Source organism: Arcanobacterium buesumense (genome assembly GCF_012563545.1).
In the GTDB taxonomy this organism is placed as follows: Bacteria; Actinomycetota; Actinomycetes; order Actinomycetales; family Actinomycetaceae; genus Arcanobacterium; species Arcanobacterium buesumense.
Window position 1 is genome coordinate 288,358 of record NZ_CP050804.1, and the last position, 57,671, is coordinate 346,028.

Here is a 57,671-nt window from a genome sequence, read left to right on the forward strand (position 1 = left end):
GGAAAGAACTTCCGTAATGAGGGTGCGGATTCGTCCCATTCTCCAGAATTTACTGCGCTAGAAGCATACGCGGCCTATGGTACATATGACACGATGGCTCGGTTGACTCAAGATTTGGTGCAGAACGCGGCTCGTGATGTTTTCGGTTCGACGACGGTGACGTTGGTTGATGGTACCGAGTATGACTTGGGAGGCGAATGGGATTCCATTACGCTTTATGAATCACTTTCTGAAGCTGTTGGCGAAGAAATTACGGTGGATACTCCGCGCGAGCGTCTTGTAGAACTTGCTGAACAACATGGAATCAAGGTTAAGGATTATGCTGTTGCTGGCAAGATCGCGGAAGATATCTGGGAAGAGCTTGTTGGCGATAAGCTGTGGGCTCCAACGTTCGTGCGTGACTTCCCAGAAGATACCTCACCATTGACCCGTAATCACCGCACTAAGCCTGGTTTAACGGAGAAGTGGGATCTGTATATTCGTGGTGTAGAAACAGCTACTGCTTATAGCGAGTTGGCTGATCCGGTTATTCAGCGCGAGCGTCTGACCCAACAGTCACTTGATGCTGCCAACGGTGATCCGGAAGCTATGCAGCTCGATGAAGACTTTATTGAAGCTATGGAGCAGGGTTTCCCACCGGCTGGTGGTATGGGCATGGGTATTGACCGTTTACTCATGGCTTTGACCGGTCTTGGTATCCGAGAAACTATTCTTTTCCCGTTTGTTAAGCCGCGTAGTTGATCACAAGCTAGAAGTGTGGCCCGGAGATTGATTTCCGGGCCACACCTACATTCAGATCAGAATTTAGTTGTCAATTTTTTCGACGTCTTCATCAATCCAATCGAAAGTGCGGGTTACGGCCTTCTTCCATAGACGCATCTGACGCTCACGCTCAGCAACTGGCATCTTAGGCGTGAAGCGCTTGCCTTCCTTCCAGTTGGCGATAACGTCGTCTTCACCATTCCAGAAACCAACTGCGATACCAGCTGCGTAAGCGGCACCAAGCGCAGTTGTTTCGGCAACTTCAGGTACCACAACGTCAACTCCAAGCAGGTCTGCCTGGAATTGCATAAGGGTATTGTTTGCTGTCATACCGCCGTCGACACGTAGCTCAGTGAGGTCAGCAGCGGAATCAGCATTCATTGCCTCGAGCACTTCAGCTGTTTGGAAGGCAGTAGCCTCCAGGACTGCGCGAGCCAAGTGTCCCTTGTTGTTGAATCGGGTCAAACCAACGATTGCACCGCGCGCGTCGTCCTTCCAGTAGGGGGCAAATAGGCCAGAGAAGGCTGGAACGAAGTAAACACCGCCGTTGTCTTCAACGGTTTGAGCAAGAGCTTCGATTTCTGGTGCCGTATTGATGATACCGAGGTTGTCTCGCAGCCACTGAACGAGAGAACCAGTGACGGCGATTGAACCTTCAAGAGCATACACTGGCTTTTGGTCACCAATCTTGTAGCATACGGTAGTGAGCAAACCGTTTTCGGAGGTAACTGCTTCATGTCCAGTGTTGATAAGCATGAAGCAGCCAGTTCCGTAAGTATTCTTTGCCATGCCCTTTTGGAAGCAGGCCTGGCCAAAGGTTGCTGCCTGTTGATCGCCCAGAATTCCAGAAATTGGCGTATCGATAAGGAGGGAGTTCTTTGCGCCATGACCATAAACTTCGGACGAGGAACGAATCTCTGGCAACATGGACATTGGAATACCCATATCCTTACAGATTCCCTCATCCCAGGTCAGTTTGCGAACATCCATCAGCATGGTACGTGACGCGTTAGTGACATCGGTGGCATGAACGCCGCCATTGACGCCACCAGTAAGGTTCCATAAAACCCAGCAGTCGGTGTTGCCAAACAGGAGATCGCCGGCTTCAGCCTTTTCCCGAGCGCCTTCGACATTGTCCAAAATCCACTTAATCTTCGGCCCAGAGAAGTAGGTTGCTAGGGGAAGACCACAGATATCCTTGTACTTGTCTGGGCCTTCGTCGCCAGCGAGTTCCCGGACGATAGCGTCGGTACGGGTGTCTTGCCAGACGATTGCGTTATAAATCGGTTCGCCAGTGTTCTTATCCCACACCACCGCAGTTTCGCGCTGGTTCGTGATACCTACTGCCGCGATTTCGTGGCGGTTAATATCTGCCTTGGAAAGAGCTTGACCAATAACTTCACGAATGTTGTCGCGAATTTCAATAGGATCGTGTTCTACGAGGCCAGCCTTGGGGAAGATCTGCTCGTGCTCTTTTTGGCCAACCGAAACAATTTCTCCAGAATGGTTAAAAATAATAGCGCGAGAAGATGTCGTGCCTTGGTCGATTGCGATAACATACTTTTTCTCAAACATTGTATTCCTTAAGTGTTAGAGCTGTTGGGCAACGTAGTCGTCCCCCAACAGCATTGATGATTTATAGACCGGCGAGGTTAAGTGCGTTGGCGCCGAAGAGGACACCAGCTAAGACGCCACCGATGATTGGGCCAACAACTGGGACCCAAGCATACTGCCAGTCAGAGCCGCCTTTGCCTTTAATCGGCAAAATCGCGTGCATAATACGTGGGCCCAAATCACGAGCCGGGTTGATAGCGTATCCAGTAGGACCACCAAGAGATGCACCGATAGAAACAATAACGATGGCGACGGCGAGCGGACCGAGTGCTGTTTGTGTTGTTCCGTTGATAATTACCCACACTACGAGGACGAATGTGCCAATAATTTCGGTGATGAGATTGGACGTGTAGTTGCGAATTTCCGGGCCAGTGGCGAATGTGCCAAGAATTTCTGCTTGGTTCTCATGGACAGTGTAGTGGTCCTTGTACGTGAGCCATGCTAGGGTTGCGCCGATCATTGCGCCAACCATTTGTCCAAGAATGTAGGCGGTGATTGTGGAAGCGTCTACTGGGATGCCGGGCATGAACTCTTCAGCGCCGGAAGCGGCAATACCGAGAGTAACTGCCGGATTGAGGTGACCGCCAGTTTTCCAGGCGCCGTAAACGCCGATCATAACTGCGAAACCCCAGCCAAAGTTAATCATTAGCCAGCCGGTTCCTTTACCTTTTGATTTGGTAAGCAAGTTCGTGGCAACAACGCCAACGCCCAGCAAAATCAATAGGGCAGTACCTAATGTCTCTGAAATAAAAATGTCATAGAAGGACATAATTTCCTACCTTTCTTCGTCCGCGCCATTGCGGAGAGTGCGATGACACATGCGGATATGTAATCCAGCACACACCCCTACTCTTCCATAAAAGAGGTAGATACGTAAAGTGGAATATGTGGGTGCACGGATGTGCAGAAAAGAAATTAGAAAACGGGCATTATTGCGCGATTTTGTGGGGGAAAGATTCCTTCACGTGCGTGATGTTAGCGCTGTCGGGTTTGTAAAGTGGATGCTTCGTGGCCTTAGAGAGACCAGCGTTGAGCGGCTAACATTTGCGTCAGCACTTCTTGAGCTTCAGTATACGAAACTTTGCGAGCCCCTTTGGCCTCTAAATCACGATACATTTGCGGTTCATGGAAAAAATGAGCAATACCTCGCCGAAGGAGGTTAGGTAAAGGTTTGCGAGCTTCGTCAAGATCACGCATTAACCGGAACCAAAACGTTTGCACCCGGGGGCGTGCAATACACAAGGCGTCAGCTAAAATACCTTCTTTTTGTAAATCGTCAACAATCTCAGCAGCAAAAATACCTTCAGCTAACACGTGACGGCGGCCATCCATACTCAACGTCCGTTCGCTGACCCGAGAATTAGAAGGCATATCGTAAATTGGAACGGTTGTCTCACCTTTTGTGCACAACTCCACCAACGCATTAACTGCACCTTCACGATCCCAGGTGGCAGGTGAATCCCAATCAACCATGCCATGCCGGCGTGGCAAACCCGGACGATCACCGTCGTAATAAAAATCGTCCAAAGATACAACTGGCAACCCGGTACGTGACGTAAAACGAGTCTTACCACTGCCAGAGGGGCCAGTTACCAAAATAACCTTCGCATGAGGTACACGCTGAGCGCTTTCTGGAAGGTCAAATAAGCCATCGTTACTAAGTGGGGTGGACATGCAATCCAGTTTACAACCAACTGCACCCCGTCTTTGGACGAGGTGCAGTGGCGTTATCAACAATGATGCAAATACTTACTTGGCAAAGACATTTCCTAAACCAAGTGCGTGATGGATAATCTGGACTGGGTGAACAACCTTAGCCCCAGTTCCGTGCGCGATCTGCCACCGGCAGGTATCTGTTTCACACGCTGCAAGCTTCGGATTAGTATCCTTGACCATGTCAAACAACGGCTGACCAACGCGCTGGGCAATATCGTACTTTTCTTTCTTCAACCCGTAGGTGCCAGCAATACCACAGCATGGCTGCCCAGACTCGATAACATGGACACCCGGAATAGTCTCCATCATCCGAATAGCTGGCATACCAATACCCTGTGACTTAACCTGGCACGGCTGATGATACGGAATAGTAAGATCCCAGTGCTTCAAATCGTCAACCGGGAAATCGCCGTCGTCAATCAACTCAAGTAAAAACTCTGATAGCTCAACCACGCGCGAACCCACATCAGTGAGAACGGGATCGTCAATCCCCAGAATTTCATGAGCCTCATGACGTAACATGCCGGCACACGAACCAGATGAACCGATAATAGGAAGGTCCTGACCAGCGTCAGCAAGCTGACGAGCCAAGCGTTTAACTTGCGATTCAGCTCGATCAAACAAACCATTAGACTGGTGGGCCAAACCACAACAACCTTGCTTTGGTACCAAAACCTCAAAACCCAGGTATTCCAAAACCTCTACAGTTGCCTTAGAGGTTTCCACCTCAAAGTAGCCGCCAGCACAACCATGGAAGAAGACCACCGGGCCACGTGGCGCCACATAATCTGCACCCAGTTTCGCATCACGGGCACGCTTATGCTTCTTATACCAGCCACGGAAGGTTTGCATCCGCGCCTTTGGCACTGGAGCATCACGGTGAACACCAATAACTTTTTCAACCACGGTACGAATCGGCTTATTAGCTAAAACTGCATTAGCTATCGGAGCGACAGGAGAAAGAAGCATTCCTTCGAGCATCGTTTCTGGAATGATGCGGTCACGAAGCGGCATATGATCAGCCTTCATCACCGCACGTGCTTGAGCATTGATCTCTGCGATCTTTACACCTTGTGGGCAAGACGTGGTACAAATACCGCACCCGGAACAATAATCGAGGGACACATCTACCGACGCGCCTTCACGGAAGCGTTCTGCTTGAGGGCCCACAAACTTCGGGCCAGTAAATAAATCAGTAGCACGGACAACCGGGCACTGTGACTCGCAAATCGTACACTTAACGCACGAATCGAGAGACATACGGGCCAATGAAGCCTTAGCATAATCCAGACTCATCGGTTTTCTCCTTCGCTCATTGCGGCATGGGCAGCAACCCAGGCTGAACCCAATGCAATTCCTTCTCCTGATTTTTCATGAGGAGCATGTGCGCCCCCAATAATAGATCCCGCTAAATACATATTGTTGAAGACGATATTGCCTTCAGCGTCAAGCGGATGCATCTTCTCATCTACGGCGATACCTGACGAGAAGATATCTGGCATGGTATTAACCGGAAGATCGAAGGCCCGTTCAAAAATATCACCCTCTGGAGTACGTGTGAGGGAGCCAGATTCAAACCCGCCACCGGCGTGGATAACTGCATCAACCTTAGTGAGCGTAACTCGCCCAGCACGTTGAATACGAACTGCGCTGATGCGAGCATGATCATGTTCGCAGCCGATAACTTGGGCGTTATTCGATAGATCGATCCGCGAAGCTTTTGCGGCAGCAACGAGTGCGTCATTGATTCGTCTTCCGGGTACTGACGGTGGCGGCACCGGAACTTCACTTATACGCACACCTAACTGTTCAACAATATGTGCGTAGGTGGTTGGATGAAGACCGATCATAGCTGGTACAAGAAGGATCTCATCTGGTTGAGCCTGACCACGCAATGCGGCAACGAACGCGGATTGACCAGCCGGAGTATCAAGGAATCGAGCGATATTTGTCCCAGCTGAATCTGCCTCATGGGAGCGAATATCTAAGCTGATTGTTATTGCGCGAGCCGAGACGTCGATAAGCGGCGAGCGGGAAAGATTATCAGCAATTAATTGGGCTGGGAAATCCTTAAACTGTTTAATTCCGACGACGACGAGTTTTTGTCCGTCAGCAAGTCCTGCCATTGTTTCTGGCAGACCAAGCATTGGGCGAACCGCGCCGACGGCGGTGGGAACTAACGCGTTGGTATCGTCACCGGCTGGGAATGAGAAAGCCGGTACGCGTGAAGCTAACCATCCGATTCCCTTACGGACTGCTTCTGAGCCGATCTTGGCGTAAGGGTGGCTAGTTCCGGCAAGCTTGTCAATCGCATCAAACGGATGGCTGACTGGTTGTCCTTCTGGTGTCCAACCGTAAACGTCCAGGCCACCGGTTGAGAGCAAGAGGCCACCAATGCCTTTGCTCACGACTTCGACGCGATGTCCAGCTTCAGTGAGCATGAGAGCGGTGGAAAGACCGGCAAGGCCAGCACCAACAACAACGATTTTCATGAGTTGTCACCTTCTTTGTGTGATGGGGTTACTGACCCTGGTCCAACGAGATGAGTTTTAGGTGGGGTAGGACGTCCGTGAATCATTGCGAGATCACCCGTTGCCTGCTTGGCTTGTCCGCTAGGTGCAGGCAAGTGATCGATATCAAGAGTGCCTTGTAAGATCCAGGAGTTCAAAGCTGCTTCGCGCATTTGTTCGCCGTATAAGAGTGGATATACACCATCAAAACGGTTAGTAGTAAATAGGCGCAGCATGGTTGATGTGCGGTCTGCGGCTTCACTTGGGGATGGAGTAGATGTCTTAGTTACTGGCTTATTGCGATAGACCTCGTGCATGATACCTGCGGCGCGAATTGCGCAGAAAGTACCTTGGCATGGTCCCATACCAAGACGGGTTTGGCGGCGAACATCGTCCAAATTAGCTTCTGGTTGCGCGGCTAGTTGCTCTTCGATCATTGAACGGGTGACGAGTTCACATTCGCAGACCACGGAGTCCTGATCGCGGGTAGCTTCAACTTTGGCCAATCGATCAGTATTGCGGTGGGTGGGCTTTCCTTGTGCAGATGGCACGGCTTCAGTATCGGTGATGCATGGCCGATCTTCGCCCCAATGTTCCATTAATGCATCGACGACGTTCTTAGCCATAAGCCGATAGGTGGTGAGCTTACCGCCAGCAATTGTGAACATTCCGGAGATGCCATCGCGTTCGGCATGGTTAATGATTGCCATACCGCGTGACATATGGCGAGTATCTGATGCTGATACGCGCGAATCTTTAACGAGTGGACGTGCCCCGGCCCAGACGTGGACGGCGCGTGAATTTTTGAATCCTGGAATGAGCACTTCACCCGCGTTGAGCATTTGGATAACTTCATCGTGTTCGATCTCAAGGAAATCTGGGTTTTCCACAGCTTTATCTGTTGTGCCGATGATGGAGACAGTGTGGGCTGGGACGATAATATCGCCGTCTGCTGGGTGGATACAGCGGTTGATGACTCGATGCGAAAGTCGGTGATTCATGGCAACCATGATTCCCCGTCCAGGTACGACGTCGACGCCATGTGCGCCAGCCATAGCAGCAACTTGTCCGGCCCATGGCCCGGCAGCATTGAGCACGGCTCGGCAATCAATGCGGGTTTCTTCACCAGTGCGTTCGTTGTGGCAGATCACAGCCGAAACATGGCCATCATCGTGAATGATTTTGGTGACTTTATGGTATGTCAGTGCGAGGGAGCCGAGGGCGCGTGCTGATTCGATGAGTCCCCAGCACATCCGCCAACCGTCGACTGCACCATCTTCTACTGCAAATGCACGTTTGATGCCTGGATTGAGGCGAGGTTCCATGCGCAATGCTTGGGAAACAGAGATCTCTTCACATGGGACGCCGGTATCTTTGGCTCCTTGGAGGAACCTATCCGAAAACTCTAGATCGTCGTCCGGAGTGACGACGAAGAGTCCGCCAGTTTCTTCGACGGCATCTGAGTGGATTCGGCGAATGATCGCGTTTTCTTCGGCACATTCAGTGGCTGACCCTGGATCGGAGACAACGTAGCGTCCTCCCGAATGTAATAGACCGTGGAAACGTCCTGATGTTCCTTGGGCGATATCAGCGCGTTCAAGCAAGATAGCGTTAAATCCACGCATTGCTAGATCTCGCAAAATGCCGGCGCCTGTTGCGCCACCACCGATCACCACAACATCGGTTGACAATGTTTTCATGGCATCTTTCCTCACTGTTGATCTTTGTGCATCATTGCACATCTGGTTTTATTTTAGTGTTTTATGGAGCAGTCATCTTCTTATGTGCCCCTAAAATGACCATCATGAACAATTGTGCACGAATGTTCAGGTACAGTGAGAGGTGTTCCAGACTGGTGTCTCGTGGGGAGAAATATGATGAATGAACGGGTAACAACAGCCTATGAAGCTGCTATGATGCACTATGTTCAAGGCGAAACAATGGAAACTATTGCCCGCCGACTCAAAGTTTCACGCTCTACGGTTTCACGGCTCATTAAAGCAGCGCGCGATGAAGGCCTAGTTCAAATCTCTTTGCATCCCCCACAAGAGGTTGCCTCTGCGATTGGAACCTGGATTTCCGAGACTTATTCAGTTCGTACCCACGTCGTACCCGTGCCCTTCCAAGCCAACGAAGCTCGTCGCTTGAATGCGGTTGCGCAAATGGCAGGAGTGCTTATCTCGGGATTGATGGAGCCAAATACGGTTATCGGGGTGGCTTGGGGAAATACTGTATCGGCGATTGCAGATCATTTAGTGCCACGCCAGGCAGCTGGATCGGTGGTTGTTCAGCTCAACGGGGCAGCTAATCCATCGACAACGGGAATCCCTTATGCGGGTGCGATTATGGAAGCCTTCGGCAGGGCGCATGGCTCGATGGTACAACATTTTTCGGTACCTGCTTTTTTCGATTACACGGCAACAAAAGAAGCGTTATGGCGCGAACGATCTATTGCTTCGGTGCGTCAGTTACAAGCCTCTGCTGATGTTGCAGTGTTTGGTGTCGGATCAATGACTGGGCAGAACGTATCGTTGGTGTATTCGGGCGGGTATTTAAGCCCGCAGGATTTATTGGCGATTAAAGAAGACGGCGTGGTTGGTGACGTGTGTACAGTTTTATTACGCGCAGATGGCACGTGGCGAGATTTGGCAATTAACGAGCGGGCATCGGGGCCCACACCCGATGAGCTCAAGCAGATTGGCCGGCGACTGTGTGTCGTTTCTGGCGTGGATAAGGTGGTAGCTGCGCGGGCAGCTTTGCGCGCTGGGGTTGTTACCGATTTGATTATCGACGAAGATGCGGCCGCTCGGTTGCGTGAAATCAGCTGATTTTATGTGTGTGGCAGGCTATAACAGCCATTGTTTTCGTAGCTGATAAGTCCGTCAGTTACAAGGCCTTTAAGTGCTGGAGTGAAGCGTTCGTCAGGTAGTTTTGTTGCTTCTTGTAATACGTGTTCGGCAAATGACGATGTTGGGTGAGTTCGCAAGAAACCCATAATTGCGCCACGTGCCTGCCTGTTGGTGCCCTCCCATTTTTGAGTAGTGCGTTTTGCGGCATGAGTATCGCTAGGATAGCCAGCATTTTTCCATCCGCATGTGTCGACGACGGGGCACGCTAAACATTGCGGGTTGCGAGCAGTGCAGATCAGGGCACCAAACTCCATGATTGCCGCGTTCCATCGCCATGCTTGCTCAGGTGCGATGGGGACGAATTTTTGGGCTCGGTCAAGTTCGGCTTTGGTTTGAGTTGGCGCCGGTAATGCCTCACCGTCCCAGCGAGCGAGCACGCGGCGAATATTAGTATCCAAAACAACGGAGTATTCTTCGTAGGCAAAAGCTAAAACAGCATCTGCGGTGTAGGGACCTATGCCGGGCAAACTCAGCAGGTCGATGCGCTGATGAGGAACTTCGCCGTCGAAACGATCAACGATTTCTCGGGCGCACTCGCGTAGCCGTAAGGCTCGGCGTGGATAGCCCATTTTATCCCATGCCAGTAAAACATCCGCGGGGGATGCGTGTGCCAGATCGGCGGGCGTGGGCCACCATTCTAACCAAGCGTACCATGTGGGTATCACGCGCGATACCGGTGTTTGTTGGCTCATGACTTCACACAGCAGTATTGCCCATGGGTCGCGTGTTTGCCGCCAGGGCAGTGCTCGGGCGTTACTTGTGAACCAGGTGGTTAATTCCCGATAGAGTAATACAAGATCTGGTTTAGTCATGGTTGTACGGTGGGGATAAGCCTAGCGGCGGCATCTGCGAGAGCTTTGCGTTGATTGGGAGTGAGGCGGTGGCCGTTAATATAATCGTGTGCCCATAAACCATCTGCAATGAGTTGGACGAGATAGGCTTGGCAGGCCTGCGCATCGGTGGTGATATTGTCTGGTGTAACTGTCCAATTATCGAGCTTATCTGCCCAGATAGCATAGATATCAGGATCGGATGAGGCATCAATAGCCATCATAAGTTCGGCACGGGTTGCTGCGTGCTGTGATACTGCAAGGTTGGCGCGTAGTTTTGTTTCGACGTCGATGGCTGCTGCCGGGTTAGTGACTGTTGCGAGGAGATGTTGTTCCCATTGACTGGCCATAAAGTGGTGGACTTCCCGGAGCATATGTTCGCGAGATGGAAAGTGGTAGATAAGACCCGATTTACTCATTCCGCTACGGTTTGCCACTGCTTCATAGGTGACACCGGAGATTCCCAACTCTTCGATGATATCGACGATCGTTTGGAGGATTTCAGTCTTTTTACTCGTTCGCATAGGGTGTTTCTTTCGGATTGCCGCGCAATGCGTAAGCGGTGAGGACTGTTGCAACTAGGGCGATAACTATCATAAGTAAAAGCATGTTTAAATAGGCAGTATCGTAGCCGGCGCGGGCAGTGGCAGCTAAGGTGGGATGAGATAATCCATCAAAAATTGAGGATGCTATTTCGGTAGGAACATTACGGCGATAGAAGAACGGCATCAAACTGCCAATTATTGCGACAGCAAATACCGTACCGAGTTCGTAGGACACTTCTTCGATAGCTGCTGCCATTCCAGCTTTAGTACGCGGAGCTGATCCAATGATGGCAGTTGATGAAACACTCATAGTTAATCCGATTCCGATCCCCATGAAGATGAGCCCAAGAATCGATAACCATAATAGATCACGATGAACGCCACTATACATGGCGGCAAGGCCGGCAGTAGATATCAGCAATCCCCCGGAAATAAGAGTTCTAAAGCCAACAATATGAACAACAGCTCCGCCGATTGCGGACGGTAAAAATGCGGCTAATGCGGCAACGGCTACGAGTAGTCCAGCTTGCAGTGGAGAAAACCCAGCTGACATTTGGAAACGTTGAGTGGTCATTAGTTCCGCTCCGCCAATGACGAACAGTGACATTCCAGCAGCTAAAACACCAGCAGTGAACATGCGGGAACGGAAAATTCCGAATTCGATCAATGGCTCAGGTTGGTTATCTTGGCGTAGCTTAAAGGCAACTGCGCCGATAACGCCCAATGTTAGAGAACCGGAAATAATCCAAAGATTATGTTGGCCGGATATTTCTTTGATGAACATGGTTATGCCAAGCATGGCAAGCATGGCATAAATACTAGAAAGCAAATCCCAATGTTTTTCATAGTTTGCGCGATTTGGAGGGGCAATAGCGAGGGTTGCGATAAAGGCGATGATGACGATTGGAAGGTTGATTAAAAATACTGATCCCCACCAAAAATGTTCAAGTAGAAAGCCACCAATAACAGGTCCTGCTGCCGCGCCCAGAGATGACGTAGCTGCCCAGATTCCGATAGCAGTTGCTAAATCTCGAGGGTTGTGAAAAGTAGTACGAATTAAGGCTAGGGTGGCGGGCATAAGCGTGGCAGCCGCAAAGCCGAGAATGGCGCGAGCGCCAATAAGCCACCAGGGGCCAGGTGCAAAAGCAGCGGCGAAGGAGGCAATGGCAAAAACTATCAGTCCAATAAGCCACATGCGACGATGGCCGATTTTATCGCCTAGTGTGCCGGTGCCAAGTAGTAGTCCAGCAAGGACTAGCGGGTAGGCGTTAATAATCCATAAGTTTTGAAGTTCGGTAGTATGTAGCACTTCGCGTAATTCGGGTAGTGCGGTATACAAAATAGAATTATCTGCAGCAACAAGGAACAGCCCGCTGCTCAAGGTGGCTAAAAAGAGCCAGCGTCGAGTGGGGGATAGGCCGTCAGTAACAGGGGTGGATAGCATAGCCATAACTGTACCGAACGTTCGGTTTAGTTATTGTGGTCTGGCAGTATTTCGTCGTCGATCTCTCACTCTATCAACCATAAGAATACTGCGTGAGCCCGAACATGTTATCGGCGTGGGCGTTTCATTCAATGGCAATACCCAGCTACGGTGGAGGTTGTGAATAATAAACGTGGCTCAGGTTCTCGTCACCCTCGTCAAGGGGGGCGCCCGGCTCATCGTCCATTGTCGGCTCAGTCAGTGAGTCGTTCTGTTGGTGCGCGCAATGCTCGTCCGCGTCCAAAGTCTGCTTCGGCAGCGCGAGATGAGCATGTTTCGCGTGCCCGTAAAGAACAGGCTTCACGTGTAAAGCGAGTAGCTCCTGATCAGCGACGCAGATCTGTTCCCCCTCATTCACAAAGTGCCACCCACAGAGATCAGCGCGCTCGGCGTGCTCCATCTCCAGCTATGCGACGGGAGATTGCTGCACGAAATAAGGCTCGGCGAGCGGCAATCATTCGGCGGCGCAGGATGATGAAGCTCGTGTCATGGGTTGTGATAGGAGTTGGCCTTATTGTTGCGGTTATGTGGCTTATTGGTTTTTCGCTAAAGAAAATTGAAGAGCACGCTACCCCGCCAGATCCAGCAGTTGCGTTGGAACCGGTGCCCTGCCAAATAGATCAACTTTCTGCGAAGTTAAGCAGTCAGGGTAGGACAGCTGGACAGCCAGTTAATGTAGCTGTCACGATGAAGAATACTCGCGGGAAAGTGCCGTGCGTGATGGAAACATCGGCGAAAGATTTTACTCTCACGCTGAAAACCGGCAAAGCAACAGTGTTCGATTCACGGGCATGCGAAGCAGGCATTTCTGCTCCACGGCTATTACTGAGTAAGGATATGGAGACAACCCAGACCTTTACGTGGAATGGTATGTATTCCGGCCAAGTGTGTTCGACGGCGGGGCCAGCTGCTCCCGGAACGTATGTTGCGCATGTTAAATATATGGGTGAGGAACTAACGGCAAAAGGCTATGTTTTTGAGCTTCAAGCGCCACCGGCACCGGAAGCCAAGCCTGCTGAGTAATAGTCACATCTTTATGAAGTCATAGGTAAAACTGATTTTACTGCTTCTTTCACATCTGTAATGCGCCGAATAACAAGGTTGCCGGCAGGCTTTATCGCATCGGCACTTGCCGGAATTAATGCAGTGGTAAAACCAAGCCGTTGAGCTTCATTGAGCCGTTGCTGTAACCCAACAACAGGACGCAATTCTCCAGTAAGCGAGACTTCGCCAATCGCAACAACTCCGGGAGCAAGTGGTAAATCTGCTGCAGCTGAGGCCAAGGCAAGAGCACTCGCAATGTCGACACTTGGTTCAGTCGCTTTAGCGCCACCAACAGTAGAGACAAAAACATCTGACCGATCATAGGCAATGCCAAGACGTGATTGAAGAACAGCTAACATCATGGCAACTCGGGAAGAATCAACACCGGAGGTGGTACGCCGTGGTGGCCCACCAGCGGGCACCCGTAAAGCTTGAACTTCAACTGGCATTGGCCGGCGCCCCTCTAATGTGATAGTGACGCATGTTCCTGGCACAGTGAGATTGCGCGCGCTTAAAAATAATCCGGAGGGATCAGCAAGTCCGCGGATGCCAGAATCAATTAACTCAAAGCAGCCCACTTCATCGGTGGCGCCATAACGATTTTTCACTGCTCGCACCATTCGCAACCGCGAATGCTTATCGCCTTCAAACTGGCAGACCACATCAACAAGATGCTCCAACACACGCGGGCCGGCAATCGAGCCTTCCTTGGTAACGTGACCAACCACAATAATAGGTAAATCTGAACTTTTAGCCCGATTAACCAAGGCGGCGGTAACAGCACGCACCTGTGCTACACCACCGGCTGCCCCCTCAACGTCAGGATCGGCAATAGTTTGTACCGAATCAACAATCAACAACGATGGTTGGGATGCTTCTACATGCCCTAATACACGGGCCAGATCAGCCTCTGCCGTAAGTAAAAGATGTGGGTGCAAAGCACCAATACGTTCGGCACGGGACCGAACCTGCGATGCTGATTCTTCTCCCGTGACATACAAGACCGGATTCTTTCCAGTATTAACAGCCTCTGCTGCGGCCTTGGCTGCCACATCAAGCAACAAGGTAGATTTGCCAACGCCGGGCTCACCAGCTAATAAAATAACAACTCCAGGGACGATACCGCCGCCCAATACTCGATCAAGCTCACTTACTCCAGTAGGAGACTTAATAGATGCTTGGCTACTAACATCAGTGATGGGTTGCGCAGGGGTATGTGGTGTTAACGGAGCAACGGCACGCGCAATACTCGCGCCACCATGTTCAATAACCGTGCCCCATTGCTGGCATTCGCCGCAACGGCCAACCCATTTTGAGGTGGTCCAGCCACATTCGCTACATACAAAAGATGCTTTAGTTTTTGCCATACTCTCAGCCTACTGCCACCCTCCGACATACTATGGTGAACACTGACTTATACTCGGTTAGCAAAAGTTTCTAACAGGACAGGTTCTCCGGAAACAATGAGTGTATCCCCACTTGAGACAAGCGTTTGCGGAGTAGCGTATTCGAAGGGCTGGCCGTGAGACTTTACACCGATAACGCGCACACCAAAACGCTCTTGGATACGACTTTGTTCAAGAGTGAAACCAATCATGTCCTTTGGTGGCAGCATTTTTACAATGGTGAACTGGTCTTCCATTTCAATATAGTCAAGCATCTTGCCAGAAACCATGTGTGCCACGCGCTGTCCAGCATCGTATTCTGGGTAAACAACGTGGTTAGCTCCGATGCGTCGCAAAATTGTGCCATGCTCACGCGAGGTAGCTTTAGCCCAAATCTCTCGCATACCCATATCAACCAAATTGGCAGTTATTAAAACACTTGCCTCTAGTGAGGTACCAACACCGACAACCGCAATTTGAAAATCTTGCGCTCCAAGCTGATGCAAGGCTTCAGCTGAGCGTGCATCGGCTTCAACAACACGGAACCGATGTGACCACTGTTGGGCCAAATCGGGATCGGATTCAACTGCGAGGACATCGCGCCCCAATTTATCGAGCGTTACCGCGATGGCTGACCCGAATCGTCCTAATCCAATAACTAAGACGGCGTCTGGACTTTCGTTTGGAACCCGTGCCATGCTTACTCCCTCTAGGAAAAATACAACCAGTATTTACCTTAGCCGATTTTGAAAGTTGATTAACCGATTACTGGGCGTTCTTCAGGTAGCCGAATGACTCGACGACGATTGCGCAGTGCAAGTGCGGCAGCTAATGTCATGGTTCCCACCCGGCCCAGATACATCAGCACGACGAGAATAATTTTGGCAGAATCGGGCAAAATTGGCGTGATTCCAGTTGATAGGCCGCATGTTGCGAAGGCGGAAATTACTTCAAAAAGAACTTGAGCAAAAGATAAATCCGTTATGTGGGTAATAGCTAAAGTTGCACTGCCAACGAGGAACGCGCCGAGGAAGGTTGCGGAAATAGCCAGCCGCACGACGTCGGGCGGAATACGTTTCCCGAACGCCTCAGTATCACGATCTCCGCGTGCTTCAGCCAAAATCGCTAGCGCTAAAACAGCAAAAGTAGTGACTTTAATTCCACCACCGGTTGAAGCCGAGCCGCCTCCGATAAACATCATAACGTCAATAAAAAACCATGTTGATTGTTGCATCTGGCCAACGTCGAGAGTAGCTAAGCCAGAAGAGCGCGGGGTGGTGGCGTGAAAAAGTGTTGTTAGGACGCGCTCTGACCCGTTGAGGTGGCCAAGGGTAGCGGGGTTGTTCCACTCCAATAAACCGATCATAACAATCGAAATACCTAGCAAAAATCCGTACGTGACTAAAGTGAGTTTGGAGTGGAGTGTCCATGCGCGCGGATTGCGAAGATTTTGCGCAATATTTAACGTCACCGGGAAACCAACCGCGCCAATGATAGTGCCCAGAATAATAGGTAAGCTTACCGCCCAGTTGCCAACGAATTGTCCTAGTCCATCAGCTAAAACAACGAAGCCCGCATTGTTAAAAGTTGAGACCGCCATAAAAAGTGAATGGCCGAGAGCTGAAACGAAAGAAGAATCAAGACCAACGAAAGTACCTAAAAAGATTAGTGTCAAAATACTTTCGGCGACTAATGACGTAGCAATAACAGCTTTTAGCAGAGCACCAACGTCCCCCAAGCGGCTTTTTGTTTCAGTTGCCGCCAACATTCGTTGAGTTAGACCCAAATGCCGAGAAACGGCTAAAGCGAGGATCGAAGCGATCACCATAACGCCCAATCCACCGATCTGGATACCCAACGCTAAGACAATATCGCCAAAAACAGTCCACTGGGTGGCGGTATCAACAACCGTAAGTCCGGTAACACACACGGCTGACGTAGCAGTAAAGAGCGCGTTAACAAAGGACACTGAGCCAGGCGTCGTCGATGAAAACGGCAACATCAATAACAATGTAATAGTTAAAATTAATGCTCCGAACACCAGCATTGCTAATCGAGCTGGTGATCGCCGGGCCAAAGAATTGACATATGTACGTAATGAATGAGGGTTCGAACCAGATTCGCTATCAGGTGCTTGGGACATGCGAATAGTCGAACGATCCGGTCCCTTAGCGGAGGATCGTGCTACATTCGCGTCAGTCACGACAACTCCTTTACTCATATGGTCCTACTACTCTTTAAGCCTAGCCTGATTATTGAGTAAACGCGCCATTATGATGGAGCAATAGCAGATCTCTTGGCGTTATATGGAAAACAAAATAAGGCGTTTAACGTGTGAAACGGGAGAAATTCGGGTAAGATCAACCAAGAACGGACTGTTTTGGCACGTGGTAAAATTCACCATAGCCGAAATAGTGACGAAGCGCTTATATTGTGAACCTGTCAGGCTTAACTGCTTGATAATACGAGAACGGATACGCAGATGCCTCACTTCTCATCATCAACCCCGCAGTTCTTTACTGTGGCAGAAGTTGCTGATATGACGCGAGTTTCGCGAATGACGGTCTATCGTATGGTTCACTCAGGAGAACTTCCTGCAGTGCGTGTTGGCAATTCGTATCGCGTTCCTAAGTCGGCAGTTGATCAGTTGCTTAACGGCGGGGCGAACGTTGATTTCCGCGAAGCAACCGGGTCTTGATTCGTTTGCACTGCTTCACGTCGTGTAGAATCTGTTCTGTTCGTAATCGCGGCTTGGCCGTGACAGTTTCAAATCCGGAGGTAACCCGTGGGTTCCGTTATTAAGAAGCGTCGCAAGCGCATGTCAAAGAAGAAGCACCGCAAACTGCTTCGTAAGACTCGCCACCAGCGTCGTAATAAGAAGTGATGATAATCGAGGGCCTACGGGCTCTCGATTTTCTTTTACAATAGTGAGTGATTGTGGTGGCGTGCGTTGATTTATGGATATGCACCAGTCTGCGATTCGTGATTAATTTACCAAATGGTTGAAGTGTGGTTGAAAGCCATCTAAAATAGTTAAAGATTCAATATTATGTATGAGGATAAGCTTTTATGACACAAACACGTTGGCTTGATGAAGAAGAGCAATATGCGTGGCGCAACCTATTACGTGGCCAGGCAACTGTTCAAGAAGCCGTCAATCATGATGGCGTAGAAGATTTCGGATTAGCATTACAAGAATTTGAAGTATTAATGCGATTGTCTGAACAACCCGAACACCAGTCGCGCATGTCTGCTTTGGCTACTGGGTTAGTTTATTCGCGCTCGCGGTTGACCCACACTGTTGCCCGGTTAGAAAAAGCTGGTTATGTGCAAAGATTCCAATGTCCACACGATCGGCGCGGAATTTTCTGCCGGATCACCGATGAGGGCTTAGTTAAGCTTGAGGAAGCCGCACCGCTTCATATCCAGTCGTTACGGCAACACTTTTTGAGCAAAATTTCGCCTGAAGAACTCCGCACTATTGGAGATATTTTTGCCAAGTTGATCGACGACGAAGAAACTGAAAAGCGCGTGTGCAGTCAATAAGTTAGTGATCGAGTAAGGTAATGACTATGGATATCACAACGATTCACTTAGTTCGGCATGGCGAGGTAGATAACCCGGAAGGCGTTCTCTACGGCCGCCGGCCTGGTTTTCATTTAACAGAACTTGGGCATAAAATGGCGCAAAAGCTAGGAGAGACTTTTGCTGATCATGATATTCGTGCAGTCATTACCTCACCGTTAGAGCGGGCAATTGAAACTGGTACCCCGACTGCGCAGCATTTTGGGTTAGAGATTCAAATAGATGAGCGAGTGATTGAAGCTGATAACAAATTCGAAGGTCTTGATATCAACTCTGATCGCTGGCAGTTAGCACAACCAAAATTCTGGCCATGGTATGTAAACCCGCTTGAACCATCATGGGGTGAACCATATAAGGATGTCGTTGCCCGGATGTCTGGCGCGATCTCTGATGCGCTTACACAAGCTAGTGGTGGTGAAGCAGTTATTGTTTCCCATCAGTTGCCTATTTGGACAATGCGACGTTTTATTGATCGTTTGCCATTAGCGCACGATCCGCGTAAACGAGAGTGTTCGCTCGCTTCTGTTACATCATTGACTTTTGTTGGGCGTCAGCTTATTTCTCTTGATTATTGGGAGCCAGTTGGGGACATTCTCGCGCTTGCAGCAGATATGGTCCCAGGTACGTCTAAAGCTCAGATCAAGAAGTAGTACACACATAAATACAATAATCCCGCCTAGAACGCGATATATTAGCGTGCTCTAGGCGGGATGTGTTTTGAGGCGTTAGAAAGAACGATTGCCGTATAAACCGCCGTCGTCATCTGGCTCGTCAGGTGTTTCAGCGGTAGGAATATCACCATTTTCTTCCCGCTTTTGTTGCTCATAGGCGCGACGGCGATTCTGCGCCTCTAAGCGGGCCAAGAATTCCGGATCGTCATCGGGCGCAACAGGGCCACGAGGCTTGTTGGAAGAAGAAAAAGGTTTGCGTAGCGAATCAGAAGACAATGTTGTCCCGGGGCGGAACAAGTGCTGATTTTTGAAAAATAACCATAAAAGCGGACCAATCACCGGCACAATGAGCGTCAAGAGCGCCCAAGCAACCTTGGGAAGGCGCGCGGGCAAAGCCGTGCGATCAGTTCGTAATACGTCAATAAAAGTATAAATATGGAGCGCTATCGCGGTCAGGATCAAAATTACTCTAGGCACGTCTATAGTCTATTGAAATTTGCGTCCTAAAGATAGCTCACAAGATAGGGGGGAGCGTAAAACAGATAAAAAACATCACCGCGTACAGCAATTCAAAGATGCCAGTGTACTTCAGTAACGCAATGAGGTCACGGCCCTGTGCGCCACGCATAACGCGGGTGATAGGAAAGAATGTCATACCGTACAACCCGATGCTCACCACTAATCCGATAATCCCTTGGACGATACTAGTGACTATAAGGAAAACCGTTACCGAAAGTAGGAGCGTCAAGCTATAAACGATACGCGCGTGACGATCTCCGAGGCGAACGGCCAAAGTAATTTTGCCAGCTTGTGAATCAGTAGGAATGTCTCGGATATTGTTAATCATCAACAATGCGCATGCGATTAAGCCAACTCCAGTGCCGGCAGCCCAGGCATACCATGGAGCGTTACCGGTTTGGACATAGGCAGTACCAATAGTTGCCATCCAGCCGAAAAAGACCATGACGAAAACTTCGCCTAAACCCATATAGCCATACGGATGTGAACCGCCAGTATAATACCAAGCTGCGAGCGTAGCGGCTGCGCCTAATAGAATTAGCCACCATTGCCCAGACAGTACGACCAACACCAGCCCAGAAACACACGCAAGAGCAAAGAATCCCAGTGCGATAAAAAGAACAGTTCGCGGGCGAACTTTGCCGCTAGCAGTGAGTCGAAGAGGTCCTTGACGGTTATTGTCAGTACCACGAATACCGTCGGAGTAGTCGTTAGAGAAATTTACCCCAACTTGAAATGCCAAGGCTACAATCGCAGCTAAAAGCGTTCGTGGAAATGAAAACCCGGAATCATAAATCGCTATTCCAGCACCAATAAGTACCGGAGCCACTGCTGCTGGTAGGGTGCGCACACGAGCGCCTTCAAGCCAATCATTAACTGTTATCACTCGAAAAGTATATGCGAGCAGCACTGGTTATGGCTCGGCGATCTATCTTCCCTGACTGTGTTAGTGGCCAATGAGTCATTCCAAGAACGCTGAGTGGCCGGATTATGCGTGGCTGCCAGCCGGTTCCTAATCTAGTTTTAATCTCATCGCGCAGATGCTTTTCTGCCCAGGTGGATAGTTCTGGGAGGTGCGGATCTATAAAAGCCAACGCACTTTGCCCCCATGTTTGATCAGGGACCCCGACAACAATAGTGTCATAACCAGTGATTTCTGCCAGAGTTTGTTCAATAATGTGGGGCATTATTGTCAGCCCGCCAGTGGTAATAGCATCATCTATGCGCCCCAGCACACTCAGTGTGCCATCCGGATTAAAGGTCCCGAGGTCTCGTGTGAGGTGAGTGTATGTCAGCGGCTGGGATTGCGTCCCATTGTGTTTTGTGAGTAAGCCAGCTCCGGTCACCATCGAACCAGTGAGCGAAATTTGGCCTGATTGTGCCAGTGAGATGACGGCATCGCCGATTGGGTGGCCATCATAGACGCATCCGCCGCATGTTTCCGTCATCCCGTAGGATGTGTGGACGGTTAGTCCGTTATCGCGTGCTTGATTGAGGAGCGACGACGACGTTGCTGCGCCACCAACCAGTAAAGTGACCTCGCGTGCTGCTTGCGTGAGTAGGGGATCAGCTAAAATCCTACTCAGTTGAGTGGGAACAACTGAACAATAAGTTAATTCAGTAACGCTTCGCGACGTCAATAATTGAGTTAACGACATATTGATCGGCTCAGTAGCTGCCAGAATTGAGCGCACAATCGTTTGAAATCCGGCAATATGATGTATCGGCAAATCTGCTAACCATCTTCCCGGACCTGCCAAAGCCGCATGAGTAGCCTGCGCAGAAGACGCAAGCGAATACCATGATAACGGCACGATTGTGCCGGTTCCCGACGTCGAACCAGAGGTACGCATAAGTACCCCAGTACCTACTGGGTAACCAGCATTGACGGCCTCATCGTGCGCCTGACGCGGATCAACATTCGGGCCGATAAGGAATAACGGCACCGACAGTTCGCCTGTTAGTCCTTGGCGAACATAACTAATAACGCTCGGCAGCTCGCTACCGTCACACACCACCACAATCGGGGCGGTGTGTGTACGGACAAAAATTGAATCTGGCTGTGTCATCATGCGTAGAACGGGAAATTGTCCCAACGCGCGGGACGTTTTTCTAAGAATGCGTCCCGACCTTCTTGAGCTTCATCTGTCATATATGCTAAACGTGTTGTTTCGCCGGCAAAAACTTGTTGGCCAGCTAATCCGTCGTCGGCCAAATTAAAAGCAAACTTCAACATACGTAAGGCTTGCGGGGATTTCGTACCCATGATGCGAGCGTAATCTAATGCCTTATTTTCCAACTCCGCATGAGGTACCGCCTCGTTAACTACCCCCCAACGCTCCGCGTCACGTGCCGAATATTCACGGGCTAAAAAGAAAATTTCCCGCGCACGTTTATCCCCAATTTGGCGAGCTAACAAAGCTGATCCATACCCGGCGTCAAAGGAACCAACATTGGCATCCACTTGCATAAACCGGGCATGTTCTAAGGAAGCAATCGACAAATCGCACAATACATTTAACGAGTGACCACCACCAGTAGCCCATCCGGAAATAGCCCCAATAAAAATCATTCCTGAAGTGCGCATCAATCGCTGGACTTCCAAAATATGAAGCCGGCCGGCCCGTGCTGGATCAATCGAATCACGAGTTACCTTATTAGCTTGTGGATCATCTCCACCACCATCATAACGGTAACCATCCCGGCCTCGAATACGTTGATCGCCGCCAGAACAAAACGCCCAACCGCCATCTTTAGCTGACGGGCCGTTACCGGTGAGAATCACGCAACCAATTTCGCCTGTTAGCCGGGCATGATCGATCGCCCGGTACAATTGGTCAACAGTTTCTGGGCGAAACGCATTGCGTACCTGTGGCCGATTAAAAGCAATACGTACCACCGGTAAATCGCGTTCGGACACCACGTCGCCGGCAGGTGAAAACTCTCGCTCCACTCCGCGATGATACGTAATATCATCATCTGGAAAACCAGATACTGCACGCCACCGGCGCGGGTCAAAAATCTCAGAAACGACAGTAGGTAACGGTGAAATAGTCATAGCCCTATTGTGCCACGAAGTACCCACACCACCTACTGCACACCACCCAGCCAGTGCCTCAAGCGGGCTAGAATGGAAAACATGCACCTCGACATATACATATACTCATCCCCACTACATACGCGGTTTCGGGGATTGACTGTGCGCGATGGCCTACTGATACATGGACCGGCCGGATGGGGGGAAGCTAGCCCATTTTGGGATTATGATCCGCAGTATTCGGCTGCTTGGTTACGTGCTGGTATTGAAGCAGCCACTATCGGTTACCCGGATCCAGTGCGAGATACTATCGCGGTCAATGTGACAGTACCAGCAACTGATCCACAGCGCGCGTACCAGATAGTTCGTGCTGGAGATTGCACTACCGCAAAAGTTAAAGTCGGGGAACCAGGACAGGACTTAGCTGATGACCTATCTCGGGTAGCGGCCGTGCGTGACGCATTAGGTCCAGCTGGGAAAATTCGTATTGACGTCAATGGTGCATGGACAGTAGAACAAGCACGCGATGCTATTGCAGCACTTGATCGTGTCGCTAGCGGACTGGAATACGTTGAACAACCAGTAGCTGACGTAGAGGACTTAGCGCGCGTTCGCCGCTACGCATCTGTGCCAATTGCAGCAGATGAATCTATCCGTCGGGCAAGTGATCCGATGCGGGTCAAAGAACTAGCTGCCGCTGACATTGTGGTTGTGAAGAATCAGCCACTAGGTGGGGTGCGCTCGGCGCTCGCGATCGCTGAAGAGATCGGTTTGCCGGTGGTGGTGTCATCAGCCTTAGAAAGTTCAATCGGCATTAGAGCTGGTTTGGCATTCGCGGCAGCTTTACCTAAGCTAAATTATGCGTGTGGTTTAGCCACCAGCCAACTATGGGTCAATGACCCAACTCCGAACCCATTTTTACCTTACGGTGGGCAGATCCGCGTGCGTGACGTGGTGCCGAGCTCGCTGCCAGCACCAGATCCAGAACTAGCAGCCCGGTGGCAGGAACGGTTAGATCTTATGTGGGAATATGCCAATATTGATGCTGATTACACCTTGCATACTCAAGCGTATGAGAGTGAAGGGAAATAACGTGGTTGATTCGACGAAAACTGCGCGCACAATACTCGCTCACCTTATTGCGCACGGGGTAGAAACGTTTATTTTATGCCCCGGCTCGCGTTCTGCTCCGTTCGCGTATGCGTTATACGACGCCGAACGAGCAGGACTGATTCACCTCCATGTGGAAACTGATGAGCGAGTTGCGGGGTTTGTGGCACTTGGTGCTGGTTCCGCAGGCAAAATTGCTGCTGTAGTAACCACGTCAGGATCAGCGGTTGCAAATCTTCACCCAGCGGTCGAAGAGGCTTATTACGGTGGTATTCCGATGATTGTTTTAAGCTCCGATCGCCCACCTCATATGCGTGGTGTACGAGCTAGCCAAACTACTGATCATCAAGCAGTTTTGGCTGGTTCAGTCCGGCATTTTCGGGAGTTTCCCGCGGGTGGATCTGTAGGTAATATCGCCGGGTTGATAACCCGTGCCGTAGGGACTGCACTGGGCCGTTTTACGGGTAGTGTTCCAGGGCCGGTACATCTCAATGTCAGTTTTGTTGAACCACTGATGCCAGACGGGACGTGGAGTGACATTTCTGCCGATATTGCCCAGGCGCAGAGTAAGTATTTACCGGTTGAGAGCACGGATGTGCGGTGCGTTATCATTGCTGGAACAACAGTGCGTTATCGCGATCTCGATCCACACATATGTGCTGGAATACCGGTGTTAGCAGAACCGTGTGCGCCGTGGAGTTGCCATCCTCACGCAATTAATGCGCATCCGGTTGTCCTCAATTCAGCGCTTCGCTCTCGCATCAATCGCGCTATTGTTATCGGCCATCCAACATTGACTCGGGAAGTATCGGCATTACTCGCTGACGAATCAGTTGAAGTTTTCGTGCTTGACGATGCCCCCACGTACGCTGATGTCGCTGGTCGAGCACGGGTTATTACTGCGGCACAGTTAGCTGACGTGGCAGTATCTAACCCAGACTGGTTGCGTGCCTGGCAGGCAGCATCTGATGCGATAGGTGAGTATATTGACGAGCATGTCACACAGCTCAGTTATGCCAGTATCGGACGTAATATTAGCCGATTCAGCGACGGTGTTGAGCTGGTGGTTGGCGCTTCGTCGATTATTCGGGAGATGAACATCTACCAATCGATGCCTGCGCAACCTGTGCATGCCAATCGGGGCCTTGCTGGGATTGATGGTACGGTATCGACGGCAATAGGGATTGGATTGGCAACTGGTCGTGGCGTGCGCGTCGTCGTTGGGGATTTAACATTTATCCACGATATTGGAGCATTGATTCATACTGCCGGTCAGCAAGGTATTGATCTTGACGTAGTGGTTATTGACGACGCCGGTGGCTCGCTGTTTTCCACGTTGGAATATGGCCAAGGCGAGCCAGAGCCATATGATCGAGTTTTTCGCACGGCAAAAGAACTCGATATTCGCGCGTATGCCCAAGCTGTTGGTGTGAATTATCAGGTGGTACAAGAACAAGCCGAACTTGTTACGGCATTGCAGCAAGCGCCGTGTGGGGTACGAATTGTTCATATTGCTTTGGGCTATACTCCAATGGCTGATGAACGCCGGATTCGTAGCACGCAACGCGAGGGTATGCTAGCAGCTGTTCACGCACGGCTAAAAGGTTTTCAGTAAACTTTCAGATTCTTTTGTGGATATTGGAAGATGGCAGTGCGACTCTAGTTTTCGTCTTAGCGATGTGACTGGCGTATGGAGGGAAAGATGGAAAATAACAACGAGAATCAGAATATGGTTCCCCATGCTAGTGATCCAGATGCAATGGGTGCAGAGCAACCACGTGAAAGTGGTGCGATGAGCAGTGATGCAGGCAATGACTTTCCGCCAGCACCATATACTCAGCCGGTAGATAGTTATCAGCCGGCCGCTAATGCCCAGCCGGCATGGGAACCGCCGATGCAATGGCAACCCCGGCCACAAACCCAAAATCAACCATTGTATGCCCCTCCTGCTATATTAGAGCAACCTCGTGGAGTACAACGGAAAAGGCCGGGATGGGTGGCATTAGTCGCGGCTTCGGTAGCAGCGGCACTAGCTGGAGCGGGAATAGCTCTTGGCGGATCTACTCTTCTCAATCCAGGTGGTATGCGTCCGGCGTCGATGCCCGAACCGCAGGCTAACGCTGGAACAACTAAACTGGTCGATAGTTCAGTAGGGGCGCCAGATTGGGAAAAAGTAGCTGACGAAGTTGGTGCCACTGTAGTCTCGCTAGACGTTAATACAGACAGTGGTCAAGCTCAAGGTTCCGGTGTGATTATCGATGAAAAAGGTCATATCTTAACGAATAATCACGTGGTTTCTGGGGCAAATGAGCTGTATGTGATGTTCTCTGACGGTCGCGTTTTCGATGCTCGAATTATCGGTACAGACGAAGCGACGGACTTAGCAGTAGTTGAACTAATTGACCCGCCTAGCGATTTAACCGTTGCACAACTTGGTGATTCATCCGCGCTCAATGTAGGTCAATCGGTTGCCGCGATTGGCAATCCGATGGGCTTAGACTCTACGCTAACAACTGGTGTCATCTCAGCTCTTGACCGGCCAACTCAAGCCGATCGTGGAGCCAATGTTGTCACTAATGCTATCCAGATTGATGCCGCTATTAATCCAGGTAATTCCGGTGGGCCAGTTTTTGATCAGCAAGGGAAAGTTATTGGTATTGCCTCCTCGATTATCACTGTGAAAACTAGTTTCAGTGGTCAAGGTGGTGGCTCTATCGGACTAGGCTTTGCAATTCCAGTAAATCTGGCAAAGAATATTTCCAGTCAGCTGATCGAAAAAGGCAGTGCAGAGCATGCTTATCTCGGTGTTTCGATCGGTAATGGATTGGCAAAATTTGATGCCTCAAAACGTATGGCTGCTCAAGTGAAAACTGTTGAGCTAGGAACTCCGGCAGCGCAAGCTGGCATAAAAGAAGGCGACAACATCATCGAAGTAAACGGACGTAAAGTTTCTACGGCTACTGCGTTGACCGGTTTTATTCGCCAATACCGGGCTGGTGACGTCGTGAATCTGAAACTTGAACGTGACGGAAAACTGATGGAAGTAGATGTTACGTTAGCGACTCGGCCAGATCCGCGCTAACAACTAGCAGATCGACACTCACTGATCTGGGCATACAGCAGTCCACATTTATGCACTGCTGTATGCCCAGGATCTTTTTGTTAGACCTAAAGCTGGAACGCTGCCATAATTGGCGCAAATTTGGCTTGCGTTTCAACGTACTCTTCCGTGGGATCTGAATCTGCCATGATTCCGCCACCGGCCCATGCGCGTGCTCCCAGCTCGCTATCAATACGGGCGCAACGCAAAGCTACACACCACTGCCCAGCTCCGTCAGATCCAATCCAACCAACCGGCGCGCCAAATCGGTCCCGATCATTTGGTTCTAATTTACTGATGAGCTCCAAAGCACGATTTTTCGGGCTACCGCCTAATGCGGCAGTTGGGTGTAGCATCCCAGCAACACTCAAAACGTTTCCATTGACGTTCAACATGGTTGAAATATCAGTAGCGAGATGCCGCACATTTGGCAAGTCCAAAACAAACGGCTGGCCAACACGCACATCCCCTATTTTTTGTAGAGATTGCTCAGCAGATTGAACTGCAACCTGGTGCTCTTCGACGTTCTTAGGCGAATGTAACAAAGCATCGGGTGCATGGTGTTCATCTCGAGGGAAAGTGCCAGCTAAAACTCGGGTGACTACTTCGCCTTCTTGGCTTTGAGCCAAAAGCTCGGGAGTAGCTCCAATCAGGCCATCGATGCCAAACGTCCAACAATCTTGATACTGCTGAGCCAACGTCGATATGACCTGTCGTTCATCAATAGGGGTTTCGCAGGCAATATTTATTTGCCGAGCGAGGACAACTTTCGACACGTCATTGGCGTTAATAGCCTTCTTGATAGAGGTCACGCGAGCTTGGTAGTCAGCAAAAGACATTGTAGGTTCGGCCCGGCCTGCACCCATCGGCGTGTAATGCGTATCGTGGCCAACAAGTACCGCATCTAAGAGTGCTCGAGCATCGTCGCTTAACGTATCAAAAATATCTTCATCGTCGGGGCCAATAAGAGTCAAAAAGGCGTGACCTGACGTTGAATCGCCAGTGCCTGGTCCAGATATTCCAACAATGACTTGCGGAACAATCAAGACTGACCCGGCAGGTGAATGCGGAGCGAATGAAAAAGAACCAAATCCCACTAGTCCGGACCCGGCAGTCCGAACTTCGTCACGGACCTCAGTGCGTTTAGATAATTCTTGCCACCATTGCGATGCGAGTGCAAAGCGCCGGCCATCTTCCGCCGTCGTCATACCCGGATCTTCATATGAAAAGCGAGCGGCTTGTCCGGCACACACAAAACCCGTATTGTCTTTAAGCCATGCGATTTGACCACGTTGAGAGGTCATAATCTGAGATAAAACCGGAGTATGTGGTAACCGAGTTGTCTGGGCACGTAAATGTGGGAAGGTAAACATGTTTCGAATGTTAGTGCGGAAAGTGATTAAATGCAGACATGAAAGGTCCGTTATCGCTAAATGCACAAACTACTTCTGTCCATTCTCAACATCGCGCATCGTTGGAGAAAAAACCTACCGATGTGTCAAAAATGTTTGACGACGTAGCCCAACACTATGACATCACCAATACTGTTTTAACTGGGGGATTGGTGAACGTGTGGCGCCGTGTCACTCGGCTAGCAGTAGGCGCACAACCCGGCTTATCGGTACTTGACGTAGCCTGTGGAACGGGAGCTTCGGCGGCCGGATACGCAGCGGATGGTGCCGATGTTATTGGGTGTGATTTTTCTCCCGGCATGATTGAACGTGGCTTGGAGCTGCATCCGGGTCTTGATCTGCGTGTTGGCGATGCGACTGCATTGCCGTTCGACGACGAAACGTTCGATGTCGTTACTATTTCCTACGGACTGCGCAATGTGGTGGATACTCAGGCGGCATTACGTGACATGTTGCGCGTCACTAAGCCGGGTGGAAAAATTGTTATTGCTGAATTTTCACGGCCAACAAATGCCTTCTTCCGTTCGACATATTTTGAGTTTATGCGCCTAGGCATGCCGATACTATCGGCCTTATTTTCTTCTGATGCGCCAGCTTATGAGTATTTACGTGAGTCTATTCAAGCGTGGTATGACCAAGAAGAGTTAGCGCACCTGATGCAAAAAACTGGCTGGCGTAACGTTGAATATAAAAATTTAACAAACGGAATCGTCGCATTACATCGGGCGATACGTCCCGAATGAGCGGATCTAGGATACTTCAAGAATGCGAGCGTATGCATGTGGTGTAACCTACTATCTTAATTTAGCAAGGAAACACTAACGTAAATGTATCGCTTTGAAGTTCTTAGCGGGTTCGTAAAGTCCGTAGACTAAGGTACGAAGTCCTAATTTTGTGAGCGAAAGCGGTGAAGATTGTCCCGTCCGGAACACGCTGATGTTGTAGTGGTAGGTGCTGGCCCAGGTGGTGCAGCGACTGCGCATTATCTCGCCCAAAATGGGGTAGATGTCCTCGTGCTAGAAAAGGCAACATTTCCACGCGATAAAGTATGTGGTGACGGCCTTACCCCGCGCGCTGTTGCGGAACTTATCCGAATGGGTATCTCTGTTCGAGAAGAAGATGGCTGGGTTCGCAATTGGGGCGTCCGTGGATACGGGGCCGGCCACGTGATTGAAGTTCCTTGGCCTGAGCTAGCATCAGTGCCTAATTTTGGCTCTGCAATGCCGCGTAAGGATTTAGACCACCTACTGATTAAACACGCAGTCACATCCGGCGCGCGATTGCGCGAAGGTGTTACTGTTCTTGGGCCTGTTATTCATGAGAAATCAGGGCGAGTTATTGGAGTGCGGGCACGATACACCGCTGGTGGCTCAGCCTCAGAAGAATTCACTATCTCGGCGCGTTTCGTTGTTGACTGTGGTGGCGTCTCGGCACGGCTTGCTCTGGCAACTGGGCGGGAAAAGGATATGAATCGTCCTATGGGGGTAGCGCATCGAACCTACTTCCGTTCACCACTGGCACACACTGACATGATGGAATCCCAGTTAGAATTATGGGCCGGCAAACCAGGCGAATCTGAATTGTTACCAGGGTATGCGTGGATGTTCGCTGTTGGTGACGGGCTGGTGAACGTGGGACTCGGATCCTTATCGTCAACTGCCCAACCAACCGGGGTTGATTATCGTAAAGTTTTCGCTAAATGGATTGCTAATACTCCACCGGAATGGGAATTGACCCCAGAGAATCAGGTTGGTCGGTTACGCGGTGCGGCTTTACCCATGGCTTTTAACCGCAAACCACACTATGCAGACGGTTTAGCCCTCGTTGGCGACGCCGGCGGAATGGTTTCTCCATTCAACGGCGAAGGCATTGCTTATGCGTTGACCAGCGGTCGTCTTGTTGCCGATTTTCTCGCCCAGGCTTTAGTTCGCTCAACAATCGGAGCCCAAGATCGCGTTATGGCACAATATCCGAAAGAGCTTCGTGCAGAACTTGGTGGATACTACACACTAGGGCGAGTGTTTGCATCGCTTATTGAACGCCCGGAAATTATGCACTTATGTGTTAAGTACGGCTTACCAAGGCCGACACTCATGAAACTCGTTATGAAACTCTTGTCTGATTCTTATGATCGCCGTGACGGTGATTGGATGGATAAAGTCATCACAAGTTTGACCAAGGTGGTGCCAAAGGCATGAATGTCAATCCCATAGAAGTGCCACAAGAGCATATGCTTAATAATAGTCATCCCTGTATTACGCAGGATTTTAACGAAGGGTTGGAGGTCGCATGAATCCCTACGTGCCATTACTGATCATGATCGGTGTTGCCTCGCTTGTTGGCATTGGCGGACTTGCAGTTAGCGCCTTACTTGGGCCAAAACGATACAATCGAGTCAAGGTTGCTAATTATGAATGCGGTTTGGAACCAACGCCATCGGCTGGCGCCGCGGGGCGATTCCCTATCAAGTATTTCTTGACTGCGATGACGTTTATTATTTTCGATATCGAAGTTGTCTTCCTGTATCCGTGGGCAGTATCAGCAAATCGTCTTGGTTTGGCAAGCTTGATTGCTATCGCATCGTTCGTTTTCCTTATCACGATCCCGTTCATTTATGAATGGCGTCGTGGCGGCCTAGATTGGGAGTGAAAATTACATGGGTCTTGAAGAAAAAATTCCCGCAGGCATCGGCTTAACAACCGTTGAAGCCCTTGCTGGTTGGGCGCAACAGCGCTCCCCGTGGCCAGTAACCATGGGTCTAGCATGTTGTGCTATTGAAATGATGTCCTTCGGCGCAACCCGATTTGACGGTTCGCGTATCGGCATGGAAGTTTTCCGTGCCTCGCCACGTCACGCCGATATTATGATTGTTTCGGGCCGAGTCAGCCACAAAATGGCACCGGTTGTCCGCAATATTTACGATCAAATGCCTGATCCTAAGTGGGTTATCTCAATGGGTGCGTGCGCCTCGTCGGGCGGTGTATTTAACAACTACGCTATTGTGCAAGGAATTGACCATATTGTGCCGGTTGATATCTACCTCCCAGGTTGCCCACCGCGCCCAGAAATGCTGATTAATGCTGTCTTTGAATTGCGAAACAATGTGATGAAGAACCGTCCATTAGGTGAACATCGTAAAGAAGTCGCGCGCAAAGCAGAAGCTGCAGCTTTAGCTGCGCTACCGCTCGAATCACAGAAGGGATTGCTCGCATGACCGATCACGGTTCTTTAACTCACGGCGGAGTTGGCGCAGAGTACATCACTACCCGCAAAGGAATGTGGGGCGTGAAAGATGGCGCAGATACCACCGGTTTTAGCGGCCAAGAAGAAGTTGTGACTATTGCGCAACCAGCTCATCGGCCTTATGGTGGATGGTTTGACGACGTCGTCGATATTCTTGGCGAACTACTCACTGCAGACGGCTTGCGTCCCGATGAAGTGATTGAAAAAGTTACCACTCAATACGGTGAACTCGTTATCTTTATAAAACGTGAGCATCTTGTTAAAGTCGCGCGTTACTTGCGTGACGATCAAGATTTACGTTTCGAACTTTGCTTGGGTGTTTCAGCAGTTCACTATCCACAGGATAACGGGCGAGAGCTCCACGGTTTCTACACCTTCTTCTCTATCACCCATAATCGCTCATTGTCGATTGAAGTCACTGCACCAGAAAACGATCCACATATTCCATCGATCGTCGGAGTATATCCTGGAAACGATTGGCCTGAGCGTGAAGCCTGGGATCTCATGGGTATTGTTTTTGACGGGCACCCTGGTTTGACCCGTTCGGTTATGCCTGATGATTGGGTGGGACACCCCCAACGTAAGGATTACCCATTGGGTGGTATTCCTGTTGAATATAAAGGCGCTGTTATTCCGCCACCAGATACCCGGAGGGAGTACAACTAATGACTACCCCAATGCCACATGCAACACGTGGAATTAACGAAGAAGAAGTCGGAGCATTTGCCACTTATGACGCTGTTGGCGGTGACTGGAGCGATATTGCACGCCAAGCTGAACAAGTTGGTGAAGAACATATCGTCGTCAACCTTGGCCCAGTTCACCCGTCAACCCACGGTGTTTTGCGTGTACAAGTTGAGCTCGACGGCGAAAACGTCAAAGAAGTTCGAGCTGCAACAGGGTTCTTACACACCGGTATCGAAAAGAATATGGAATACCGGACGTGGACTCAAGGAGTTGCCTTCTGTACCCGCATGGATTACGTAGCACCGATTTTCCAAGAGGTTGCCTACTGTTTAGGTGTGGAGAAGATGCTCGGCATAGCCGATCAAGTACCACAGCGTGCTCAAGCAATTCGGGTTTTGCTCATGGAACTTACCCGGATTTCTTCCCATCTCGTCGGTATTGGTTCGGGTGGAAACGAACTCGGTGCAACTACCATGTTGACGCTAACCTTCCGTGCTCGCGAAGACATTTTGCGACTCCTTGAAGATGTCACTGGCTTGCGCATGAACCATGAATACGTTCGTCCCGGGGGCGTCCTCAACGATGTCCCAGAAGGCTTTACAGATTATTGCCGTGAGCTGTTGCCGAAGATCCGGCTGACTATTTCGGAAATGCAAGATCTGACGATGAAGAATCCAATCTTCCTTGATCGTCATGTCAATGTGGGTGTTTCACCATTATCATCGATGATGGCATTGTCAATGACTGGTCCGTCAGTGCGGGCGGCCGGCGTACCGTGGGATCTACGCAAAACCCAACCATATTGTGGATATGAAAAGTACGAATTCGATGTGCCAGTAGCCGATAAGGCCGATGCATACAACCGGATAGATGTAAAATTCCGCGAATGTTACGAGTCGCTGCGCATCTGCTATCAAGTTCTTGACGAACTTGATAAGACACAAGGTGAGCCAGTCATGGTAGGGGATAAGAAGATCGCCTGGCCAGCCCAGCTTTCTATCGCCGGCGATGGTCAAGGATCAACCCCAGACCATGTTCGTGAGATTATGACTGAATCAATGGAATCCTTGATTCACCATTTCAAGTTAGTAACTGAAGGATTCCGAGTACCGCCAGGACAAAGCTTCACAATGGTTGAACATCCGAAGGGTATTTTCGGTGTTCACCTTGTTTCCGATGGTGGAACTCGGCCATATCGCGCCCATTTCCGCGATCCAGGATTCAATAATCTACAATCCCTATCTGTGATGGCTGAAGGTGGCATGCTAGCTGATCTTATTGTTTCACTTGCCGGAGTTGACCCAGTTATGGGAGGAGTCGATCGATAATGAGTACCCCATACGAACCACAAGTTGAGGAGAAATTCCGGGCAGACGCGGCCGAAGTTATTGCCCGCTATCCAGATTCTCGATCCGCTATTATGCCGTTACTCCACCTTGTGCAGTCAGTGGATGGTTTTTGTTCCCCACGTGGAATCACCCTCGTAGCAGACATTCTTGGACTGAGCCGGGCACAGGTATCGGCAGTAGCAACCTTCTACTCACAGTACCGTCGTCATCCAAACGGCGAATATAACGTCGGAGTTTGTACCAACGCATTGTGTGCCGTTATGGGCGGCGACATGATCTGGGAAGAACTATCCAACTATGTTGGCGTGGGTCATGATGAAACCACTGATGACGGCAAGATTACCCTCGAACAGCTCGAATGTAACGCAGGTTGTGATTACGCACCAGTGATCATGGTTAACTGGGAGTTCTTCGATAACCAGACGCCGTCGTCGGCAAAACGTATTGTTGATGATATCCGCGCTGGCCGCGATATCCAACCTACGCGCGGCCCAAACAAGGTCCATACATTCAAAGAAATTTCGCGAGTGCTAGCTGGTTTTGAAGATGGTCATGTCGACGAAGGTCCGGCCGCTGGCGAAGCTTCGTTACGCGGTTTGGCAATTGCGCGGGCTAATGACTGGACAGCACCACGTCCAGAAGGAGGAGACGTACAGTGAATGCATTTAGTGCACCGGGAACGCTCTGTCCGGTTTTATCAAATAATTGGGATACACAACGCCCGTGGACCCTCGAAGGCTATCAAGCCAGTGGTGGCTACCAGGCGATTGCTCGGGCCTGGGAGATTAACCAAGAAAAAGGCGCGTTAACCAACCTCATCAAAGAATCTGGTTTGCGTGGCCGTGGCGGGGCCGGTTTCCCAACTGGGCTCAAATGGTCTTTCTTGCCACCCGAAGACGGCGGTCCGCGTTATTTGGTTGTCAATGCTGACGAATCAGAACCAGGAACATGTAAAGACATTCCGTTCTTAATGGCAAACCCACATCTGCTCATCGAAGGAATGGCGATTTGTCTGATGGCGATTGGCGGCCACGATGGTTTTATCTACCTGCGTGGTGAAGTGGTCCATGTTTACCGGCGTCTCTTAGCAGCTGTGCGGGAAGCTAAAGAAGCTGGAATTATTGGCAAGGGCCTTGGCCCGAATGGCGATTACGACATCAACATCACCGTTCATGCTGGGGCTGGCGCTTACATTTGTGGTGAAGAAACTGCGTTGCTTGACTCACTTGAAGGTTTCCGTGGTCAGCCACGCCTTAAACCGCCATTCCCCGCTGTTGCTGGTTTATATGCTCGGCCAACTGTCGTCAACAACGTTGAATCGATCGCATCGGTACCTGGCATTATTAATAATGGCACGCAATGGTTTACCGCCATGGGTGCCGGAACGAAAAATTCCCCAGGACACGGTATTTTCTCCCTGTCAGGACACGTAAAGAACCCTGGCCAGTTTGAAGCTCCATTCGGTATCACCATGCGAGAGCTTCTGGATATGGCCGGCGGGATACGTGACGGGCACAAACTCAAGTTCTTCGCAATTGGTGGTTCATCAGCGCCGCTCTTTACCCCGGATCACCTCGATGTTCCGCTCGGCTATGAAGAAGTTGCTGAAGCTGGCTCCATGCTGGCAACACGTGCGATTCAGATCTTTGATGAAACTGTATCAGTGGTCCGTGTTATTTCCCGGTGGACAGATTTTTATCAGCATGAATCATGCGGAAAGTGCACGCCATGCCGTGAAGGAACATATTGGATGCGCCAAATCATGCATCGTTTCGAAGCTGGGAAGGGGCGTGAAGAAGATATTGATTTGCTTTACGAAATCGCCTCGAATATCGCTGGGCGTTCTTTCTGTGCTCTTGGTGACGCAGCAGCTACCCCGATCCGTTCCGCAATTGATTTGTTCCGTTCGGAATTTGTTGATGCGTGCTCGACGCCAACATCCCAACAATATCCGATTGAAAAGTCAGCTCTTTTCAGTGAAGTAGGTGTTCGATGACAACGCAGGTATCGCCAACTGAAGATCTGGTAACGCTCACTGTTGATGGGCGCGAGGTGTCTGTACCGAAAGGTACGTTGATTATTCGCGCCGCAGAGAAAGTCGGCGTCCACATCCCACGTTTTTGTGACCATCCGCTGCTTAAACCCGCCGCTGCTTGCCGGCAGTGCCTCGTTGAAGTTGCCGCTCCTGGCCGCGACGGCAAGATTTCTAAGATGCCTAAACCACAACCAGCATGTGCTGTGACTGTGGCTCCTGGCATGGAAGTCTATTCCGCGGAAACTTCAGAGGTCGCTAAGAAGGCACAGCATGGTGTGATGGAGTTTTTGCTCATCAATCACCCTATGGATTGTCCGGTATGTGATAAGGGCGGTGAATGTCCACTACAAAATCAGGCAATGACTGATGGTCGGACAAAGTCGCGGTTTATTGACATTAAACGCACATATCCAAAGCCTATTTCGGTTTCAGCAAATATTTTACTTGATCGCGATCGGTGTATTTTATGCCAGCGCTGTACCCGATTCTCCGCTCAGATTGCGGGTGATCCTTTCATCCAGCTGCAGGGACGATCTGGCGGTAGTGCCGGCATGGACGTCCACGGCTTACACGGATCTCAGATCGGCAATTTTGATGCTGGTGTCCTTGATTTTGCTTCAGTTAACGGAGACGATCCGGTTGCCGCGCTTAATTCCTTCGCTGGCCCTGCTGGAGAGTCCGGGATGGCTGTTGGTTATGCATCGGGTCCAGTTGAGCCTAATGAAGTTGATGTTACTGGAGCACCATTCTCTTCGTACTTCTCTGGAAACGTCATTCAGATTTGTCCAGTGGGAGCTTTGACATCGGTTTCTTATCGCTTCCGGGCTCGTCCGTTTGATTTGGTTTCCGTTCCGAGTATTTCCGAGCACGACGCGTCAGGTTCGGCTATTCGTGTTGATTATCGACGCGGTACGATTGTTCGTCGTCTTGCCCGCGAAGATATGGACGTTAATGAAGATTGGATCACCGATAAAGATCGCTTCGCTTTCCGTTGGCAACACGGCGAAGGCCGCATCGTCTATCCGCAACTCAAGGGTGTTGCTCCGAGTGAGCCAGTTTCGTGGGCGGAAGCGCTTGACGAAGCTGCTCAAGGACTGAAGAAAGCACAGGCGAAGGGCGTTGGTGTTATTACCGGCGGCCGGTTGACGTTGGAAGATTCTTACGCATATGCGAAATTTGCGCGGGTCGTCTTAGGAACAAACGATATTGATTTCCGAACGCGCCGTCATTCGGTAGAAGAAGACGAATTCTTAGCTGCACGTGTTGCGGGGAAGGAATTGGGCGTAACCTATGCAGATATTGAGCATGCGGGTCATGTTCTTACTGTCGGTTTGGAAGCCGAAGAAGAAATCGGTTCGGTATTCTTGCGCTTACGTAAGGCTGCATTGGCTAAGACGACGGCGGTGACGGTTGTTTCCGCCTTCAAGTCACGTGGTAGTGCTAAGATGTTGGCACGTTTTGTACCAGCAACACCAGGGACTGAAGCTGAAGTCTTGGATGCGATTAACTCCGAAGCATCAGGTATTTTCGCTGATACATTCCGCGATCTCGACGCGGACGATACAGTTATTTTACTTGGTGAGCGGTGCGCTGATTTCCCTGGAGTTTTCTCGGCTGCCGTGCGGTTAGCTCAGCGTTGTGGTGCTAAGCTTGCGTGGATTCCACGCCGAGCCGGTGACCGTGGCGCACTTGATGCTGGCGCAATGCCACATCTGTTGCCTGGGGGACGGCTGGTGAATGATCCAGCAGCTCGAGTAGATATGGCAGCTGCATGGGGCGTTGAGCGTCTTCCAGAAAAGCCTGGCCGATCCACCGAAGAAATTTTGGCAGCTGCTGGGCGTGGTGAGCTCGGCGCTGTGATCCTAGGCGGCGTAGATATTGATGATTTACCTGCGGGTGCGCGTGAAGCGTTAGCCAAGGTATTCGTCGTTCAGCTTGAAGTGCGCCAGACGCAAACAACTGAACTTGCCGACGTCGTCTTGCCAGTCGCACCACCATCAGAAAAGGGCGGAACGTTTGTCAACTGGGAAGGACGGCTACGTCCATTTGGCCAAACGTTAGTATCAAATAACGTTCCAGATCGACGTATCCTTCACGATTTGGCAGCAGAATTTGGCGTAGATCTTGGACTTGCTACCCTCGCTGATGCGGTCAATGAATGGGCCCTTATGCGGCACTGGGATGGCCAGCGCGGTCAAGATCCTACCGCGCAGACTGGTCCAGCTCCTATTGTTGGTCAAAGACAAGCAGTGCTTGCTTCGTGGAAGCTCATGCTCGATAACGGAGCGTTACAGTCCGACGAACCAAATCTGGCTCGCACGGCTCGACGCCCGGTTGCTCTCATGTCTGCAACTACTGCTCGCGATTGTGGAATTGACAAGTTCGTTAAGATCAGTGGCCCAGAGGGCACATTGGTTGTAGAAGCAACCGTCGTTGACATGCCCGATAGCGTTGTGTGGATACCGCAAAATTCTGTTGGCTGTAGCATTGCTCAGATCGGTTGTACTGCTGGCGATGTTGTTTCCCTTCAAGCAACGGAGGTTACGAAGTGAATCCCATGATCTTTACCCAGGTCGCAGCAGACTTCTCCAACGATACGTGGTGGATTGCTGTACTTAAAGCACTGTTCATCGTCGTCTTCCTCATTTTCTCAGTCATTTTTGCACTGTGGTTCGAACGGCGCTTGATTGCTCGTTTCCAGAATCGTGTTGGACCAAATACAGTTGGCCCATTTGGTTTAGGCCAGTCGTTTCCAGATGCGTTGAAATTGATGCTGAAGGAAGATTTCTGGTTGGCTGGTGCTGAAAAAGTTGTTTATGTGGTTGCTCCGGTTATCACTGCAATTTGTGCTTTCTCAGTGATGGCCGTTATTCCTATGGGGCCAGAAGTATCGATTTTCGGACTGCATACGCCATTACAGCTAACTGATTCACCAGTTGCTATGCTTTTCATTTTAGCTGTGGCAGCTCTTGGTGAATACGGAATGGTCTTCGGTGGCTGGTCGGCTAAGTCAACCTTGCCACTATACGGTTCGGTTCGTTCTGCCACACAAATGATCTCTTATGAGCTTGCTCAAGGCTTAAGTCTTGTCACTATTTTCCTCGCGGCAGCCACCATGTCGACGTCGGGAATCGTACAAGCCCAACAAGATCTGTGGAATGTTGTTACTTTGTTACCAGCTTTCCTCGTTTTCTTAGTGACGATGTTTGGCGAAACCAACCGGTTGCCTTTCGATCTTCCAGAAGCCGAAGGCGAAATTGTTGCCGGTCCGCATACGGAATATTCATCGATGAAATTCGCCTGGTACTACCTTGGGGAATACGTCAATATGTTTAATGTTTCGATGTTGGCTGTTACCTTATTCTTCGGCGGATGGCGTTCTGGACCGATCTTGACCTTCCTCGGTGGACTTGTTGGTTTTGATCCTAATACTGGCTGGTTCCCGATGCTTGTCTTCATCGCCAAGGTGTGGATGTTTATCGCCCTCTTTATTTGGGTCCGTGCCACATTGTTACGATTCCGCTATGACCAATTCATGAAACTGGGGTGGAAGGGTCTCATTCCGTGTGCACTGATTTGGCTGGCTATTGTTTTAGTTGTTCATGGATATCAAATGATCAATCCGCAGTTTAATGACCGTTGGCCAATGATTATTCTGTCAACGGGTTTTGCTGCCATTATGTTGATCTGGGCATTGGTTCGTGACGAAGAAAATGTGTCACCAGCTCAGCTTATCGCTCAGCGTGAAAGCGAAGAGTTCGATGGTTTTGAAGATGGTTATCCAGTGCCGCCATTGCCTGGCCAGCATCTGCCACCATCACCACGGGCTACTCGCCGAGTAGCAAACGTTGCGCAAACGACAATTGAGGAGGCGTAATAATGTCTGATAAAGAATTTGCTCAGCCAGACAAATCGCTCTACAGCCCTAATAAGAAGGGCGTTTTAGGGCGGGCACTTGCGCCAGTTGCTGGTTTTGGCGTCACGTTTTCAACTCTCTTCCGGCCGGCAGTTACCGAACAGTACCTGCCCCACAAGCCGGAACAGAAGACGCCACCACGTCCGCGTTATCACGGAATGCACCGGCTGAATCGATATGCTGATGGACTTGAGAAATGTATCGGATGTGAATTGTGTGCGTGGGCATGTCCCGCAGATGCGATCTATGTTGAAGCAGCGTCAAATCACCCAGGAGAACAGTATTCACCAGGCGAACGGTACGGCCGAGTTTATCAAATCAATTATCTGCGTTGTATTTTCTGCTCCTATTGTATTCAGGCGTGCCCAACACGGGCATTGACAATGTCAACTGAGTATGAAGTCGCTGATCAAACACGTGAATCACTGATCTACGAAAAGCAAGATATTCTCGTTCCATTAGCTGAAGGAATGCTCTCAACACCGCATCCAATGGCCAGTGGAACAACCGATGCAGATTACTATCGGGGCAACATCACCGGCCCAACACAAGATCAAGTTGATTGGGTTAAGCAAGAACGCCCAGATGATCCAACTATCAACACCGCTCGTGTTGTGACTGGCGCCAAGAAGGAGGATCAGCACTGATGGCAAATGATATGTTGACCATTGGAATGGGAGAAACCATTCTTTTTTCTGTCACGGCAGTATGCATGGTAGCGCTAGCAGTTTTTGGACTACTCATCACTCGCAAGGCAGTTCTAACAACCTTGTGTGTTATTGGAGTCATGGTTGGCCTGGCAGTGTTGTACACCGCACTAGAGGCGCCTTTTATGGGTGTCGTTCAAGTTGTGGTTTACACCGGTGCAATATTAATGATGTTTCTTTTTGTACTCATGCTCATCGGCGTTGACTCCGCAGATTCGGGTCATGAAACATTGAAGGTACAACGTCCGGTTGCTGTTCTTGGCGGACTCGGTATTGCAGCTATTCTTATTGGTGTTGCTTTTGGTGCGCATGCGCCACAAGGTATTGGATTAGCCCAAGCTAATGCGGAGACTAACCCAGTTGGCGTTGCCATATTGATTTTCTCTAGTTCAGTTCTCACCTTGCAACTGACAGGTGCACTGCTCATTGTGGCTGCTTTGGGAGCTATGACGCTCACTCATCGTGATCGTGTGAAGAAGCGGATAACTCAAGAAGAGCTAGCTCACCAACGCATGCAAGAATTTACGGCAAGCGGAGTACACGTTGGTCAAAAGCCACCGCCAGGTGTTTATGCGGAATCGAATTCTTCCGCTAACCCAGCCTTGAGCGTAGGCGGTCAGCCAGTGCCAGAATCAACAAGCCGCGTATTGCATATCCGTGGTCAAGTGCGAACCGTTGGCGAAATTTCGCCAACCACGGTACAGCGCGTTATATCGGGTGGTATTGACGGTCCAGCTACATACGGTAAGACAGGTCGGGCACATCTCGCTGGTATGCCAGGTGAGGGTGCACCTGACCATGACCAGGCGCTTGCCCGGTTGAACACTGATCAGCCGCATGCACAATTAGCCGACAACACCGAGCGTGAAGAAACACACGAGTCGGAGGAAAACGAATGAATCTCATGTTTTATATAGCGCTGGCAGCTATTTTATTTGCTATCGGTGCTGCCACAGTCCTCACGCGTCGTAACGGTGTTATCGCGCTTTTAGGCATTGAACTCATGCTTTCAGCATGCAATCTTGCACTGATTACTTTTTCGCGGTTGCATGGCAACTTGGAGGGGCAACAGTTTGCATTCTTCGTCATGGTCGTCGCAGCTGCTGAAGTTGTCGTTGGCCTTGCCATTATCGTTTCTATTTTCCGAACCCGTAGGTCTGCATCGCTTGACGGTGCCAACCTCATGAAGCACTGACGGAAAGCAGGTGTGAATCTCTTGTTTAATCTAACCGCAGTAGCACAGGTTGGGCAGGCAACCGGGGCAGCTAGCATGATATGGCTAGCAGTTGCTATCCCGCTCCTATCGTGTGGCATTCTTCTTGTCCTCGGACGTAAAGCTGACGCGTGGGGCCATTGGCTTGCCACGCTAGCTTCGGCCGGCTCTTTCGTTGTCGGACTTCTTGCCACGCTTCAGCTCCTTGGAATGGATGCCTCCCAGCGTGTTGTGGAAACAACCCTTTATACATGGGTTCCAGCAGGTGAATTAAGTGTAGATTTCGGTACTCGTGCCGATCCGCTCTCATTAACATTCGTTATGCTGGTTACCTTCGTAGGTACGCTTATCCACATTTATTCCATCTCTTATATGGAACATGATTCGGATCGACGTCGGTTCTTCGCATACTTGAACTTGTTCGTTGCCGCCATGCTTCTTCTTGTCCTTGGTAATTCTTACCTTGTTTTGTTCTTTGGCTGGGAAGGCGTGGGTCTAGCTTCCTACCTCCTGATTTCCTTCTGGAATCATGTTCCGGCCTATGCAACGGCAGGTAAGAAAGCATTCATTATGAATCGTGTTGGTGATTTAGGCATGCTGATAGCCATGATGTCGATGGTGGCATCGTTCGGCTCAGTAGCATTTAGCGATGTGACCGCTGGCGCTCAGACACTTTCACCTACCACCGCAACCTTTATCGGCATTTTCTTGTTGGTTGCCGCCTGTGGTAAGTCTGCTCAATTCCCATTGCAGGCTTGGCTGGGAGACGCAATGGCTGGCCCAACTCCCGTATCGGCGCTTATTCACGCAGCCACAATGGTGACTGCAGGTGTTTATCTGATGGTTCGTTCGGGAGCAATCTACGCTGTATCGCCTACAGCTTCTCTTGTCGTGTCTATTATTGGTCTGATCACCTTAGTTTTTGGTGCAATCGTAGGTGCCGCTAAGGACGACATGAAGAAGGTCTTGGCAGCTTCCACAATGTCTCAGATTGGCTACATGATGTTAGCGGCAACAATGGGACCGGTAGGTGCAGCTTTTGCTATCTTCCACCTTGTCACCCACGGTTTCTTCAAGGCTAATATGTTCCTTGGTGCGGGTGCGGTTATGCACGCGATGAATGATGAAGTAAATGTTCGTGGCTTTGGTGGCTTGAGCCGTCACATGAAGATTACCTTCGTTACCTTCCTTGCCGGATACCTCGCTATTATTGGTTTTCCATTCCTATCTGGGTACTTCTCGAAAGACAAAATCATTGAAGTGGCATTTACTGGAGAAGGTATTCAGCCGTGGATTTTTGGAACGATTACCGTTCTTGTCGCGGGGCTGACTGCTTTCTATATGTCACGGGTATTCTTTGCAATTTTCTTAGGAAAAGAGCGCTGGGATCACCAAGACAAGCACCCACACGATCCGTCACCGCTGATGTGGATTCCGATGGCTATTCTTGCTCTTGGCTCATTAGGTTTAGGTGCGGTATTGAACTACACCGGATTTCTCACGTGGTTAGAGCCAGCAATTGGTCATGGTGAACATGCACAACCAGTGTTGCCAATTTGGGCGATCACTGTTGCAACCCTTGGCATAGTAGCTGTTGGCGTTGGCTTAGCTTGGAAGATGTATGTAGCTAGCGATGTTCCATTGTTGGCACCGGAAAGCAATGCTTTTGTCCGAGCTGCCCGGATGGATCTTTACCAAGATGCGTTTAACGAAAACGTCTTCATGAAACCAGGTATTTTGGTTACTGAAGGCACTGCCATTGCAGATCAAACCATTATTGATGGCGGAGTTGAAGGTTTGGGCACGGTTACTCAAAATTCCGGCAAGCTCGTCGGTAAGCTCCAAACAGGCTATGTGCGAACATATGCTAGCTGGATCACCGTGGGCGTTGTTTTAGCACTGGCATTAGCCGTTCAAGCATCGATGTGAGACAAGGAGATATATTCACATGAACATCATTGAAGCAACCGCTCCGTGGCTCACCATCCTCGTTGCGATTCCATTTCTTTCTGGTGTCTTGCTGTGGCTAGTTAAGCCACTGCGAGCATTGGCTCGTCAGTTTGCACTGATCGTGTCATTCTTAGTTCTGGTCGGGTTTGTTATTGCCCTCTGGACTTCTTTTGATATGTCCAATGCCGGAACAACTCAGATGTATGAAACCTATGCCTGGATTCCACAGATTGGTGTATCGGCTACGTGGGGTATTAACGGTTTAGGTGCAGTGATGATTGGCTTAGCAGTTGTGCTAGTGCCTTTCGTTATTATTGCTGAGTGGGATGATTTTTCCGCTCCAGCCGACGCTGGCTACTTTGCCTGGGTCCTTGTTCTTGAAGCGATCATGATTGGCTTGTTTAGTGCTCGTGACGTGTTCTTGTTCTACGTACTTTTCGAAGCGATGATTGTTCCGGTCTACTTTATGATCGGTCGTTATGGGGGAGCAGGTCGTACTCGGGCTGCGATGAAGTTCTTGCTTTTCTCACTAGCTGGCGGGTTAATCATGTTGGCAGGTGTTATCGCCGTTTATGCGTATGGAAACGGTGGGCCACACGCCTTCGTCTTAGATGAGATTCAAGGTACATTGCGACTAACAGACACAGCTGAGCTATGGGTCTTCTTGTCCTTCTTCATTGCTTTTGCAATTAAAGCTCCGATGTGGCCAGTCCATACCTGGTTGCCAGATACGGCTGCGGAGGCCTCCACCGGTACATCAACGTTACTCGTTGGAGTTTTGGATAAGTTAGGCACCTTTGGCATGATTGCCATTTGTTTGCCGTTGTTCCCTAAGACGACGACGCTGGTAGCCCCGGTTATTATTGTGCTCGCAATTATCTCCATTTTATGGGGAGCTATTATGGCTATCTCCTCAGATAACCTCTTACGCTTGGTGTCATACACCTCAGTGTCGCACTTCGGTTTTATCGTGCTGGGTATTTTCTCTGGATCTACCTTGGCACTCACCGGTTCGATCCTGTACATGGTTGCTCATGGTATTGGCACGGCTGGGCTGTTCTTGATCGTTGGATTCTTAGAACGCCGCGGTCATTCCTATCTCATTTCCTCGTATGGCGGTTGGCAACGAGTGACGCCACTGATTGCTGGCTCGTTCTTGATTGCTGGACTAGCAACTATTGCTTTGCCGGGTCTTTCGGGTTTCGTTCCGGAATATCTTGTGCTGATGGGAGCGTATAGTATCTGGCCTGTACCTGCATTGTTTGCCGTTATTGGAGTGGTCTTGGCTGCTATCTATATTTTGTTGCCATACCAGCGGTTGTTTACCGGTCCAGTTCCAAAGACGACAGTTAAAGATCTAGGCGGGCGTGAAAAGGTTATTGTAGCCGGACTTATCGCATGTATGTTAGGACTGGGATTCTACCCTGCACCTGTGCTCGATTTAGTTTCTCCAGTAGCCGATAATGCCACCATAGTGCCAGTGACTGCTATCGACAATAGCAACGTCTCTACTGAAGGGAGCGACAAGTGAATCTCACGATTAATTGGCTCGCAACATTACCGTTAGCGATTGTTTTAGGTGCCGGTGTTATCAGTACACTACTTGAAGCATTCTTGCCTCGTTCACTTCGCCGAATCAGTCAGACAGTGCTTTCATTAGTAGCTTTAGCCAGTGCTTTTGTAGCTGTTATCTGGCGTTGGCATGACTTATCTGCACAGCAAACTCCAGGTATGCTTCGGCCGCTATCCTATTCAGAAGGTGCTGCTTTTTCGGGGGTTTCCTTTGTTGAAGACGGTTTTTCGGTTATGGGACAGGCAGTGATAGTACTGTGTGCTCTTCTTTCCGTCATGCTCATTGCGGATCGCACTTCGTTGGGAGATGGCTCGTTTGTTGCTTCGGCAGCAACGCGTCCCGGTTCACCAGATGAACGCGAATCAACTCAAGCTGGTCGGGAACAGACAGAAGTCTTTCCATTAGCACTCTTTGCTACTGGCGGTATGATGGCTTTTGTTTCGGCATTCGACTTCTTGTCGCTCTTTATCGCTCTTGAACTACTTTCTTTGCCATTGTATGTGTTAAGCGCAACGAGCCGTCGTCGTCGTTTGCTATCGCAAGAAGCTGCATTAAAGTACTTCTTACTTGGCGCTTTTTCTTCCGCAATTTTCTTGATGGGTGCAGCCTTTATTTATGGCGCAACCGGAACTTTGAGTTTCTATGGAGTTGCGATTCTCGCACAGCAGGGACAAACCACCATGATGTTCCTCGCGGTAGGTGCCATCATGGTAGTTATCGGTTTGCTCTTCAAGGTGGGTGCGGTACCGTTCCATTCTTGGACTCCTGATGTCTATCAAGGTGCGCCAACTCCAATTACTGGGTTTATGGCCGCGGGCACAAAGACGGCAGCTTTCGTGGCAATGGTTCGCATCTTTGTCTGGATTGTGGCAGCTGTTCCGCATGCCTTTACCGCGTTCTTATGGATCATCATTATTGCCACTGTTGCGGTAGGTACCGTAATGGGTCTAGTACAAACAGACATTAAGCGACTCTTGGCTTATTCGTCGATTGCGCATGCCGGTTTCATTCTCATTGCGTTGAAGTCAATGCTCTCGGGAGTAAACGGTATTCAGTTGGCAGCATTAGGCTCGGTTGTCTTCTACTTGTTAGCGTATGGCTTAGCTACTGTGGGTGCCTTTGGTGTTGTCACACTCGTACGTTCGAAGGATGCTGAGGGCAATATCGGTGGCGAAGCAACTCGCATATCGCAGTGGGCTGGGCTGGGTAAGCGTCAACCATTCTTGGCCACCGCAATGCTCATTTTCCTCCTCTCGTTCGCTGGTATCCCAATGACTGCCGGTTTTATCGGTAAGTTTGAAGTGTTTAATACCGGTATCGCTGGTGGTGAACCAGTACTCGTTATTATTGCGATTATTGCTTCGGTTGCCACTGCTTTCTTCTACTTCCGGTTGGTACAACTGATGTTCTTCACCGAGCCAGAAGAAGATAATATTGAGGTTGTTTCATCGGAAGGCTTGAGTATAGTTGCCATTAGTGTCGCGCTAGCTGGTACTATCGTGCTTGGTATCTTCCCAAGTCCGATTCTCAATTTCATAACGGGTATATTCCAGTGAGTCTTATTTCAAACCTATTCGATGAACAATTTTCGCCTCTGGTTTCAGAGATTACCTCCCGTATGGGTCAGGTTGAATCTCTGTTGCGTGAGGCTGTTCAGGTTGACGATCTTGTTGTGGACGAAGCCACTTCTCATCTTGCGAAAGCAGGTGGGAAGCGGCTTCGGCCTGCATTATGTTTGTTGACCGCGCAGTTAGGACCGCGGCCAGCCGATAATGACGTGCTTGATTCAGCCGTTGTTGTTGAACTGACCCATCTGGCCACGTTATATCATGACGACGTTATGGATGAGGCTCCTTTGCGCCGCGGGGTGCCTACCGCGCAATATATTTATGGCAATTCGTCGGCAATTTTGGCAGGTGACGTGCTATTTGCCCGAGCATCGGGAATAGTGGCTAAACTCGGTCCGCAGGCGGTGTTACTGCACGCCGAAACATTTGAACGTCTATGTATGGGACAGCTACATGAAACTATTGGCCCGCGAGATGGGGAAGACCCAATAGCTCACCATATTCAAGTGTTGGCAGATAAGACCGGATCGTTGATTGCCGCCGCAGGGCGATATGGGGTTCTTTATTCAGGTGGTGATCCGAAACTCGCTGATGATATTGCCCAGTTTGGAGAAAAAGTTGGCGTAGCCTTTCAGATTGCTGATGACGTTATCGATCTCATATCAGATCCAGAAGTTACTGGTAAAACACCGGGTACTGATTTGCTTGAAGGGGTACCAACAATGCCAACATTGTTGCTTTGGCAACGGGCGGCAGCTGGAAATCTCGATAGCGAAGGGCAACGTATTCTTGACTATCTAGATCATCGTGACTTAACACAAGGCGATAATTTAGCAACTGTTGTGGCGATGTTACGTGAGCATTCCGTCGTCGAAGAAACTCGGCAACTTGCCCATCAGTGGGCAGATGAGGCGCTAACACATTTGGCGGATGTTCACCATCCACAAGTGCGGGAGGGACTGGAAGCATTCGCCCGCGCAATGGTTGACCGCCTCGCTTAAAGCGAATCCCACACCATCACGTTACTCGCAAAGGGATAAATCAGAGTAAACTAAGTGGCAGTGTATGCGTTTATTAAAGCGCCCAGAACCAAGGAGCCGCACGTGCGTAATCTTCTGAACAAGCTTCTTCGAGCAGGCGAAGGCCGAATCCTCAAAAAGCTCAATGCTATAACGAAACAAGTGAACTTACTTGAAGATGTCTATAAAGAGATGTCTGATGATGAACTCAAGGCAGTCACTGCGGAATTTCGGGAACGCTTAGCTGGTGGTGAAACTCTTGATGAGCTGATGCCTGATGCTTTTGCTGCTGTGCGTGAAGCTTCGGTACGTACCTTAGGTCAGCGTCATTATGATGTACAGATTATGGGTGGCGCTGCTTTGCACCTGGGCAATATTGCAGAAATGAAAACTGGTGAAGGTAAAACTCTAGTTGCTACCCTTGCTGCATATTTGAACGCGCTATCTGGTGACGGCGTTCATGTGGTGACGGTTAATGACTATTTGGCTTCTTATCAGTCAGAACTCATGGGGCGTGTTTTCCGATTCCTGGGAATGACTACAGGCTGTATTTTAGATGGCCAAACCCCTGATCAGCGTCGGCAAGAATATGCTGCTGATATCACTTATGGTACGAATAACCAGTTCGGTTTCGATTACTTGCGCGACAACATGGCGATGGATGAAAGCCAAATGGTACAGCGCGGGCATAACTTCGCTATTGTCGACGAAGTTGATTCCATCCTTATTGACGAAGCCCGTACCCCATTGATTATTTCCGGACAAGCAGACGGGGATGCGAACCGCTGGTATATGGCGTTTGCCGATGCAGTAGGAAAAATGCGCCGAGATACCGATTATGAGGTTGATGAAAAGAAGCGTAATGCCGGTATCCTCGAACCAGGTATTGATAAAGTTGAAGATTTACTTGGCATTGACAACCTCTATGAGTCGGTTAATACGCCGCTAATTGGTTATTTGAATAATGCCATTAAAGCTAAGGAACTTTTCCACCGCGATAAGGATTATATTGTGCGCGATGGTGAAGTGTTGATTGTTGATGAGCATACTGGTCGTGTTTTGCCCGGTCGCCGCTACAATGACGGGATGCATCAGGCAATTGAAGCCAAAGAAGGCGTAGAGATCAAGGCAGAAAATCAGACGTTAGCCTCGATTACATTGCAGAACTATTTCCGCATGTATAAGAAGCTATCGGGTATGACCGGTACTGCCGAAACTGAAGCAGAAGAGTTTGCCTCAACCTATGATATCGGCGTCGTCCCAATTCCAACCAATAAGCCAGTTGCGCGGGTGGATCATCGCGATATCGTCTATGCCACTGCGGAATTGAAATTCGCCGCAATTGTGGAAGATATTAAAGAACGTTACGCCAAGGGACAGCCTGTTTTGGTTGGTACCGCGTCGGTTGAACATTCGGAGTTATTATCTGGATTGTTGAAGAAGGCGCATGTCCCACACGAAGTTCTCAATGCTAAACAGCATGAACGTGAAGCATCCGTTGTGGCAATGGCAGGTCGTAAGCATGCGATTACTGTGGCAACGAATATGGCAGGTCGTGGTACCGACATTATGCTTGGCGGTAACGCTGAGCATATCGCCGTGGAGATGATGTCCAAGCTGGGTCTTGATCCAGAAGAAAATACCGAGGAATATGAGGCTCGGTGGCCAGAAATATTGCAGGCCGCTAAAGACCAGGTGGCGGCCGAACACGATGAAGTCACTCAACTAGGTGGCCTCTATGTGCTTGGTTCTGAGCGTCACGAATCACGGCGTATCGATAACCAGTTGCGTGGTCGTGCGGGGCGTCAGGGCGATCCGGGCGAATCACGATTCTACCTTTCACTTGATGACGATCTGCTACGGCTATTTGGTTCGAGCATTGTTAATACGCTACGCAACTCTGCTCAAGACGAACCGCTTGATTTCAAGATGATGGCCAACGCTATTCAAAAAGCACAAGCTCAGCTTGATGGGCGTAATGCGGAACAGCGTAAGAATGTGTTGAAGTATGACGACGTGATGAACGATCAGCGTACCGTTGTTTATACTGAGCGTCGCCGGATTCTTGCTGGTGACGACGTCGAAAATCAGATCCAGAGTTTCATGGACTTTGTTGTTGACGATATTGTCTCAGCTAATACTGATGGGCCAGCCGACGATTGGGATTTGGATATGTTGTGGGCGGATATGCGCCGCTACTACAAGCCAAGCTTTACCCCGGCTGAGTTCATTGACGAACACGGCGATCAAAAGTTGCTCAGTGCAGATGTAGTTCGTGAGGAATTTACTCAAGATATTCATGCGATTTATGAAGAGCGTGAAGAAGAATTGGGCGATGAACAGATGCGTTATATTGAGCGTCAAGTTTTGCTTCAAACATTGGATCGCAACTGGCGTGAGCATCTCTACGAGATGGATTATTTGAAGGAAGGCATTGGCCTACGCGCCATGGCACAGCGTAACCCGCTTGTAGAATACAAGCAAGAAGGTTACCAGATGTTCCAGGCAATGAATGATCAGATTCGTGGCGAAACAGTGACATTCTTGATGGGCTTCGAGTTACCGTCTGAGCGCCTTGCTCGGGAGGCTGCTGAAGCGGCTGAGGTTATGGCTGGTCAAGAATCGTTGATGGATGCCCAGGCAGTTTCTCGAGCTACTGCCGCTGCTGCTACCGCGCAGTCAGCTACGGCGAAGGCCGCTGCGGAGAAGATCCTTGGCTTGAAGCGTCCAGCTACCGCTACGAAGATGACGTACACGTCTTCGGCAAAGGATGGCTCTGGTCAGGCACGGGCAACAAATGCTCAAGGCCGTGAGGTTCATGGTCAAACATCTGCCGGTTCGAGTGAACCACAGATGAACCGGGCACAGCGTCGAGCTGCGAAGAAGCGTAAGTAGCTAGAAACTATTTCTCATACGAGCACACCAGTAAGAACGTCTACTGGTGTGCTCGTTTTTACCCAGATGGTTTTAGGCAATTTCTAGAGCTGTAACGATCCAGTGATTTCGGTGTATTTCAAGGCGTAATGCTGCTGCGCGTATCCGAAAACCGTCATGGACAACAACAGATACTTCTGCGATTCTTCGACGTGGATGAGAGGCATGAACTCGGCGGATGATTGGCCGAGCAGCTTGTGGAACAGGGTCTTGCAAACGTTGATTTAAGCTGGTTCGTGACACCAGCGAACGATAGATTCCTGGCGCAAGCCACGATTGCAACTGTCGGACAGGGCGGTGTCCTAAGAGTATTTCAATTGCATGCCCGACTATGCGAGCTGCAAAAGCGGTGGCTGGAATAAGATCGGGTGGAAGTGGCCGGTCGAGAGCGTGCCGATCGTCGTCGTCGCTTATGCGTTGGATACTTGTTGCGCAAAGTGCAATCCGGTCATAAGGCTGACTTGGTGAAGCGCTAGGTATGGACTGCTTTCTCGTTGGATTCTGAGCGTGAGAAGCAACGAATTTTGGCTTAGTTTGAGAACTTACTGGACGATAAGTTATCGGTGCAGTGAGCTGGGGTTGAGTTAATGCACTGGACATGCTGAGTTACTTTCGGGCGTCGGGGAGGAGTAGATGCTGACCGGGATAAATGAGATTTGGTTCAGTGATTATGTGCTTATTGCATTCCCAAATCTTGTTTGCTAAAGCGTCCGGCGTCAGATGTGGGTATTGCGGTTGCAATTGATGGGCAATTGACCATAGAGAATCGCCTGGCTTGACCATGATCTGTTTCTTGAGTGCAGCAGGTGCGAGATGCGTATTGCGAAGATGATCGGGGGTGTGCTGAATAACGTGAATTCCGTACTCGGATGGGAAAGCAGGTGGTGAATGGTCAGTATTTGCGGCGTAGGCAGGAGTTGGACTGAGAAGTAACGCGGCTAGAGCAACTCGGCGTGCATGAGGAGCGCCGAAACGGGCAACGTATTCTAAAATAGTAGAATTTTTCTGATATGTACCAACATCTACAAGTAAATACGATAAACTATTCCATAGGAATATCAAGGTCAAACCGACTAAACCAGTTAATTCGAGCATTGAGTTGGCGTTAGTTGGCAGTCCGCAATCTAGTAACTGGTATGTGAACCAGCCCGATGTGGTAGCGGCAAACAAAAGCGGTACTCCATATTTCACGTTTTACCCCTACATTGTTGTTTGATGATGTTTGTTGCTGTTTAATATTATTTAACAATAACCGATTCAGTGAAAAGGGGGTATGCCCGGCATTGTGTTGTGGATAAGAAAAGATAGCCATATCAGGGATTTGCATACAATACAGTCATGACATGGCAGGCAATAGTTGAAAGCATTGGCGCGCGAATCGAATCAGACGATCGTTTGTATATGCTTGATGAAGTAGAAGACATGACGCAAGCTGAGCATGCAAGCGTGCTTTTGCATGAACGTATTCGTGGTTCACGCGGGCGAATCGTGACGTGTTCTTTGGGTGGCAATGAGGTAATTGGAACGTTAGTGGATAGCGGAGTTGACTGGTTTACGTTACGTCACATAGGCGAGCTTCAAGTGATTGCGAGTGCAAAGGTGACGGCAATATCCGGGCTGAGTGTGGCTAGCGTTGCATCTTCTCGTTATGTCCCAACATTTAATTCTGTTTTGCGTCACCTTATTGGGCAACGCATACAGATTAATCGATTAACAGAACCGATTTCGGGGGAGCTTAAAGCCGTGGGAAATGATTATATCGTCCTCGAAACTATGCGAAAAATGACGACGTCGGGTTACGGTTTGCGTACGAGCTTTCGAGATCCTGCTAGTGATATTTTTGTGCCGATTGCACAGATTATGATCGTTAGCAGTGGGGCGGAAAATTACTAGAAGATTTTTTAATCGTCGAAATCGTTAGCGTTGATCTTGTGGCGGGTCTTTTCGTAACCGGTTTGAATGTATTCTTCAACGGCTTGCTCTGAGATGCGCCACTGACCACGGCCACCAACTTGGATGGCTGCCAGTTCGCCGTTTTTAATGAGTGTTCGTACCTGACCGGCCGAAACGCTCAGGTTTTCAGCCACGTCTGCGATTGTCAGAAATTTTTGCATGATGCTAGTCTCTCACTTCTTGCGGATAAACGTAGACCGTTATCCCCAAAGTCTACCCCCTGTGGATAACTTTCGCGGTGGGATGGGTATCTTTTGAGAAGATAAGCTCATGATTTCTCTTGAACGTTTTACTCACCGAGCCCGTGATCCGCGTTTACTGCTTGGAATGGTTCTGATTATTGGTGGTGGCGTCGGCGGTGCGGCCCTCGCGGGCACACCAGATATTGTTATGGTTGCTCAGGCAAAGACCGATATTGCGGCTGGGAATAATCTCAATGCGTCTGATTTTGCGCTTGTTCCAGTACCGCGAGATATTGCTGCTAGTTATGTTCAAAATCTTGATTTTGCTGATGGAAGTCGGGTGCGGAAAACAGTCTCGGCAGGCGAATTGCTGGCGGTGTCCAGTATTGGCCGGCATAGTGGTGGAGTGGCGGTGACATTGCCTTTGTCCCTTCCAGTTGCGTCAGATATGACGCCGGGAGATGAGGTAATGGTATGGCGCGTTCCGCACAATAAAGATAGCCAGGCAAGTACTGTGGCACAGCATTCAACTTTTGTGCGACTTCTGGAACAACGATCTATTGGAGATGGTCATTTGATGGCGGAGATTCGGGTAAATCAAGGAGCGCTCAATGCCATTGTAGAAGCACTAGGTCAAGGTGATAATTTTGCAGTGTTTGAAGCCCAGGAGTAGTTCGTGAGTGTGTTGTTGTGTTTATCTTCAGAGCTTGATTCAGCTGTATTAGCGCATTTAGCTGAAACAGGTGAAGCTCATCTTATTGTTCGGCGGTGTGCTGACATGGTTGAAGTTCTGGCGGGCGCGCGTGCTCGAATCGGTACCTTGGCGATTATTTCCGAAGATATGGAGTATCTTGATGTCACAACAGTATCGCAACTGCGTCAGTATGTAGGTGTTGCTGTTGTTGCTAGCACTCATCCGCATGGCAACATAATTGACGATATTCGTTCGTTGGGTGATGTTGAAGTACTCGCACCACAAGCACACGAAATTGCGGAACGTATTCGATCTGCGAAGCTCGTAGAATCACCACGATCTTTTGACGGGGATTATCTTGCCGAACAAAAGCGCGCAACAGCCGGAAAATTAGTGGCATTTTGGGGTCCGGAGGGCTCGCATGGTCGCTCATCGTTGGTCCGCGATTGTAGCGTTGTGCTAGCTGGGCATTCACAGCTTTTAGTTGTCGATGGCGATACGGTTTCACCTTCGCTAGCACAGTTTTTCGATGTTGCCGAAAGCTCTGGATTGATTGGGCTAGCTCGAATGATTGATCAGGGACGCAATATTGATTGTGATGTGATGTTATCGAGTGTGCCAAAAATATTTGGATCAGTGAAGCTTTTAGCAGGGATGAACACTGGACAACGATGGCGCGAAATTTCACGCCCCGTTGCTGATAGAATTTGGCCGCTTGTGACAAATACATATGGAAATGTTGTTGTTGATATAGCTGGGGGATTGGATCAGCGAATTGAACGTATGGATCGGTGGGCACTGACCCGTTCAGTAGTTGCCAATGCAGATATTATGCTCCATATTGCTTGTGCGACTCCGATAGGTTTACGGCGATTGATTGAGCACTGGGATGCGTTAGCAGACCAACATCAGGAAAGTCACGGGAACGAAGCAATAGTTTTAACTGCGCTACGTTCGTCTGCCTTAGGGCCGCAGCCATTGTCTCAAGCTCGTGAGGTTTTAGCTGCTGTGGGGATAAAAGATGTGCCAGTTTTTGGGATACGCGATGAACGTAGTCGGTTGGATCGGGCACTTATCGGTGGACAAGCAATGCCGGTTATGTTTCCAAAATCGGGTTACTCGAGGGATATAGCCCGAGTATGTTCATGGATTAGCGATAGAATATAAATATGCGCATTTATATCCCATTGACGTTAAGTGATCTTCGTGAGAATAGTATTTCTATGCGACGAGTACATGCTGTGACACCAGCGCTACGGTCTGAAGTTCCCAATGAAGACGATGAGGGATATGAATACATAGCAACTTTAGCGGCTGCTGATGATTCTTTGCGGTTGCTTCAACGTATGCCGGGAGAGAAGTTAAGCCGAGTAGTTGCGGTTGCTGTAGTTTCTGATAATGCTCTTCAGCCGGTTACTGACCCTGAGTTGCCAACTGAAGTAGATCTAAATGCTGAGGTGTTGTGGCACGAAGTCGAGTCTTTTCACGTTGATGCCCCAGGATCTGAAGATTTAGTTAAGCAAGCTATTGCCGGAGATGAAGATGCTTTCATAGCAACTGGTGATATTGAACTGTTGTGGTTCGATATCAGCGAGCGAGAACACATTGGACTGGGACTCTGAAAAAATAGGTGGCGAGCTACTGTTCTGCCAGTAGTGTGTTTAATCTTTTTCAGAAACTATACGAGAGTTTTAGCCCATTAACTGATCACATTAATCGTTGAGCCCTGGCCCCTAGTTGGTGTGATACGGATCTGATTAGGGATTCGAGATTTTAATTCTTCGACATGCGAGATGATGCCAACTTTACGGCCGTCACGTGCTAATTCGGCGAGGGTAGTCATCACTTCATCGAGAACTTCGCCTGACAACGTTCCAAATCCTTCGTCGATCATAAGGGTATCGATGCGGATACCGCCATTTTCTTGTTGTACAACATCGGTTAACCCTAATGCCAAGGATAGGGCCGTATAGAAAGTCTCTCCGCCTGACAGGCTTCGGGTGGAGCGGATATCGCTTTCGCCTTCACCATGAGCGTCATAGTCAATAACTGACAAACCCAGTCCTGACTTGCGTTCTTTTTCAGCTTCATCAGAACGCACTAGCTCATAGCGGCCATGTGAAAATCGGGCTAAATAATCATTGGCATGCTCGATGACCATTTCGAATCTGCGCATTAAGACCCACACGTGCAGACTGACGTTTGTGTGCGAGGCTTTACCGGCTTGCGCGAGTTGATCAAGGCGACTTAATGGTCCTGATTGCTCGACTTCTTTCGCCCATCGTTCCCATGCATGACGAATTAATGTAGCATTACGCGATGCGGTAGCTGCGCCTTCGCTCGCAAGCGCAGCACTTTGAGCAGCCTGATTATGCGATTCTTCTACCTCTCGGAAAGCCGATTCGGCTGCCGGGATATCAACCTTTTCGTTCCCAGTTAAGTCCGCAATTTCCGGCGTAGCTAACTGTGTTGTCACATAAGCCCATGCTGATTCAAAAGTACGAATATCGTTACGTAATGATTCAAGCTGTGCCGGTTCAACAAAAGCATTCCGAGCATCTTCCACACTCATATCGGCTTCTGCTAAGGCCTCATCTAAAGATGCCTGTGCTTGTTGTGCGGTAGCGAGAGCTGTTTCATAATCACGGAGCACTTGGTGTGCTTGAGATAATTCTGTGATCGTCTGTTGGGTATCGGCGATCAGTTCGGCGATACTTTCTGCCTCTCCTAACGCCTGGGAAATTTTCTCTTGGTCTTTAGCTTGTTGATTGCGCTCATTGTCAATCGTCTTTTCTACTACGGTGATATCTGTTTCTAGGCGACTAAGAGCGGCTGCATTATGTTCACGCTCGTTTTGTAAAGCTGTTAGTTTTTCGGTCAATTCTTTGACACGTTGCTGAGCATCGATTGCGTCATCTTTTTGTTTGGTCAACTCTTGTTGTTGCCTAAGGAGTTCATCTTCGGTCAGTTCACCGAGGGAATCTTGTACGGCGGTAAGCTGGCTCTGGAGCAAGGCAAGGGCGGTTTTAGACTCCTCCAGTTGCCCACGAGCTTTATCCATATCTGTGGCTACCGCATCAACATCAGCTTTTTCTACGTGTTGGGCAGATACCTGTGCTGGTTGTGGATGCTCCACGGATCCACACACTGGGCACGGAACATCGTCTAGTAATTCTTGAGAAAGAATAGCTGCTTGAGAGGCAATCCACCGGTTATTAACATCGTGAAACCGGGTACTGATGGCGTGAAATTCTTCGAGTAATTCACTATGTTTCTCCGTTGCTTGACGGATATCGTTTTCTCGCTGAGCGCACTCGGCAAAAGCTTGCATTCTCTGGGTCAAATCCTCAAGCTTTTGCGTAGTGGCGGTAAGAGTTTGTGCTACCGTCTGGGCGTCGTCTAAAGCGCGTTCAGTTTGGGTATATTCTTGCGGTAGTTGGTCATGGCGTTCGTTAACCGTAGCCAATTCACTAGTTCGTGACGTGAGCGTATTTTCTAGATCTGAAAGTTCGGCGGCACGGGTAGCTACCTGTTCACTTAGCTCATCAATCTGTTTGAGATAAGCAAGATGCTCTCGTGACTGTTCGGTTTGCTGGTGAATATTATGCATCGTTAATTCAACGGCTAACGCATCAATATTCGATGGTTCGCCATCGTTATATACCGCTAATTCTGGCTCAATAGCAGTAAGTGCAGACAGGAGCTGAGCACGATGTTTACCAAGTTCTGTTTCCGCACGATGCTGAGCGCTGAGCCGTTCGATAGGAACAACTGCTCGATAATGTTGATCGACGCGCTGCTGCGAGTCTTCTATAACAGATTGCTGTGCTGCCAACTGTGTTTGTTGGGCAATAAGTTCACTGCGCTGTCCTAGATGTTTCGCAAGAGTTTTTTCACGGTCAAGCTTTTCCCGAGCACCAGCAAGCAACTCTGTTTGTTGACGAAGATTATCTTCGGCCTCTGATCGGCGCTTATCAAGTTCGGTGCCGCAACGGACAAGAAAATCTAATAGCGTGTGATCATCTGGTTCAGCTAAGGATTCTGCGAGTTGTTGTACCTCGATTTCCCATTCGCCAACTGCCGAATTTCCTAGCCAGGTAGCAACTGCTTGGGAGAGTTTTTGCCGTAACGCGTCAATACGTTCACTCGCATCAAGGGCTTGGCGGTGTAACGCCTGAGAAAACTCTCTATAAGGGCGAGTATTAAAAAGGGTCTCTAGAAGTTTAGACCGTTCTTCAGACTTCAAACGCAAAAAATCAGCAAACTGACCTTGTGGGAGAACAACAGTTTGGACAAATTGAGCGCGGGTTAACCCTAAAATGCTACTCAATTCCGTACCGACTTCGCGAGCACCAGTTGCTAAAACTTCTCCACTATTCCACTGGCCTTCTTCGACTGCAGCTTCGGAAAGACGCA

53 protein-coding genes (2 of these 53 only partly in view) are annotated in these 57,671 nt (G+C 49.7%); 32 read left to right on the plus strand and 21 right to left on the minus strand.

Going from position 1 to position 57,671, the window contains the following annotated elements:
* Nucleotides 1–741, plus strand: partial view of a lysine--tRNA ligase gene (gene lysS / locus HC352_RS01275; protein WP_168917224.1) — the end only. 843 nt of this gene lie to the left of the window's left edge; only the last 741 of its 1,584 coding nucleotides appear in the window; its start codon lies beyond the left edge, outside the window; the stop codon is at nt 739–741.
* Between the two features lie 63 nt (nt 742–804).
* Here the strand turns inward: lysS and glpK are convergent, their stop codons facing one another.
* The 6 genes from glpK to glpA all read right to left on the minus strand — a co-directional run bounded on the left by glpK (nt 805) and on the right by glpA (nt 8,302).
* Nucleotides 805–2,337, minus strand: coding sequence for a glycerol kinase GlpK (glpK, locus tag HC352_RS01280; RefSeq protein ID WP_168917225.1), 1,533 nt, complete (start codon nt 2,335–2,337; stop codon nt 805–807).
* 61 nt (nt 2,338–2,398) lie between these two features.
* Entirely contained in the window at nt 2,399–3,145 is a 747-nt protein-coding gene (locus tag HC352_RS01285; RefSeq protein WP_168917226.1) for an MIP/aquaporin family protein, read from the minus strand.
* Nucleotides 3,146–3,390: 245 nt separating this feature from the next.
* Nucleotides 3,391–4,050 (minus strand): uridine kinase family protein, encoded by a 660-nt coding sequence (locus tag HC352_RS01290; protein WP_168917227.1) that lies wholly within the window; start codon nt 4,048–4,050, stop codon nt 3,391–3,393.
* Nucleotides 4,051–4,125: 75 nt separating this feature from the next.
* Complete coding sequence (locus HC352_RS01295; protein WP_168917228.1) at nt 4,126–5,388, minus strand: anaerobic glycerol-3-phosphate dehydrogenase subunit C; 1,263 nt, start codon at nt 5,386–5,388, stop codon at nt 4,126–4,128.
* A complete protein-coding gene (glpB, locus tag HC352_RS01300) occupies nt 5,385–6,584 on the minus strand; it encodes a glycerol-3-phosphate dehydrogenase subunit GlpB (RefSeq protein ID WP_168917229.1) in 1,200 nt (399 codons plus the stop codon). Before glpB ends, HC352_RS01295 begins: the two co-directional genes overlap by 4 nt.
* Entirely contained in the window at nt 6,581–8,302 is a 1,722-nt protein-coding gene (gene glpA, locus HC352_RS01305; RefSeq protein ID WP_168917230.1) for an anaerobic glycerol-3-phosphate dehydrogenase subunit GlpA, read from the minus strand. Before glpA ends, glpB begins: the two co-directional genes overlap by 4 nt.
* 174 nt (nt 8,303–8,476) lie before the next feature.
* Between glpA and HC352_RS01310 the strand changes: the two genes are divergently transcribed.
* A complete protein-coding gene (locus tag HC352_RS01310; RefSeq protein WP_369801251.1) occupies nt 8,477–9,430 on the plus strand; it encodes a sugar-binding transcriptional regulator in 954 nt (317 codons plus the stop codon).
* Nucleotides 9,431–9,432: 2 nt separating this feature from the next.
* Here HC352_RS01310 and HC352_RS01315 read toward each other — a convergent pair whose 3' ends face one another.
* The 3 genes from HC352_RS01315 to HC352_RS01325 all read right to left on the minus strand — a co-directional run bounded on the left by HC352_RS01315 (nt 9,433) and on the right by HC352_RS01325 (nt 12,336).
* Entirely contained in the window at nt 9,433–10,203 is a 771-nt protein-coding gene (locus tag HC352_RS01315; protein WP_247645207.1) for an iron-sulfur binding domain-containing protein, read from the minus strand.
* Nucleotides 10,204–10,319: 116 nt separating this feature from the next.
* Nucleotides 10,320–10,865, minus strand: a complete 546-nt coding sequence (locus HC352_RS01320) for a TetR/AcrR family transcriptional regulator (protein ID WP_168917232.1) — start codon at nt 10,863–10,865, stop codon at nt 10,320–10,322.
* Complete coding sequence (locus tag HC352_RS01325; RefSeq protein ID WP_168917233.1) at nt 10,852–12,336, minus strand: MFS transporter; 1,485 nt, start codon at nt 12,334–12,336, stop codon at nt 10,852–10,854. Before HC352_RS01325 ends, HC352_RS01320 begins: the two co-directional genes overlap by 14 nt.
* Before the next feature lie 153 nt (nt 12,337–12,489).
* Here HC352_RS01325 and HC352_RS01330 point away from each other — a divergent pair, with 153 nt between their 5' ends.
* Nucleotides 12,490–13,392, plus strand: coding sequence for a hypothetical protein (locus tag HC352_RS01330; protein ID WP_168917234.1), 903 nt, complete (start codon nt 12,490–12,492; stop codon nt 13,390–13,392).
* Nucleotides 13,393–13,403: 11 nt separating this feature from the next.
* On the opposite strand, the gene radA is transcribed toward HC352_RS01330, so the two are convergent.
* The 3 genes from radA to HC352_RS01345 are packed head-to-tail and all read right to left on the minus strand — an operon-like array spanning nt 13,404 to nt 17,019.
* The gene (gene radA, locus HC352_RS01335; protein WP_168917235.1) at nt 13,404–14,780 is read right to left on the minus strand and encodes a DNA repair protein RadA; all 1,377 of its coding nucleotides are present in this window, start codon (nt 14,778–14,780) and stop codon (nt 13,404–13,406) included.
* A gap of 47 nt (nt 14,781–14,827) precedes the next feature.
* Nucleotides 14,828–15,496, minus strand: a complete 669-nt coding sequence (locus HC352_RS01340) for a potassium channel family protein (protein ID WP_168917236.1) — start codon at nt 15,494–15,496, stop codon at nt 14,828–14,830.
* A 59-nt stretch (nt 15,497–15,555) separates the two neighbouring features.
* Nucleotides 15,556–17,019, minus strand: coding sequence for a TrkH family potassium uptake protein (locus tag HC352_RS01345; RefSeq protein WP_168917237.1), 1,464 nt, complete (start codon nt 17,017–17,019; stop codon nt 15,556–15,558).
* A gap of 261 nt (nt 17,020–17,280) precedes the next feature.
* Between HC352_RS01345 and HC352_RS01350 the strand changes: the two genes are divergently transcribed.
* From HC352_RS01350 to HC352_RS01365, 4 genes are all read left to right on the plus strand, one after another.
* Nucleotides 17,281–17,496 (plus strand): helix-turn-helix domain-containing protein, encoded by a 216-nt coding sequence (locus HC352_RS01350; RefSeq protein ID WP_168917238.1) that lies wholly within the window; start codon nt 17,281–17,283, stop codon nt 17,494–17,496.
* Between the two features lie 87 nt (nt 17,497–17,583).
* Nucleotides 17,584–17,682 carry a 30S ribosomal protein bS22 gene (locus HC352_RS01355; RefSeq protein WP_005504750.1) on the plus strand — a complete coding sequence of 33 codons (99 nt, stop codon included), beginning with the start codon at nt 17,584–17,586 and terminating at the stop codon, nt 17,680–17,682.
* Nucleotides 17,683–17,867: 185 nt separating this feature from the next.
* Nucleotides 17,868–18,344 (plus strand): MarR family winged helix-turn-helix transcriptional regulator, encoded by a 477-nt coding sequence (locus HC352_RS01360; RefSeq protein ID WP_168917239.1) that lies wholly within the window; start codon nt 17,868–17,870, stop codon nt 18,342–18,344.
* Between the two features lie 26 nt (nt 18,345–18,370).
* Nucleotides 18,371–19,033 carry a histidine phosphatase family protein gene (locus HC352_RS01365; protein ID WP_168917240.1) on the plus strand — a complete coding sequence of 221 codons (663 nt, stop codon included), beginning with the start codon at nt 18,371–18,373 and terminating at the stop codon, nt 19,031–19,033.
* Between the two features lie 75 nt (nt 19,034–19,108).
* Here HC352_RS01365 and HC352_RS01370 read toward each other — a convergent pair whose 3' ends face one another.
* From HC352_RS01370 to HC352_RS01385, 4 genes are read right to left on the minus strand one after another with little or no spacing between them, the layout of a single operon-like run.
* Nucleotides 19,109–19,531, minus strand: coding sequence for a PLD nuclease N-terminal domain-containing protein (locus tag HC352_RS01370; protein WP_168917241.1), 423 nt, complete (start codon nt 19,529–19,531; stop codon nt 19,109–19,111).
* Nucleotides 19,532–19,568: 37 nt separating this feature from the next.
* A complete protein-coding gene (locus HC352_RS01375; RefSeq protein ID WP_369801252.1) occupies nt 19,569–20,423 on the minus strand; it encodes a 1,4-dihydroxy-2-naphthoate polyprenyltransferase in 855 nt (284 codons plus the stop codon).
* Nucleotides 20,424–20,445: 22 nt separating this feature from the next.
* Nucleotides 20,446–21,645, minus strand: coding sequence for an AMP-binding protein (locus HC352_RS01380; protein ID WP_168917243.1), 1,200 nt, complete (start codon nt 21,643–21,645; stop codon nt 20,446–20,448).
* The gene (locus HC352_RS01385) at nt 21,642–22,625 is read right to left on the minus strand and encodes a 1,4-dihydroxy-2-naphthoyl-CoA synthase (protein WP_168918555.1); all 984 of its coding nucleotides are present in this window, start codon (nt 22,623–22,625) and stop codon (nt 21,642–21,644) included. Before HC352_RS01385 ends, HC352_RS01380 begins: the two co-directional genes overlap by 4 nt.
* An 87-nt stretch (nt 22,626–22,712) precedes the next feature.
* Between HC352_RS01385 and HC352_RS01390 the strand changes: the two genes are divergently transcribed.
* The 3 genes from HC352_RS01390 (at nt 22,713) to HC352_RS01400 (ending at nt 26,802) form a co-directional block, all read left to right on the plus strand.
* On the plus strand, nt 22,713–23,702 hold the full coding sequence (locus HC352_RS01390; RefSeq protein WP_168918556.1) for an o-succinylbenzoate synthase: 990 nt from the start codon (nt 22,713–22,715) through the stop codon (nt 23,700–23,702).
* Nucleotide 23,703: 1 nt separating this feature from the next.
* A complete protein-coding gene (gene menD / locus HC352_RS01395) occupies nt 23,704–25,335 on the plus strand; it encodes a 2-succinyl-5-enolpyruvyl-6-hydroxy-3-cyclohexene-1-carboxylic-acid synthase (RefSeq protein ID WP_211080687.1) in 1,632 nt (543 codons plus the stop codon).
* An 87-nt stretch (nt 25,336–25,422) separates the two neighbouring features.
* Nucleotides 25,423–26,802 carry a S1C family serine protease gene (locus HC352_RS01400; RefSeq protein WP_168917245.1) on the plus strand — a complete coding sequence of 460 codons (1,380 nt, stop codon included), beginning with the start codon at nt 25,423–25,425 and terminating at the stop codon, nt 26,800–26,802.
* 86 nt (nt 26,803–26,888) lie between these two features.
* Here HC352_RS01400 and HC352_RS01405 read toward each other — a convergent pair whose 3' ends face one another.
* A complete protein-coding gene (locus HC352_RS01405; protein WP_168917246.1) occupies nt 26,889–28,193 on the minus strand; it encodes an isochorismate synthase in 1,305 nt (434 codons plus the stop codon).
* A gap of 38 nt (nt 28,194–28,231) precedes the next feature.
* On the opposite strand from HC352_RS01405, the gene HC352_RS01410 reads away from it, so the two are divergent.
* The 18 genes from HC352_RS01410 to secA all read left to right on the plus strand — a co-directional run bounded on the left by HC352_RS01410 (nt 28,232) and on the right by secA (nt 50,387).
* Nucleotides 28,232–28,975: a class I SAM-dependent methyltransferase gene (locus tag HC352_RS01410; protein ID WP_168917247.1), complete on the plus strand. Its 744-nt coding sequence runs from the start codon at nt 28,232–28,234 to the stop codon at nt 28,973–28,975.
* A gap of 171 nt (nt 28,976–29,146) precedes the next feature.
* On the plus strand, nt 29,147–30,430 hold the full coding sequence (locus HC352_RS01415) for an NAD(P)/FAD-dependent oxidoreductase (RefSeq protein ID WP_168917248.1): 1,284 nt from the start codon (nt 29,147–29,149) through the stop codon (nt 30,428–30,430).
* A 91-nt stretch (nt 30,431–30,521) separates the two neighbouring features.
* On the plus strand, nt 30,522–30,881 hold the full coding sequence (locus HC352_RS01420) for an NADH-quinone oxidoreductase subunit A (RefSeq protein WP_168917249.1): 360 nt from the start codon (nt 30,522–30,524) through the stop codon (nt 30,879–30,881).
* A 7-nt stretch (nt 30,882–30,888) separates the two neighbouring features.
* Complete coding sequence (locus HC352_RS01425) at nt 30,889–31,446, plus strand: NADH-quinone oxidoreductase subunit B (protein ID WP_168917250.1); 558 nt, start codon at nt 30,889–30,891, stop codon at nt 31,444–31,446.
* Nucleotides 31,443–32,141 (plus strand): NADH-quinone oxidoreductase subunit C, encoded by a 699-nt coding sequence (locus tag HC352_RS01430; RefSeq protein WP_168917251.1) that lies wholly within the window; start codon nt 31,443–31,445, stop codon nt 32,139–32,141. The genes HC352_RS01425 and HC352_RS01430 overlap by 4 nt, the downstream gene beginning before the upstream one ends.
* Nucleotides 32,141–33,490 (plus strand): NADH-quinone oxidoreductase subunit D, encoded by a 1,350-nt coding sequence (locus HC352_RS01435; protein WP_168917252.1) that lies wholly within the window; start codon nt 32,141–32,143, stop codon nt 33,488–33,490. The genes HC352_RS01430 and HC352_RS01435 overlap by 1 nt, the downstream gene beginning before the upstream one ends.
* On the plus strand, nt 33,490–34,170 hold the full coding sequence (nuoE, locus tag HC352_RS01440) for an NADH-quinone oxidoreductase subunit NuoE (protein ID WP_168917253.1): 681 nt from the start codon (nt 33,490–33,492) through the stop codon (nt 34,168–34,170). Before HC352_RS01435 ends, nuoE begins: the two co-directional genes overlap by 1 nt.
* Nucleotides 34,167–35,507: an NADH-quinone oxidoreductase subunit NuoF gene (nuoF, locus tag HC352_RS01445; protein WP_168917254.1), complete on the plus strand. Its 1,341-nt coding sequence runs from the start codon at nt 34,167–34,169 to the stop codon at nt 35,505–35,507. Before nuoE ends, nuoF begins: the two co-directional genes overlap by 4 nt.
* On the plus strand, nt 35,504–38,098 hold the full coding sequence (locus HC352_RS01450) for an NADH-quinone oxidoreductase subunit G (protein WP_168917255.1): 2,595 nt from the start codon (nt 35,504–35,506) through the stop codon (nt 38,096–38,098). The genes nuoF and HC352_RS01450 overlap by 4 nt, the downstream gene beginning before the upstream one ends.
* A 5-nt stretch (nt 38,099–38,103) precedes the next feature.
* Nucleotides 38,104–39,423 carry an NADH-quinone oxidoreductase subunit NuoH gene (gene nuoH / locus HC352_RS01455; RefSeq protein ID WP_168918557.1) on the plus strand — a complete coding sequence of 440 codons (1,320 nt, stop codon included), beginning with the start codon at nt 38,104–38,106 and terminating at the stop codon, nt 39,421–39,423.
* A gap of 2 nt (nt 39,424–39,425) precedes the next feature.
* On the plus strand, nt 39,426–40,109 hold the full coding sequence (nuoI, locus tag HC352_RS01460) for an NADH-quinone oxidoreductase subunit NuoI (protein ID WP_168917256.1): 684 nt from the start codon (nt 39,426–39,428) through the stop codon (nt 40,107–40,109).
* Nucleotides 40,109–41,068 (plus strand): NADH-quinone oxidoreductase subunit J, encoded by a 960-nt coding sequence (locus HC352_RS01465; RefSeq protein ID WP_168917257.1) that lies wholly within the window; start codon nt 40,109–40,111, stop codon nt 41,066–41,068. The genes nuoI and HC352_RS01465 overlap by 1 nt, the downstream gene beginning before the upstream one ends.
* A complete protein-coding gene (gene nuoK, locus HC352_RS01470; RefSeq protein ID WP_168917258.1) occupies nt 41,065–41,364 on the plus strand; it encodes an NADH-quinone oxidoreductase subunit NuoK in 300 nt (99 codons plus the stop codon). The genes HC352_RS01465 and nuoK overlap by 4 nt, the downstream gene beginning before the upstream one ends.
* A 75-nt stretch (nt 41,365–41,439) precedes the next feature.
* On the plus strand, nt 41,440–43,311 hold the full coding sequence (gene nuoL, locus HC352_RS01475; RefSeq protein ID WP_168918558.1) for an NADH-quinone oxidoreductase subunit L: 1,872 nt from the start codon (nt 41,440–41,442) through the stop codon (nt 43,309–43,311).
* A 19-nt stretch (nt 43,312–43,330) separates the two neighbouring features.
* Complete coding sequence (locus HC352_RS01480) at nt 43,331–44,863, plus strand: NADH-quinone oxidoreductase subunit M (protein WP_168917259.1); 1,533 nt, start codon at nt 43,331–43,333, stop codon at nt 44,861–44,863.
* The gene (gene nuoN / locus HC352_RS01485; protein ID WP_168917260.1) at nt 44,860–46,461 is read left to right on the plus strand and encodes an NADH-quinone oxidoreductase subunit NuoN; all 1,602 of its coding nucleotides are present in this window, start codon (nt 44,860–44,862) and stop codon (nt 46,459–46,461) included. Before HC352_RS01480 ends, nuoN begins: the two co-directional genes overlap by 4 nt.
* Nucleotides 46,462–46,523: 62 nt before the next feature.
* Complete coding sequence (locus HC352_RS01490) at nt 46,524–47,474, plus strand: polyprenyl synthetase family protein (protein ID WP_168917261.1); 951 nt, start codon at nt 46,524–46,526, stop codon at nt 47,472–47,474.
* A 102-nt stretch (nt 47,475–47,576) separates the two neighbouring features.
* Nucleotides 47,577–50,387 carry a preprotein translocase subunit SecA gene (gene secA / locus HC352_RS01495; RefSeq protein WP_168917262.1) on the plus strand — a complete coding sequence of 937 codons (2,811 nt, stop codon included), beginning with the start codon at nt 47,577–47,579 and terminating at the stop codon, nt 50,385–50,387.
* A 72-nt stretch (nt 50,388–50,459) separates the two neighbouring features.
* Here secA and HC352_RS01500 read toward each other — a convergent pair whose 3' ends face one another.
* Both HC352_RS01500 and HC352_RS01505 read right to left on the minus strand, forming a co-directional pair.
* The gene (locus tag HC352_RS01500; RefSeq protein WP_168917263.1) at nt 50,460–51,026 is read right to left on the minus strand and encodes an Rv3235 family protein; all 567 of its coding nucleotides are present in this window, start codon (nt 51,024–51,026) and stop codon (nt 50,460–50,462) included.
* Between the two features lie 6 nt (nt 51,027–51,032).
* The gene (locus tag HC352_RS01505; protein WP_168917264.1) at nt 51,033–51,617 is read right to left on the minus strand and encodes a LysM peptidoglycan-binding domain-containing protein; all 585 of its coding nucleotides are present in this window, start codon (nt 51,615–51,617) and stop codon (nt 51,033–51,035) included.
* A gap of 147 nt (nt 51,618–51,764) precedes the next feature.
* Between HC352_RS01505 and HC352_RS01510 the strand changes: the two genes are divergently transcribed.
* A complete protein-coding gene (locus HC352_RS01510; protein ID WP_168917265.1) occupies nt 51,765–52,319 on the plus strand; it encodes a hypothetical protein in 555 nt (184 codons plus the stop codon).
* Nucleotides 52,320–52,327: 8 nt separating this feature from the next.
* Here the strand turns inward: HC352_RS01510 and HC352_RS01515 are convergent, their stop codons facing one another.
* Nucleotides 52,328–52,540: a helix-turn-helix domain-containing protein gene (locus HC352_RS01515; RefSeq protein WP_168917266.1), complete on the minus strand. Its 213-nt coding sequence runs from the start codon at nt 52,538–52,540 to the stop codon at nt 52,328–52,330.
* A 109-nt stretch (nt 52,541–52,649) separates the two neighbouring features.
* On the opposite strand from HC352_RS01515, the gene HC352_RS01520 reads away from it, so the two are divergent.
* The 3 genes from HC352_RS01520 to HC352_RS01530 are packed head-to-tail and all read left to right on the plus strand — an operon-like array spanning nt 52,650 to nt 54,877.
* Nucleotides 52,650–53,234, plus strand: a complete 585-nt coding sequence (locus tag HC352_RS01520; protein ID WP_168917267.1) for an SAF domain-containing protein — start codon at nt 52,650–52,652, stop codon at nt 53,232–53,234.
* A gap of 3 nt (nt 53,235–53,237) precedes the next feature.
* Nucleotides 53,238–54,422, plus strand: coding sequence for a CpaE/TadZ family protein (locus tag HC352_RS01525; RefSeq protein ID WP_168917268.1), 1,185 nt, complete (start codon nt 53,238–53,240; stop codon nt 54,420–54,422).
* A gap of 2 nt (nt 54,423–54,424) precedes the next feature.
* The gene (locus HC352_RS01530) at nt 54,425–54,877 is read left to right on the plus strand and encodes a DUF6912 family protein (protein WP_168917269.1); all 453 of its coding nucleotides are present in this window, start codon (nt 54,425–54,427) and stop codon (nt 54,875–54,877) included.
* A gap of 77 nt (nt 54,878–54,954) precedes the next feature.
* On the opposite strand, the gene HC352_RS01535 is transcribed toward HC352_RS01530, so the two are convergent.
* Nucleotides 54,955–57,671, minus strand: partial view of an AAA family ATPase gene (locus tag HC352_RS01535; RefSeq protein WP_168917270.1) — the 3' portion only. Its footprint extends 349 nt past the window's final position; 2,717 of the gene's 3,066 nt are visible here — the last part of the coding sequence; its start codon lies beyond the right edge, outside the window; its stop codon occupies nt 54,955–54,957.

What these genes read in the sequence shown, in the direction of transcription:
- HC352_RS01400 (WP_168917245.1), top strand. Translation starts at nt 25,423, where the DNA reads ATGGAAAATAACAACGAGAATCAGAATATGGTTCCCCATGCTAGTGAT.
- HC352_RS01510 (WP_168917265.1), top strand. Translation starts at nt 51,765, where the DNA reads ATGACATGGCAGGCAATAGTTGAAAGCATTGGCGCGCGAATCGAATCA.
- HC352_RS01285 (WP_168917226.1), bottom strand. Translation starts at nt 3,145, where the DNA reads ATGTCCTTCTATGACATTTTTATTTCAGAGACATTAGGTACTGCCCTA.
- HC352_RS01450 (WP_168917255.1), top strand. Translation starts at nt 35,504, where the DNA reads ATGACAACGCAGGTATCGCCAACTGAAGATCTGGTAACGCTCACTGTT.
- HC352_RS01325 (WP_168917233.1), bottom strand. Translation starts at nt 12,336, where the DNA reads ATGGCTATGCTATCCACCCCTGTTACTGACGGCCTATCCCCCACTCGA.
- HC352_RS01345 (WP_168917237.1), bottom strand. Translation starts at nt 17,019, where the DNA reads ATGAGTAAAGGAGTTGTCGTGACTGACGCGAATGTAGCACGATCCTCC.
- HC352_RS01315 (WP_247645207.1), bottom strand. Translation starts at nt 10,203, where the DNA reads ATGAGCCAACAAACACCGGTATCGCGCGTGATACCCACATGGTACGCT.
- nuoL (WP_168918558.1), top strand. Translation starts at nt 41,440, where the DNA reads ATGATATGGCTAGCAGTTGCTATCCCGCTCCTATCGTGTGGCATTCTT.
- HC352_RS01520 (WP_168917267.1), top strand. Translation starts at nt 52,650, where the DNA reads ATGATTTCTCTTGAACGTTTTACTCACCGAGCCCGTGATCCGCGTTTA.
- HC352_RS01310 (WP_369801251.1), top strand. Translation starts at nt 8,477, where the DNA reads ATGATGAATGAACGGGTAACAACAGCCTATGAAGCTGCTATGATGCAC.
- nuoK (WP_168917258.1), top strand. Translation starts at nt 41,065, where the DNA reads ATGAATCTCATGTTTTATATAGCGCTGGCAGCTATTTTATTTGCTATC.
- HC352_RS01425 (WP_168917250.1), top strand. Translation starts at nt 30,889, where the DNA reads ATGGGTCTTGAAGAAAAAATTCCCGCAGGCATCGGCTTAACAACCGTT.
- HC352_RS01430 (WP_168917251.1), top strand. Translation starts at nt 31,443, where the DNA reads ATGACCGATCACGGTTCTTTAACTCACGGCGGAGTTGGCGCAGAGTAC.
- HC352_RS01435 (WP_168917252.1), top strand. Translation starts at nt 32,141, where the DNA reads ATGACTACCCCAATGCCACATGCAACACGTGGAATTAACGAAGAAGAA.
- glpB (WP_168917229.1), bottom strand. Translation starts at nt 6,584, where the DNA reads ATGAAAATCGTTGTTGTTGGTGCTGGCCTTGCCGGTCTTTCCACCGCT.
- HC352_RS01530 (WP_168917269.1), top strand. Translation starts at nt 54,425, where the DNA reads ATGCGCATTTATATCCCATTGACGTTAAGTGATCTTCGTGAGAATAGT.
- nuoH (WP_168918557.1), top strand. Translation starts at nt 38,104, where the DNA reads ATGATCTTTACCCAGGTCGCAGCAGACTTCTCCAACGATACGTGGTGG.
- HC352_RS01340 (WP_168917236.1), bottom strand. Translation starts at nt 15,496, where the DNA reads ATGGCACGGGTTCCAAACGAAAGTCCAGACGCCGTCTTAGTTATTGGA.
- nuoI (WP_168917256.1), top strand. Translation starts at nt 39,426, where the DNA reads ATGTCTGATAAAGAATTTGCTCAGCCAGACAAATCGCTCTACAGCCCT.
- HC352_RS01295 (WP_168917228.1), bottom strand. Translation starts at nt 5,388, where the DNA reads ATGAGTCTGGATTATGCTAAGGCTTCATTGGCCCGTATGTCTCTCGAT.
- HC352_RS01365 (WP_168917240.1), top strand. Translation starts at nt 18,371, where the DNA reads ATGGATATCACAACGATTCACTTAGTTCGGCATGGCGAGGTAGATAAC.
- radA (WP_168917235.1), bottom strand. Translation starts at nt 14,780, where the DNA reads ATGGCAAAAACTAAAGCATCTTTTGTATGTAGCGAATGTGGCTGGACC.
- HC352_RS01480 (WP_168917259.1), top strand. Translation starts at nt 43,331, where the DNA reads ATGAACATCATTGAAGCAACCGCTCCGTGGCTCACCATCCTCGTTGCG.
- HC352_RS01380 (WP_168917243.1), bottom strand. Translation starts at nt 21,645, where the DNA reads ATGATGACACAGCCAGATTCAATTTTTGTCCGTACACACACCGCCCCG.
- glpK (WP_168917225.1), bottom strand. Translation starts at nt 2,337, where the DNA reads ATGTTTGAGAAAAAGTATGTTATCGCAATCGACCAAGGCACGACATCT.
- HC352_RS01410 (WP_168917247.1), top strand. Translation starts at nt 28,232, where the DNA reads ATGAAAGGTCCGTTATCGCTAAATGCACAAACTACTTCTGTCCATTCT.
- glpA (WP_168917230.1), bottom strand. Translation starts at nt 8,302, where the DNA reads ATGAAAACATTGTCAACCGATGTTGTGGTGATCGGTGGTGGCGCAACA.
- HC352_RS01500 (WP_168917263.1), bottom strand. Translation starts at nt 51,026, where the DNA reads ATGTCCAGTGCATTAACTCAACCCCAGCTCACTGCACCGATAACTTAT.
- HC352_RS01420 (WP_168917249.1), top strand. Translation starts at nt 30,522, where the DNA reads ATGAATCCCTACGTGCCATTACTGATCATGATCGGTGTTGCCTCGCTT.
- HC352_RS01320 (WP_168917232.1), bottom strand. Translation starts at nt 10,865, where the DNA reads ATGCGAACGAGTAAAAAGACTGAAATCCTCCAAACGATCGTCGATATC.
- HC352_RS01465 (WP_168917257.1), top strand. Translation starts at nt 40,109, where the DNA reads ATGGCAAATGATATGTTGACCATTGGAATGGGAGAAACCATTCTTTTT.
- HC352_RS01405 (WP_168917246.1), bottom strand. Translation starts at nt 28,193, where the DNA reads ATGTTTACCTTCCCACATTTACGTGCCCAGACAACTCGGTTACCACAT.
- HC352_RS01515 (WP_168917266.1), bottom strand. Translation starts at nt 52,540, where the DNA reads ATGCAAAAATTTCTGACAATCGCAGACGTGGCTGAAAACCTGAGCGTT.
- HC352_RS01290 (WP_168917227.1), bottom strand. Translation starts at nt 4,050, where the DNA reads ATGTCCACCCCACTTAGTAACGATGGCTTATTTGACCTTCCAGAAAGC.
- nuoE (WP_168917253.1), top strand. Translation starts at nt 33,490, where the DNA reads ATGAGTACCCCATACGAACCACAAGTTGAGGAGAAATTCCGGGCAGAC.
- HC352_RS01490 (WP_168917261.1), top strand. Translation starts at nt 46,524, where the DNA reads ATGGGTCAGGTTGAATCTCTGTTGCGTGAGGCTGTTCAGGTTGACGAT.
- HC352_RS01350 (WP_168917238.1), top strand. Translation starts at nt 17,281, where the DNA reads ATGCCTCACTTCTCATCATCAACCCCGCAGTTCTTTACTGTGGCAGAA.
- HC352_RS01360 (WP_168917239.1), top strand. Translation starts at nt 17,868, where the DNA reads ATGACACAAACACGTTGGCTTGATGAAGAAGAGCAATATGCGTGGCGC.
- HC352_RS01390 (WP_168918556.1), top strand. Translation starts at nt 22,713, where the DNA reads ATGCACCTCGACATATACATATACTCATCCCCACTACATACGCGGTTT.